General features: G+C 70.1%; 56 protein-coding genes, 1 tRNA gene and 1 pseudogene. 35 read left to right on the top strand and 23 right to left on the bottom strand.

The annotated features are described in order from the left end of the window. From IEY17_RS23875 to IEY17_RS23860, 4 genes and pseudogenes are all read left to right on the top strand, one after another. Positions 1 to 503, top strand: a pseudogene (locus IEY17_RS23875) (hypothetical protein); the annotation flags it as partial. 118 nt (positions 504 to 621) lie between these two features. Continuing rightward, a complete protein-coding gene (locus tag IEY17_RS23870) occupies positions 622 to 2,100 on the top strand; it encodes a replication initiator (protein WP_188991510.1) in 1,479 nt (492 codons plus the stop codon). 2 nt (positions 2,101 to 2,102) lie between these two features. Beyond that, positions 2,103 to 2,282 carry a helix-turn-helix transcriptional regulator gene (locus tag IEY17_RS23865; protein WP_188991508.1) on the top strand — a complete coding sequence of 60 codons (180 nt, stop codon included), beginning with the start codon at positions 2,103 to 2,105 and terminating at the stop codon, positions 2,280 to 2,282. Further along, positions 2,282 to 3,442 (top strand): tyrosine-type recombinase/integrase, encoded by a 1,161-nt coding sequence (locus IEY17_RS23860; protein WP_188991507.1) that lies wholly within the window; start codon positions 2,282 to 2,284, stop codon positions 3,440 to 3,442. Before IEY17_RS23865 ends, IEY17_RS23860 begins: the two co-directional genes overlap by 1 nt. Positions 3,443 to 3,512: 70 nt before the next feature. Here the strand turns inward: IEY17_RS23860 and IEY17_RS23855 are convergent. Next, positions 3,513 to 3,588: transfer RNA gene (locus tag IEY17_RS23855), tRNA-Lys, on the bottom strand. Positions 3,589 to 3,793: 205 nt separating this feature from the next. On the opposite strand from IEY17_RS23855, the gene IEY17_RS23850 reads away from it, so the two are divergent. Then, on the top strand, positions 3,794 to 4,063 hold the full coding sequence (locus IEY17_RS23850; RefSeq protein WP_188991505.1) for a hypothetical protein: 270 nt from the start codon (positions 3,794 to 3,796) through the stop codon (positions 4,061 to 4,063). A gap of 3 nt (positions 4,064 to 4,066) precedes the next feature. On the opposite strand, the gene IEY17_RS23845 is transcribed toward IEY17_RS23850, so the two are convergent. After that, positions 4,067 to 4,972: a DMT family transporter gene (locus IEY17_RS23845; RefSeq protein WP_188991503.1), complete on the bottom strand. Its 906-nt coding sequence runs from the start codon at positions 4,970 to 4,972 to the stop codon at positions 4,067 to 4,069. 138 nt (positions 4,973 to 5,110) lie between these two features. Here IEY17_RS23845 and IEY17_RS23840 point away from each other — a divergent pair, with 138 nt between their 5' ends. The 7 genes from IEY17_RS23840 (at position 5,111) to IEY17_RS23810 (ending at position 12,966) form a co-directional block, all read left to right on the top strand. Beyond that, positions 5,111 to 5,728 (top strand): superoxide dismutase family protein, encoded by a 618-nt coding sequence (locus tag IEY17_RS23840; RefSeq protein WP_188991502.1) that lies wholly within the window; start codon positions 5,111 to 5,113, stop codon positions 5,726 to 5,728. Between the two features lie 49 nt (positions 5,729 to 5,777). Further along, complete coding sequence (gene dusB, locus IEY17_RS23835) at positions 5,778 to 6,920, top strand: tRNA dihydrouridine synthase DusB (protein ID WP_188991499.1); 1,143 nt, start codon at positions 5,778 to 5,780, stop codon at positions 6,918 to 6,920. Between the two features lie 4 nt (positions 6,921 to 6,924). Then, on the top strand, positions 6,925 to 7,383 hold the full coding sequence (locus tag IEY17_RS23830) for a hypothetical protein (RefSeq protein WP_229680556.1): 459 nt from the start codon (positions 6,925 to 6,927) through the stop codon (positions 7,381 to 7,383). 294 nt (positions 7,384 to 7,677) lie between these two features. Beyond that, complete coding sequence (locus tag IEY17_RS23825) at positions 7,678 to 8,547, top strand: GGDEF domain-containing protein (RefSeq protein ID WP_188991497.1); 870 nt, start codon at positions 7,678 to 7,680, stop codon at positions 8,545 to 8,547. Positions 8,548 to 8,800: 253 nt separating this feature from the next. Next, a complete protein-coding gene (locus IEY17_RS23820; RefSeq protein ID WP_229680554.1) occupies positions 8,801 to 11,239 on the top strand; it encodes an LCP family protein in 2,439 nt (812 codons plus the stop codon). A 104-nt stretch (positions 11,240 to 11,343) separates the two neighbouring features. Then, positions 11,344 to 11,991: a phosphate signaling complex protein PhoU gene (gene phoU / locus IEY17_RS23815; protein ID WP_188991495.1), complete on the top strand. Its 648-nt coding sequence runs from the start codon at positions 11,344 to 11,346 to the stop codon at positions 11,989 to 11,991. 117 nt (positions 11,992 to 12,108) lie between these two features. Then, positions 12,109 to 12,966 carry a helix-turn-helix domain-containing protein gene (locus IEY17_RS23810; RefSeq protein ID WP_229680552.1) on the top strand — a complete coding sequence of 286 codons (858 nt, stop codon included), beginning with the start codon at positions 12,109 to 12,111 and terminating at the stop codon, positions 12,964 to 12,966. 251 nt (positions 12,967 to 13,217) lie between these two features. Here IEY17_RS23810 and IEY17_RS23805 read toward each other — a convergent pair whose 3' ends face one another. Beyond that, entirely contained in the window at positions 13,218 to 14,024 is an 807-nt protein-coding gene (locus IEY17_RS23805; protein ID WP_229680550.1) for a helix-turn-helix domain-containing protein, read from the bottom strand. Between the two features lie 125 nt (positions 14,025 to 14,149). Here IEY17_RS23805 and IEY17_RS23800 point away from each other — a divergent pair, with 125 nt between their 5' ends. From IEY17_RS23800 to IEY17_RS23785, 4 genes are all read left to right on the top strand, one after another. Further along, a complete protein-coding gene (locus IEY17_RS23800) occupies positions 14,150 to 14,512 on the top strand; it encodes a nuclear transport factor 2 family protein (RefSeq protein ID WP_188991493.1) in 363 nt (120 codons plus the stop codon). A gap of 302 nt (positions 14,513 to 14,814) precedes the next feature. Beyond that, positions 14,815 to 14,994 (top strand): hypothetical protein, encoded by a 180-nt coding sequence (locus IEY17_RS23795; protein ID WP_188991491.1) that lies wholly within the window; start codon positions 14,815 to 14,817, stop codon positions 14,992 to 14,994. A 102-nt stretch (positions 14,995 to 15,096) separates the two neighbouring features. Beyond that, positions 15,097 to 15,900, top strand: a complete 804-nt coding sequence (locus IEY17_RS23790; RefSeq protein WP_188991522.1) for a helix-turn-helix domain-containing protein — start codon at positions 15,097 to 15,099, stop codon at positions 15,898 to 15,900. Then, positions 15,897 to 16,148, top strand: coding sequence for a DUF397 domain-containing protein (locus IEY17_RS23785; RefSeq protein WP_188991489.1), 252 nt, complete (start codon positions 15,897 to 15,899; stop codon positions 16,146 to 16,148). Before IEY17_RS23790 ends, IEY17_RS23785 begins: the two co-directional genes overlap by 4 nt. Positions 16,149 to 16,211: 63 nt before the next feature. On the opposite strand, the gene pstB is transcribed toward IEY17_RS23785, so the two are convergent. The 5 genes from pstB to mshD form a co-directional block, all read right to left on the bottom strand. Continuing rightward, entirely contained in the window at positions 16,212 to 16,988 is a 777-nt protein-coding gene (gene pstB, locus IEY17_RS23780) for a phosphate ABC transporter ATP-binding protein PstB (protein ID WP_188991487.1), read from the bottom strand. Positions 16,989 to 17,003: 15 nt separating this feature from the next. Next, on the bottom strand, positions 17,004 to 17,918 hold the full coding sequence (gene pstA / locus IEY17_RS23775; protein ID WP_188991485.1) for a phosphate ABC transporter permease PstA: 915 nt from the start codon (positions 17,916 to 17,918) through the stop codon (positions 17,004 to 17,006). Then, complete coding sequence (pstC, locus tag IEY17_RS23770; protein WP_373289925.1) at positions 17,915 to 18,826, bottom strand: phosphate ABC transporter permease subunit PstC; 912 nt, start codon at positions 18,824 to 18,826, stop codon at positions 17,915 to 17,917. Before pstC ends, pstA begins: the two co-directional genes overlap by 4 nt. A 217-nt stretch (positions 18,827 to 19,043) precedes the next feature. Continuing rightward, positions 19,044 to 20,159, bottom strand: a complete 1,116-nt coding sequence (gene pstS / locus IEY17_RS23765; RefSeq protein WP_188991481.1) for a phosphate ABC transporter substrate-binding protein PstS — start codon at positions 20,157 to 20,159, stop codon at positions 19,044 to 19,046. A gap of 224 nt (positions 20,160 to 20,383) precedes the next feature. Continuing rightward, entirely contained in the window at positions 20,384 to 21,337 is a 954-nt protein-coding gene (mshD, locus tag IEY17_RS23760) for a mycothiol synthase (protein WP_373289924.1), read from the bottom strand. Between the two features lie 59 nt (positions 21,338 to 21,396). Here mshD and IEY17_RS23755 point away from each other — a divergent pair, with 59 nt between their 5' ends. Together IEY17_RS23755 and IEY17_RS23750 are read left to right on the top strand one after the other, a co-directional pair. Continuing rightward, entirely contained in the window at positions 21,397 to 22,620 is a 1,224-nt protein-coding gene (locus IEY17_RS23755; RefSeq protein ID WP_188991478.1) for an APC family permease, read from the top strand. A gap of 330 nt (positions 22,621 to 22,950) precedes the next feature. After that, positions 22,951 to 23,685 carry a winged helix-turn-helix transcriptional regulator gene (locus IEY17_RS23750; protein ID WP_188991476.1) on the top strand — a complete coding sequence of 245 codons (735 nt, stop codon included), beginning with the start codon at positions 22,951 to 22,953 and terminating at the stop codon, positions 23,683 to 23,685. A gap of 151 nt (positions 23,686 to 23,836) precedes the next feature. On the opposite strand, the gene IEY17_RS23745 is transcribed toward IEY17_RS23750, so the two are convergent. Further along, entirely contained in the window at positions 23,837 to 24,736 is a 900-nt protein-coding gene (locus IEY17_RS23745; protein ID WP_229680546.1) for an alpha/beta fold hydrolase, read from the bottom strand. A gap of 342 nt (positions 24,737 to 25,078) precedes the next feature. On the opposite strand from IEY17_RS23745, the gene IEY17_RS23740 reads away from it, so the two are divergent. The 6 genes from IEY17_RS23740 (at position 25,079) to IEY17_RS23720 (ending at position 28,318) form a co-directional block, all read left to right on the top strand. Next, positions 25,079 to 25,882 carry an LmeA family phospholipid-binding protein gene (locus IEY17_RS23740; RefSeq protein ID WP_188991474.1) on the top strand — a complete coding sequence of 268 codons (804 nt, stop codon included), beginning with the start codon at positions 25,079 to 25,081 and terminating at the stop codon, positions 25,880 to 25,882. Beyond that, a complete protein-coding gene (locus IEY17_RS23735; RefSeq protein WP_188991472.1) occupies positions 25,879 to 26,310 on the top strand; it encodes a TlpA family protein disulfide reductase in 432 nt (143 codons plus the stop codon). The genes IEY17_RS23740 and IEY17_RS23735 overlap by 4 nt, the downstream gene beginning before the upstream one ends. A 76-nt stretch (positions 26,311 to 26,386) precedes the next feature. Continuing rightward, positions 26,387 to 26,461 (top strand): putative leader peptide, encoded by a 75-nt coding sequence (locus IEY17_RS26160; RefSeq protein ID WP_350945149.1) that lies wholly within the window; start codon positions 26,387 to 26,389, stop codon positions 26,459 to 26,461. A 114-nt stretch (positions 26,462 to 26,575) separates the two neighbouring features. Then, the gene (locus IEY17_RS23730) at positions 26,576 to 27,061 is read left to right on the top strand and encodes a DUF4395 domain-containing protein (RefSeq protein ID WP_188991470.1); all 486 of its coding nucleotides are present in this window, start codon (positions 26,576 to 26,578) and stop codon (positions 27,059 to 27,061) included. Beyond that, entirely contained in the window at positions 27,058 to 27,906 is an 849-nt protein-coding gene (locus IEY17_RS23725) for a sulfurtransferase (protein WP_188991468.1), read from the top strand. The genes IEY17_RS23730 and IEY17_RS23725 overlap by 4 nt, the downstream gene beginning before the upstream one ends. Positions 27,907 to 28,018: 112 nt before the next feature. Then, positions 28,019 to 28,318, top strand: a complete 300-nt coding sequence (locus IEY17_RS23720) for a DUF1416 domain-containing protein (RefSeq protein ID WP_188991466.1) — start codon at positions 28,019 to 28,021, stop codon at positions 28,316 to 28,318. Positions 28,319 to 28,369: 51 nt separating this feature from the next. Here the strand turns inward: IEY17_RS23720 and IEY17_RS23715 are convergent, their stop codons facing one another. Then, positions 28,370 to 29,113 carry a class I SAM-dependent methyltransferase gene (locus tag IEY17_RS23715; protein ID WP_188991464.1) on the bottom strand — a complete coding sequence of 248 codons (744 nt, stop codon included), beginning with the start codon at positions 29,111 to 29,113 and terminating at the stop codon, positions 28,370 to 28,372. 230 nt (positions 29,114 to 29,343) lie between these two features. On the opposite strand from IEY17_RS23715, the gene IEY17_RS23710 reads away from it, so the two are divergent. After that, complete coding sequence (locus IEY17_RS23710) at positions 29,344 to 29,982, top strand: heme-binding beta-barrel domain-containing protein (protein ID WP_188991462.1); 639 nt, start codon at positions 29,344 to 29,346, stop codon at positions 29,980 to 29,982. A 44-nt stretch (positions 29,983 to 30,026) separates the two neighbouring features. Here IEY17_RS23710 and IEY17_RS23705 read toward each other — a convergent pair whose 3' ends face one another. Beyond that, on the bottom strand, positions 30,027 to 30,875 hold the full coding sequence (locus tag IEY17_RS23705) for an aminodeoxychorismate lyase (protein WP_188991460.1): 849 nt from the start codon (positions 30,873 to 30,875) through the stop codon (positions 30,027 to 30,029). Positions 30,876 to 31,001: 126 nt separating this feature from the next. Here IEY17_RS23705 and IEY17_RS23700 point away from each other — a divergent pair, with 126 nt between their 5' ends. From IEY17_RS23700 to IEY17_RS23685, 4 genes are all read left to right on the top strand, one after another. Further along, positions 31,002 to 31,421 (top strand): Fur family transcriptional regulator, encoded by a 420-nt coding sequence (locus IEY17_RS23700; RefSeq protein ID WP_188991458.1) that lies wholly within the window; start codon positions 31,002 to 31,004, stop codon positions 31,419 to 31,421. 61 nt (positions 31,422 to 31,482) lie between these two features. Continuing rightward, positions 31,483 to 32,625, top strand: a complete 1,143-nt coding sequence (ygfZ, locus tag IEY17_RS23695) for a CAF17-like 4Fe-4S cluster assembly/insertion protein YgfZ (RefSeq protein ID WP_188991456.1) — start codon at positions 31,483 to 31,485, stop codon at positions 32,623 to 32,625. A gap of 180 nt (positions 32,626 to 32,805) precedes the next feature. Beyond that, positions 32,806 to 33,366 carry an RsiG family protein gene (locus IEY17_RS23690; RefSeq protein ID WP_188991454.1) on the top strand — a complete coding sequence of 187 codons (561 nt, stop codon included), beginning with the start codon at positions 32,806 to 32,808 and terminating at the stop codon, positions 33,364 to 33,366. Positions 33,367 to 33,511: 145 nt separating this feature from the next. Next, entirely contained in the window at positions 33,512 to 34,321 is an 810-nt protein-coding gene (locus tag IEY17_RS23685) for a methyltransferase domain-containing protein (protein WP_188991452.1), read from the top strand. A 15-nt stretch (positions 34,322 to 34,336) separates the two neighbouring features. On the opposite strand, the gene IEY17_RS23680 is transcribed toward IEY17_RS23685, so the two are convergent. Next, complete coding sequence (locus tag IEY17_RS23680; RefSeq protein WP_188991450.1) at positions 34,337 to 35,215, bottom strand: DUF8083 family protein; 879 nt, start codon at positions 35,213 to 35,215, stop codon at positions 34,337 to 34,339. Positions 35,216 to 35,448: 233 nt separating this feature from the next. Between IEY17_RS23680 and IEY17_RS23675 the strand changes: the two genes are divergently transcribed. Continuing rightward, entirely contained in the window at positions 35,449 to 35,637 is a 189-nt protein-coding gene (locus tag IEY17_RS23675) for a DUF3073 domain-containing protein (protein WP_188991448.1), read from the top strand. A gap of 419 nt (positions 35,638 to 36,056) precedes the next feature. Here the strand turns inward: IEY17_RS23675 and purM are convergent, their stop codons facing one another. The 6 genes from purM to IEY17_RS23645 form a co-directional block, all read right to left on the bottom strand. Continuing rightward, positions 36,057 to 37,169: a phosphoribosylformylglycinamidine cyclo-ligase gene (purM, locus tag IEY17_RS23670; RefSeq protein ID WP_188991446.1), complete on the bottom strand. Its 1,113-nt coding sequence runs from the start codon at positions 37,167 to 37,169 to the stop codon at positions 36,057 to 36,059. Positions 37,170 to 37,274: 105 nt separating this feature from the next. Then, positions 37,275 to 38,822: an amidophosphoribosyltransferase gene (gene purF / locus IEY17_RS23665; RefSeq protein WP_188991516.1), complete on the bottom strand. Its 1,548-nt coding sequence runs from the start codon at positions 38,820 to 38,822 to the stop codon at positions 37,275 to 37,277. Positions 38,823 to 38,994: 172 nt separating this feature from the next. Further along, the gene (locus IEY17_RS23660) at positions 38,995 to 39,384 is read right to left on the bottom strand and encodes a sterol carrier family protein (protein WP_188991444.1); all 390 of its coding nucleotides are present in this window, start codon (positions 39,382 to 39,384) and stop codon (positions 38,995 to 38,997) included. A gap of 52 nt (positions 39,385 to 39,436) precedes the next feature. Continuing rightward, the gene (locus IEY17_RS23655; RefSeq protein WP_188991442.1) at positions 39,437 to 40,240 is read right to left on the bottom strand and encodes a DNA-binding response regulator; all 804 of its coding nucleotides are present in this window, start codon (positions 40,238 to 40,240) and stop codon (positions 39,437 to 39,439) included. A gap of 247 nt (positions 40,241 to 40,487) precedes the next feature. Continuing rightward, the gene (locus tag IEY17_RS23650) at positions 40,488 to 41,654 is read right to left on the bottom strand and encodes a S8 family peptidase (RefSeq protein WP_188991440.1); all 1,167 of its coding nucleotides are present in this window, start codon (positions 41,652 to 41,654) and stop codon (positions 40,488 to 40,490) included. 235 nt (positions 41,655 to 41,889) lie between these two features. Then, positions 41,890 to 42,303 carry a PRC-barrel domain-containing protein gene (locus IEY17_RS23645; RefSeq protein WP_188991438.1) on the bottom strand — a complete coding sequence of 138 codons (414 nt, stop codon included), beginning with the start codon at positions 42,301 to 42,303 and terminating at the stop codon, positions 41,890 to 41,892. 170 nt (positions 42,304 to 42,473) lie between these two features. On the opposite strand from IEY17_RS23645, the gene IEY17_RS23640 reads away from it, so the two are divergent. Beyond that, complete coding sequence (locus IEY17_RS23640; protein ID WP_188991436.1) at positions 42,474 to 43,049, top strand: type VII secretion system-associated protein; 576 nt, start codon at positions 42,474 to 42,476, stop codon at positions 43,047 to 43,049. A 46-nt stretch (positions 43,050 to 43,095) separates the two neighbouring features. Further along, positions 43,096 to 45,009: a glycoside hydrolase family 15 protein gene (locus IEY17_RS23635; RefSeq protein ID WP_188991434.1), complete on the top strand. Its 1,914-nt coding sequence runs from the start codon at positions 43,096 to 43,098 to the stop codon at positions 45,007 to 45,009. A 57-nt stretch (positions 45,010 to 45,066) separates the two neighbouring features. Here IEY17_RS23635 and IEY17_RS23630 read toward each other — a convergent pair whose 3' ends face one another. Next, positions 45,067 to 47,232, bottom strand: a complete 2,166-nt coding sequence (locus IEY17_RS23630; protein ID WP_308424021.1) for a putative bifunctional diguanylate cyclase/phosphodiesterase — start codon at positions 47,230 to 47,232, stop codon at positions 45,067 to 45,069. Positions 47,233 to 47,774: 542 nt separating this feature from the next. Between IEY17_RS23630 and IEY17_RS23625 the strand changes: the two genes are divergently transcribed. Both IEY17_RS23625 and IEY17_RS26155 read left to right on the top strand, forming a co-directional pair. Next, entirely contained in the window at positions 47,775 to 48,506 is a 732-nt protein-coding gene (locus IEY17_RS23625) for a lysozyme (protein ID WP_188991432.1), read from the top strand. Between the two features lie 1,038 nt (positions 48,507 to 49,544). Continuing rightward, positions 49,545 to 49,793, top strand: a complete 249-nt coding sequence (locus IEY17_RS26155) for a pentapeptide repeat-containing protein (RefSeq protein ID WP_373289922.1) — start codon at positions 49,545 to 49,547, stop codon at positions 49,791 to 49,793. Between the two features lie 49 nt (positions 49,794 to 49,842). Here IEY17_RS26155 and purL read toward each other — a convergent pair whose 3' ends face one another. The 3 genes from purL to purS are packed head-to-tail and all read right to left on the bottom strand — an operon-like array spanning position 49,843 to position 53,041. Further along, a complete protein-coding gene (purL, locus tag IEY17_RS23615) occupies positions 49,843 to 52,131 on the bottom strand; it encodes a phosphoribosylformylglycinamidine synthase subunit PurL (RefSeq protein ID WP_188991430.1) in 2,289 nt (762 codons plus the stop codon). After that, positions 52,128 to 52,805 carry a phosphoribosylformylglycinamidine synthase subunit PurQ gene (purQ, locus tag IEY17_RS23610; protein ID WP_188991428.1) on the bottom strand — a complete coding sequence of 226 codons (678 nt, stop codon included), beginning with the start codon at positions 52,803 to 52,805 and terminating at the stop codon, positions 52,128 to 52,130. Before purQ ends, purL begins: the two co-directional genes overlap by 4 nt. Further along, on the bottom strand, positions 52,802 to 53,041 hold the full coding sequence (gene purS / locus IEY17_RS23605; RefSeq protein WP_188991426.1) for a phosphoribosylformylglycinamidine synthase subunit PurS: 240 nt from the start codon (positions 53,039 to 53,041) through the stop codon (positions 52,802 to 52,804). The genes purQ and purS overlap by 4 nt, the downstream gene beginning before the upstream one ends. 267 nt (positions 53,042 to 53,308) lie before the next feature. On the opposite strand from purS, the gene IEY17_RS23600 reads away from it, so the two are divergent. After that, positions 53,309 to 53,728 carry a hypothetical protein gene (locus tag IEY17_RS23600; protein WP_188991424.1) on the top strand — a complete coding sequence of 140 codons (420 nt, stop codon included), beginning with the start codon at positions 53,309 to 53,311 and terminating at the stop codon, positions 53,726 to 53,728. Between the two features lie 78 nt (positions 53,729 to 53,806). Here IEY17_RS23600 and IEY17_RS23595 read toward each other — a convergent pair. Then, the coding region (locus IEY17_RS23595; RefSeq protein WP_188989659.1) for an IS3 family transposase at positions 53,807 to 53,908 on the bottom strand (102 nt) is incomplete at its 5' end.

Genomic DNA, 53,908 nt, shown 5'->3' with positions numbered 1-53,908 from the left:
ACGTCATCCCGCAAGTTATGCCGCTGATCCGCGGGCAGTGGGAGACGTTCAACCCGGGTTCGGCGGCGGTGCACGCCATCATCCCGGTGATCGTCTACGGCATCGCCGAGGTCATCCCGGTCATCCAGGCCCGGCGACGCGAGATCATGCTCGACATCTACGCCGCAGCCGACCACGCGGCCGCCGACGAGCAGTCCGCGGCCAGGCCGGCCACTCCAGACCCGGCACCCGAGCCGGTCCCGGAGTCTGCGGCACCGGTCGCGATGGAGCCGTCGCTACCTGCGCCGTCGATACCGGAGGACGGCATCGAGGTCCCGGCTCGGGCACTGAAGATGCTGCCGGGTTCGCTGGCGGAGAAGATCCGCGCTGCCTACTCCCACGCCAGCCGTGAGGGCCGGGAGTTCACCGCCGCCGATGTCCGCGCGGCCGCGAAGGTCCCGGAGCCGATGGCGGAAAAGATCGCAGCGGAGATCCGCATCCACAACGGACACAGCTTCGCCTGAAAGCCGTTGCGGCACAACTGAACAAGGCACTGCACACCTCAGCTCGGCGGGCATGACCGGCCGGGGAGAGGCCTGGTGGTGATGCCCGCCGGGCTCCGTCCCCGTTGGAGGTCAGCCGATGGTGTTGCCCACGCTGCCGGACGTCGACCGCCTCACGCGGCGCATCCAGGCACCCGACTACCGCGACTGGCGCGCGAAGGTCCAGAGCGTCTACGGCTGCCTGCACCCGGTCCGGTTGTCCGGGACGTGGCAGATCACCGACAAGGCCACCGGCCAGGTCCTCATCCGGCCCGACGGCCGCCCAGCCCAGATCAGCGGGCACATCCTCTCCCCGTGCGGTAACCGGCGCGAATCGGTGTGCCCGGCCTGCTCCGACCGCTACGCCGCCGACGCCTTCCACCTCATGCGCGCGGGCCTGGCCGGCGGGTCGAAGGGCATCCCGGTCAGCGTGGCGGAGAAGCCGCGGTTGTTCGTCACCCTGACCGCACCGTCGTTCGGGCCGGTGCACAACCGCCGCACCACGGCCTCCGGCAAGCTCGCGCCGTGCCGCTGCGGGGCCTACCACCATGAACGCGACCCGCTGATCGGCCAGCCCATCGACCCCGAGTCCTACGACTACACCGGACACGTGCTGTGGCAGGCCCACTCCGGCAAGCTTTGGAATGTCTTCACCACCAAGCTGCGGCGTCAGCTGGCCCGAGCGGCCGGGCTCACCGTCCGCGAACTCAACGACCACGCCCGGTTGTCGTATGCCAAGGTCGCCGAGTTCCAGAAGCGGGGCACCATTCACTTCCACGCGGTGATCCGCCTCGACGGCCCCGACGGTCCCGGCGATGCCACCCCGTCGTGGGGCAGCACCGAGCTGCTGGCCGAGGCCGTGCGCACCGCCCACGCCGCCACCACGGTCACCACCCCGGTGTTCGGCGACGGCCAGGCACTCGAGCTCACCTGGGGCGAGCAGATCGACATCCGTCCCATCCGCCCCACCGAGGCACACCACGTCGAGGACGAGAACGGGGTCATCAGCGATGACCGGATCGCCTCGTACGTGGCCAAGTACGCCACCAAGGGCACCGGCAAGTCCGAGGCCGCCGACCGCCCGATCCGCTCCCGCGCCCAGATCGAGCGCCTGGCCACCACCGAACACCACAAGCAGATCATGCGCACCGCGTGGGACCTCGGAGCGCCGGCCACCTGCCCGGACTGCCACCCCCACGGCCCCCACCAGCCCGACGGCTGCCCCTGCTCAGAGATCGACCACTGCGCCACCTGCGGCAACGGCGGCCAGATTCCCGGGCCCCTCGCCGAGCTCAACCTCCGGCGCTGGTGCCACATGCTCGCCTTCCGCGGGCACTTCCTGTCCAAGTCCCGCGCCTACTACACCTTCAAGCAGCTCCGCGAGGACCGGCAGACCTGGCGCTTCGAGCAGAAACTCACCGACCTCGGCGTCACCGCCGACACCGTCACCGTGATCAACCACTGGGACATGACCAGCGTCGGCCACCGCAGCGACGAAGAACGCGAACTCGCCGCCGCCATCGCCGAGGCCACCCGGCACGCACGCCGACACCACTACGCCACAGAAAGGAGCCACTGACCATGATCCGCAACCTCTGGAGCATCCACGACGTCTCGGCCTACCTCGGCGTCCCGGTCGGCACGCTCTACCACTGGCGCAGCTCCGGATACGGGCCTCCTGGCCGGCGTGTCGGCAAGTACGTCCGTTACAAGCCCGAGGACGTCGAGTCCTGGTTCGAGTCGCTGGAGGTGGGTGCCTGATGCCTCGTCCGCCGTTGCCGATCGGCACCTACGGCAAGGTTCGCCTTTACGAGACTGCGTCGGGCTGGCGAGCAACCACGAAGTTTCGAGACTTCGACGGCGTGACCAGGACAGTCGAGCGTTCAGGACGCACAAAGGCCGCTGCCGAACGCAACCTGAAGCAGGCGATCACGGAGCGCAGCAAGGCCCGCGTTGGCACGTCGATCAAGCCTGGCACGCGGTTCCGCGAGGTGGCCGAACTCTGGATCGAAGAGGTCCGGAAGAAGGTCGACGCGGGTACGCGCTCTCCGAGCACGTTGGAGCAGTACGAGAGCAACCTGAAGCTCCACGTTCTGCCTGCTCTGGGTGAGCTGCGGGTTGGCCAAGAGGTCAGTGTCCCCACTGCTGAGGCATTCCTTCAGACACTTCGGACGAACAAGGGCCTGGCGGTGACCAAGACAGCCCGATCGGTGGCCTCCGGTGTGATGAACTATGCCGTCACACACGGCGCACTGGAGTTCAACCCGTTCCGTCAGACATCTCGGCTGGAGAAGCGGCGAAGGCGAGAACGCACTCGCGCGCTCACGCTCGATGAACGTGTCCAGTGGCTTGATCAGCTGGAGTCCGATCCGAAGGCGGTCCGCTGGGACTTGCCCGACCTCTCTCGCTTCATGCTGGCGACCGGTGTCCGGATCGGCGAAGCGCTGGCTGTGGACTGGTCAGAAGTTGATCTCGAGGACGGTCTCGTGGCCGTCGACCACACGGTGGTGCGAGTCAAGGGCAGGGGGTTGATCCGGAAGTCGACCAAGACTGAGTACGGCGAGCGCACCCTTCCCCTGTGCTCCTGGGCAGTGGAGATGCTTCGCCGACGGCACGAAGAAGCGGGTCGCCCTGCCACCGGTCCGATCTTCCCGGACACCCTCGGAGGTCTCCGAGACCCATCGAACACACGCCGCGTCCTGCGCGAGACGCGTGGTAGTGATGGCTTCGCCTGGGTCACGTCGCACGTGTTCCGCAAGAGAGCCGCGACCATCCTCGACGAGGCAGGGCTGACCGCCCGCGTGCTCGCTGATCAACTCGGGCACTCCCGCCCGTCGATGACGCAGGATGTGTACATGGGCCGGAAGGCAGTGAGCCGGCGGACGGCAGCCGCCCTGGAGACCGCGCTGACGAGCCCGTGAGCGTTTTGTGTGGGAAAGGTGTGGCCCGGCCTCCACCAACGTGAAACCCCAGGTCTGTGACCTGGGGTTTTGGTGGGGCGCCAGGGGATCGAACCCTGAACCCGCGGATTAAAAGTCCGCTGCTCTGCCAGTTGAGCTAACGCCCCGCGTGCCAAGGTTACAAGGTCCGGGTGATCTTGTGCGGCCGCGGTGTCCGGTGTTACGCCGATGATCGTCACATCGCTCGCGCCGTGGTCAGCGGGGTGGGCCAGGGTTCGCCGACGATCTTGTTGGGGCGGTGGTGCAACCACCGTGGCGCCGACGCGTCTCCAGGGCGTACGTCGCAAGCATTCGGGGCCGTTGGGAAACACCATGCGCATCAAGAAGTTCCAGACCACCGCCGCGTTCGCCGGGCTCGCCGTCGGCGCTGTCCTCCTCACCGGCTGCGGGCCGGGCACCGAGTCGACCACCATTCCCGCCCCGCAGGCGCCGACCACGCAGCTGCAGGGCATCGCCCCCGGCCAGAAAGCCATCCTCGCCTACGGTGGCGGCTACGGTGCGAGCTCCGTCGACTCCCAGCGGTTCACGCCGCCGGTCGAGGCGCTCAAGCAGCCCTCCCCCCAGGGCGTCGTCGCCTGGTGACGGTCAGGCTCGGGCGGGTTCCGGCGCGACGACGAGCTTCGTCCTGCTGACCCGCTCGTGCCAGCCCAGACCGGCCACCATCGACACCACCACCACGAACCCGATCCACTGGGTCGCGCTCAGCTGCGCACCCAGCACGAGAACCCCGACGAGGGCCGCCGTGGCCGGGAACGACAGCTCGGCCAGCGTCGCACGCGCGGCCGGTGTCGTGCGCAGACCGATGTAGTACAGCCACAGCGCCAGCAACCCGGGGATCACCGCGAGCAGCACGAGCCCGAACGCGTTGTGCCAGCCGACCGCCACCGGTGAGCCGGTGCCCAGCAGGACGACCGCCGCGGCGGGCAGGCCGATGGAGAAGCGGAGTGTGGTGACGTCCCGGGCGGGGATGCGGCGGCTGACCAGTCGACCGAGCACCGTGCCCGCGGCCCACAACGCCGCCGCGCCCAACGCCAGCAGCGCGGGCACGAGCTGCGCGACCTCGACGTGCAGCGGGTCCTCGAAAGCCAACAACCAGGCACCGAGGAGCGCGGGGATCGCGAAGGCGAAGTACCGGCGGTGCAGCCGTTCGCGTAGCAGCGCCAGCGCCGCGACCGCCGCGAAGACCGGCTGCAACTTCTGCAGCACCAGCGGCGTCACCGGGTCGCCCACCTTGAACGCCGTGGTGAACAGCGTGGTCGCCAACGCCGAGGAGCCGACGCCGATGACAACCATCGCCACGCGCTCCCGCCACCCGCAGGCTCGCAGCGCCCGCCACGCACGCGGCAGGAACGGCGCGAGCAGCACCACGATGATCACGTGCTCCCAGAACACCACGCTCGCCGAGGGCAGGCTCGTGGCCAGCGGCTGCCGCCACAGTGCGTCGGTGCCCCACATCGCCGTCGCCAGCGCCACCAACCACGTCCGGTCCATACCGCCAACCTAGCCGCGCGATGATCTCGGGCAGGGTCCGGAACCGGGCGACCCGCACGGGCAGTAAGCGGTTCGATACCGGAGAATCACCGGGCACAGTCGACAAACCGCACACGGTAGCGAAGGGGATGGGTATCCATGCCTCACCAACGACTGCTCGGATCGATCGTCGGCGTCTGCGCGGTCGGCGCGCTGGTCGCCGGTTGCGGTGGCGAGCAGGCACCCCAGTCGCCGCCCGCCGGAGCCCCCGCCACCCAGGGTGAGACCCAGTCCGCATCGGCGCGCCAGACCAGCGCGGACTTCGAGCAGTACCAGGAAGGCGCCAAGGCGGTCACCTACGATCCCGCGCAGGTTCCGGCGGGCGCGGGTGCCAGCGTCACGTCCGAGCGCATCAACGGGCGCACGAAGCTGACCTTCGAGGTCCGGGGCCTGCAGCCCAACCGCGACTACGGGGCGCACGTGCACACCAAGCCGTGCGGCCCGACCGGCGAGGATGCGGGCCCGCACTTCCAGGAGCGGATCGACCCGGTCACTCCGTCGGTCGACCCGGCCTACGCCAACCCGCAGAACGAGGTGTGGCTGGACTTCCACACCGACGCCCAGGGCAACGGATCCGCCACGGCCGAGGGCACCTGGTCCTTCGACACCCGGCAGGACGCCAGGTCCGTGGTGATCCACGAAACGCACACCCACACCGAGCCGGGCAAGGCGGGCACCGCCGGCAGCCGCCTCGCCTGCCTCAACGCCGAGTTCTGACGACCCGGGCGGGCGCGGGTGACGTCCGCCCGCCAGGGACAATGGGGGCGTGCAAGCCACGACCCAGGCGAAGCCCGCGCTGCGGATCGGCCCGTACGAGGTCGATCCGCCGGTGGTGCTCGCGCCGATGGCCGGGATCACCAACGTCGCGTTCCGGCGGCTGTGCCGCGAGTACGGTGCTGGGCTCTACGTGTGCGAGATGATCACCAGCCGGGCGCTGGTCGAGCGACACCCCAAGACGCTCGAGATGATCACCTTCGCGCCCGACGAGCACCCCCGGTCCATGCAGCTCTACGGTGTCGACCCGATCACCATGGGCAAGGCCGTGCAGATGATCGTCGACGAGGGCCTCGCCGACCACGTGGACATGAACTTCGGCTGCCCCGTGCCGAAGGTCACCCGCAAGGGCGGCGGCTCGGCCCTGCCGTACAAGCGGCGGCTGTTCGCCGAGATCGTCCGCGCCGCGGTGCGCGCCGCCGAACCGGCCGGAATCCCGGTGACGGTGAAGTTCCGCATCGGCATCGACGACGACCACATCACCTACCTCGACGCCGGGCGGCTCGCCGAGGAGAACGGCGCCGCGGCCGTTGCCCTGCACGGGCGGACCGCGGCCCAGCGCTACTCCGGCGCGGCTGACTGGTCGGCCATCGCCCGTCTCAAGGAGCACGTGCGCACCATTCCGGTGCTCGGCAACGGCGACATCTTCAGCGCCGAGGACGCGCTGCGGATGATGGCCGAGACCGGGTGCGACGGCGTCGTGGTCGGCCGCGGGTGCCTGGGGCGGCCCTGGCTGTTCCGCGATCTGCAGGCCGCGTTCGCCGGCGAACCGATCCCGCCGGGGCCGAAGCTCGGTGAGGTCGCCGCCGTGCTGCGGCGGCACGCCGAGCTGCTGGCCGACCACATGGGTGAGGAGAAGGGCCTGCGCGACCTGCGCAAGCACATGGCGCAGTACCTGCGCGGCTTCCCGGTCGGCTCCGAGCTGCGGCACCGCTTCGGGCTGGTGTCCAGCCTCGCGGAGCTCGACGACCTGCTCGGCGAGCTCGACCCGGACGTGCCGTTCCCCGCCGATGCCGAAGGCCCGCGCGGCCGCCAGGGCTCACCCGGCAGGGTCGTGCTGCCGGACGGCTGGCTGGACGACCCGGACGACCTCACGGTGCCCGCCGAGGCGGAAGTCGATCACAGCGGCGGCTGAACCGGTGTCGGGATCCGCTGGGCGAGCGCGAAACCGCCGTCGGAACCTCGCCGTCGCGGGCGTTGCGACACTGCTCGTCGCGGCCGGGTGTGCCGCGCGGCCACCCGAACCCCAGCCGCTGCGGCTGGCCCGGCAGTACTTCGCCGAGAACAACGCGGCGGCCCGGCAGGGCCCGCAGGCGCAGCAGGAGTTCTTCGACCGCACCCAGCACCCGGATTTCGCGGACCACACCTGCGCGCTCGGCGACACCACCGTCGAACTCGATCCGGCGTATTCGACGCTGCGCCCAGACCCGGCCTACGCACCGGACGGGGTGACGCCCCGTGGGGAAATCTGGATCATTGGTGTGGAGGTCACCACCCGAACGGCGGGAAGCATCACCGGTCATCAGATCGGTTCGCAACACCTCGTGTTGTTGGACGGCCGAATGCGCGCTTTCGCGCCCTGTCCGACGGGTGATTGATTGCGTGATCAAACGCCGGTAACAGGAAACCAGGTGGGTGCCGATGAAGTTGCGGTGTGGTGATAGAAAACACACACTGGTTTGCTCGTCCGTGCGGGTGGGTCCGATCCGTTTCGCTTCCACATCCGCCCCTCTGCCCGGTACACACTCCTAGGCAGCTGATGATTCGAGCGGGGCTCGTTAGATCAGACCACGCCATGGTCAGCCGGATGAGCGAATTGGGGCGTCGTGCGAGTCAGACCAGCTCAAGCGATCCGTCCCAGCCGACGACACCACGGACGGGAGGTGAGTGCGATGACCGGACTGCGCAACGGTTTCGCCGGGCCGGAGCCTCTGCGTGACGACGACGCGACCACCGCGCTACCTCCCGGTCGGCGCACCCGCCAGGACCTGGCCAACGGCAGCGGGATGGCGGAGCTGCACGAGTCGATCGCCAACCTGCTGGCCTCCCGGGGCCAGTGGCGGCAGGCATACCACCACCTGCGCTCCGCGCTGGACCTGATGTCCACAGCGGACGCACCGAAGGTTCCCGAGCAGCTCCGGCACGAGGTGAACCGGCTGCGCCGGGAGCACGCCGAGGCGCGCGAGCAGAGCCTGCGGGACAGCCTGACCGCCAGCTACAACCGCCGCTACCTCGACGAACGACTGGCCGCTCTGCTCACCGACCACGCCGGGACCGATGGCGGACTGGCCGTCGCCCTGGTGGACCTTGACTGGTTCAAGCAGGTCAACGACACGTACGGGCACCTGCTCGGGGACCGGGTGCTGCAGCGGGTCGTCGACCTGCTGCAGGAGTCGCTGCCGACCGGCGCGTTCTGCGCCCGCTACGGCGGCGAGGAGTTCGTCCTGGTGCTGCCCGGCATCGATCCGGCCGCCGCGGTCCAGGTGTGTGAGACCGCACGCCTCCGGGTGGAGCGGTTCCCGTGGCCGCAGATGGCTCCGGGGTTGCGGGTGACGATCAGCATCGGGCTGGCCCACGAGCACCGCGCGGCCGACTCCGCGCCGGTGTCGGCCGAGCAGCAGTTGATCAGCGCGGACGCGCTGCTGTACGCCGCGAAGCAGGCGGGCCGCAACGCGGTCGCCTACCGGGTCGGCAGCGAGGTCCGGTTGGCTGGGATGGCGGCGGGGCGCCGGGCGGCGCCACGAAGAGCCTCCGGTTACTGATTGCGATCATGCGAAAGCACTGGGTGCAATCGGGTTTCTTTTCGCCGGTCAGGCGGCCTAGCACAGTTGGGCGCATTGGACGAGACAGCGGGTAGGATCGTGCACTGATTGTGAAGAAATTGTCGGCACTATCGTCAGTTCGGGCGATCGGCCGTACTATCTCGAAGGCGTCGACCGATACATGTCGGGGGGTATCGAGCGCGACGGCGTTGTTCGCAGACCGTTTGGCTAACGCAGGTGGGAGGGAAAACGCGTGCCGCAAGACCCCCGGCATGGCGAATTCGGGCACCGGCGTTCCCACCTGGAGCAGGACGCCCCCGCGAACGGCAACAGCCCAGCTCCGACCGGACGCCGCCGCCGCGCCCTCAGCGAAGACGGCACCGGCGGTACCCGGGTCATAGACCTGCTCTCCAAGCACGGCAAGGTGCCCGGCGGCACGACCCGCCGCCGCGCCGCCGAACCAGAACTTTCGCAGCCGCACGCGGCCAAGCCGCGCCACGGCGCGAGGTCTCCGCAGGCCACCCCGGCCCACGAGCGGCCCGAGCCGGTCGAGCGTCCCGAGCAACGCTGGACCGCGCCGGACGCCTCGCCGCGCCGCTCCCGGCCCGCTCCGCCCAGCCGCCCGGGTACGCCGCCGAACGGCTGGGCGCCGCCCGCGAACGGCTCCCGCGCGCCCCAGGCACTCGCAGGTGAGCCCGCGCCCCACGCCCGGAGGCGCCGCCCCGCCGACGGCCCCGCGAACCGCCCGCGCCCCACACCCGGCGGCGCTGCTGCCGCGTTCGCCGGTGGTGCTGCCGCCCGCACCGGCGTGCCGCGGGAATCAGGCCGCCACGGCGCTCCCGCGGAGCCGCCCACGGCCTTCGTCGGCCTTCCTCCGGACGCTGCCCGCAACGGCGCCCGGCACGAGCCGCCCGCCGGCAACGGCGTGCCGCAGGAATCCCCGGCCGCCGAGCCGACGCGCATCACGCAGGCCCTCTCGGGTGACGCGGCCGCTCCGCCGCGGCGCGCACCGCGCCCGGCCCGCCCGGTGCCGCCGGTCGACGACGACCTGGAAGCGACCACCCGCCACGCGCCCGTCCGCGCCCCGCAGGCGGAGAAGACCTCCGTGGTCAACCGCCTGCAGCACAGCGACAGGACCACCGTCGCCAAGCCGGTGCCGCCGCCGGTCTCCGACGTCGAGGAGACCGCCATCGTCAAGGCGGCGGACGTGGCCGAGGACGAGCTCGACGAGCGCGATGACCTCGACGAACTCGACGATCTCGACGACGAGCTGAACGACGATCCGGACGACCTCGACGAGGACGCCGACGACGATCGCGCGGCCGAGATCAGGCAGATCGACGCCACGCTCGCCCGGTTCTCCGCGGTGCACGACGAGATCGCCGCCGAGGAAGCGGCCCGGCGCAAGAAGTACGCGTGGCTGCTCGGCAAGCGCAAGGAACCCGAGCTCGGCACCGACATGCCGTTCGACTTCGTCGAGGGTCGCGACGGCCAGTCGCGGATGGAGTGGAAGAAGAAGCAGCGCAAGCGCCGCACCAACATCATCATGATGGCGCTGGCGATGGCGGCTTCGCTGACCGTGTTCCTGACCCTCGGTATCGCCTGGGGCGCCACCGCGTTCTTCGGCCCGCCGTCGATCGCCGCCCTGGACCCGAACTCAAAGTCGATCAAGGACGTCGCCAAGCAGACCGGTGACCAGAACTTCCTGCTGGTCGGCTCGGACACCCGGGCCGGAGCGACCGCCGCCGACGGGGTCGGCTCCGAGGAGGACGAGCCGGGCGCCCGCTCGGACACCACGATCATCGCGCACATCCCGGCTGACCGCAGCCGCGTCGTGCTGGTCTCGTTCCCGCGGGACCTGGAGGTCGACCTCCCGCCGTGCGAGCGCTGGGACTCCAAGACCGGCGAGTACACCGGCGAGCAGCTGCCCGCGCGCAAGCACGCCAAGCTCAACGAGGCGTACGCGACCGGTGGCCCGCTGTGCACCACCAAGGTCATCCAACAGATCTCCGGCCTGCGGGTGGACAGCTTCCTCGGCATCGACTTCCAGGGCTTCAGGTCCATGGTCGACGCGGTGCACGGCGTGGAGGTCTGCACCCAGAAGCCGATCATCGACGACGTCCTGGGCACCGTCATCCCGGAGGCGGGTCGGCACACCCTGACCGGTGAGCAGGCGCTGAACTACGTGCGCGCCCGGCACGTCCAGGGCGACCCGACCTCGGACTACGGCCGCATGCAGCGCCAGCAGCTGTTCCTGTCCGCGCTGCTGCGCAAGGCGATGTCCAGCCAGGTGCTGCTGGACCCGGGCAAGCTGAGCGAGTTCGTCCGCGCCGTCAGCGCCAACACCTTCGGCGAGAACATCGGCGTCGACCGGCTGATGGATCTCGGCCAACAGCTGCAGGGCCTGGACGCCAACCGGGTCACCTTCGTCACCGTGCCCACCACCGGCTACGCCAACGAGCGGCACAACGAGGTGCTGCGGGAGGACGACGCCAAGGCGCTGTTCCAGGCGATCATCGACGGCGCCCCGGTGACCTCCGGCAGCTCGCAGGCCGGCCAGCCCAGCGGTGGCGCAGCCGGTGGCTTCGGCGCCAGCGGTTTCAGGTCCCAACCAGCCCCGTCGGACCCGAGCCAGCCGACCGTCCCGGACAACCTGGCCACGGTCAACGCGGGCACCGACATCTGCGGCTGACCCGCGGTTGCCGGCTGGTCCGGAACGGGTTCATCATGGTTCGTTCACCGCTGGTTCACCGCGGGTCATTCTGTCCGATTCCGCCCGGAAGTAGTCTGATTGGCATGCGTGAGGTCTTCCAGGAACAGCTCGGCAAGCTGGCCGACGAACTCGCTTCGATGTCGACCATGGTCGGCAGGGCCATGGAGCGGGCCACCAAGGCCCTCCTGGAGGCCGACCTGAAGCTCGCCGAGCAGGTCATCGAGGAGGACGTGCAGGTCGACGAGGCGCGGGCGCGTGCCGAGGAGCACGCCTTCGGCCTGCTGGCGCTGCAGGCCCCGGTGGCCGGTGACCTGCGCACGGTCATCTCCACCATCCACGCCGCCGAGGACCTGGAACGGATGGGCGACCTGGCGCTGCACGTGGCCAAGGCCGCGCGCCGCCGCCACCCGAGCGCGGTGCTGCCCGCGGACGTGCAGCCCTACTTCGCCGAGATGGGCCGCATCGCGGTCAAGCTGGCCGGGCGGGTCCGCTCCGTCATCCAGACCCAGGACGTGGACTCGGCCCGGGGCATGGAGGAGGACGACGACGAGATGGACGACCTCCACCGGCACCTGTTCACCGTGATGATGAGCCCGAACTGGTCGCACGGGGTGGCCGCGGCCGTGGACGTGACGCTGCTGGGCCGGTTCTACGAGCGGTTCGCCGACCACGCCGTCTCGGTGGCCCGCCGCGTGGTGTTCACCGTCACCGGGAAGATGCCGACCAGCTGATCACACGAGTTCGCGGCAGACGTATTAATACCCGGTTTCGATACTCGCTGCCTCGATCGCGTTGTGCGATCCTCGCTCGGGTGAGAACGTACCGAACCGCTTCCGGCGAGGTGCGCGGTGCGTAAGAGTCCGACCGTGCACCGTCGGCGACTGGGCAGCGAGTTGCGGCGCCTCCGCGAGTCCGCGGGCCGCACGCACCGCGAGGTCGCCGCCCACCTGGACTGCTCGCAGGGCAAGATCAGCCAGATCGAACTGGGCCGGGTGCCGGTCCGCACCTCGGACGTGCGGCTCATGGCGGAGTTCTACGGGGCCACCGCCGACCAGGTCGCGGTGCTCGTGGAGCTGGCGCAGGACTCCAAGCAGCGCGGCTGGTGGCAGCAGTACCCGAGCACCGCGCAGCGGCCCGGCCTGCAGACCTACCTCGGCCTGGAGACCTCGGCGAAGGCGGTCAGCTGCTACGGGGCGGACCCGCTGCCGGAGCTGCTGCAGACCGCCGACTACAGCCGGGCGCTGCTGACCGCCGACGCCCGCAGCTACGGCGAGGACGAGCTGCGGGAGCGGCTGACCGTCCTGTCCACCCGGCAGCAACGGTTGGTGGGCGAGGCCCCGCTGGAGCTGTGGGCCGTGCTCGACGAGTCGGCGCTGCGGCGCGCCGTCGGCGGGCCGGGGGTGATGCGCCAGCAGTTGGAGCACCTGGTGCTGCTGGGGTACCGGCGCAACGTGACGATCCAGGTGCTGCCGTTCCGGGCGGGTGGGCATCCGCTGATGGGCGACCGGATCGCGGTGTTCTCGTTCCCGGACGACACCGACCCGCAGGTGGTGCACCTGGGCGACTCGGCGAACTCCCGGTTCCTGGACAAGGCTGCCGACACCGCCGAGTACCTGCGGGCGTTCGAGCAGGTGTGCACCCGGGCGTTGAGCCCCAAGGACTCCAGCGCCTTCATCTCAACAATCGCCGACGAAACCCCAATGTAAACCCACCCGACGCCTCGGCTCCGGCCCACACTTCCGAGCACTACGCACCCCAACACAAACACCCGATCCCACCCCACGCAGAACCCCCAACTTTGCCTGAAGTTGGGAGCCTCCCCGCCTCGGTGCTTCCGAATTTGCCTCAATTCGGGGCTTTTGGGGACCCGGGGGTGTCTGGGGGCGGGGTGCTTGGGAAGGAGGAAGTTCCCAAGTTCAAGCGAATCTGGGAATCCCCCCTGCGGTGGGCTTGTGAGTCAGGAGCTGGGTTCACCGGTTCGGTCTCGGAGGGTGTCCACTGTGGTCTGATCCGCGGGGAAGAAGGACTCGATCGCCAGTTCCGCGACCGTGACGTCCAGCGGGGTGCCGAAAACCGCCGTCATGCTCAGGAAAGCGAGTTCCCGGCCACGGTGGCGGAAGCGTAGCGGGACAACCACGTCGCTCGCGCCCGGCAGTTCGACCTCCGGTTCCGGCTGGTCGCACGGATAGTCACGGAGCTCCGCGAGGAGTTCGGCCAGTTCCGGGTCGGCTGTTGCGGCCGCCTGCCGACGGAGCCTGCCGAGGATGTGCGCCCGCCACTCGCCGAGGTTGGCGATGTTCGGCGCCATGCCGCGCGGATGCAGGCTCAGACGCAGCACGTTCACCGGCGGTTCCAGCAGGTCCGGAGCCACTTCCTCGAGGAACAGCCGGATACTGGCGTTGCTGTCGACGAGCCGCCACGCCCGGTCCACCACCAGCGCCGGGTGCGGTTCGTGCCCCGCCAGCACCTGGCGCAGGGCCGCGCGCACCGCTCCCAGTTCGGGCGCGTCGAGTCCGCTCGCCGGATACGCCGGGGCATAGCCGCCGGCCAGCAGGAGCTGATTGCGTTCGCGCAGCGGCACGTCCAGGTGTTCGCTGAGCCGCAGGATCATCTCCTTGGTCGGCTTGGACCGGCCGGTTTCGACGAAGCTGAGGTGCCGGGTCGAGATGTCGGCGTCGATGGAGAGCTGGAGCTGGCTGAGCCTGCGCCGCTGCCGCCACTCCCGCAGCAGCGCCCCCACCGGGCGCGGTTCCACCGTGGTCACATCTCGACCCTAGTCGGCCGGACCATTACCTCCGACGTAATCGACGGGATGACCGGCGCGCAGCAGGCTGGTGCTCACCAACGAAAGACGAGCGGAACTCCCGCTCAGCCACGAAGGGGAGCACGATGAGCTTCGACCGGTTGCTGGACCGCTACCTCGCCGCCTGGAACGAGCGGGACGCCGACAAGCGCCGCGCGCTGGTGGACGAGTTGTGGGCGCCGGAGGGCACCTACACCGACCCGCTGGCGGACGCGCGGGGCCGGGAGGCGGTCGACGCCACGATCGCGGCGGTGCAGGCCCAGTTCCCGGACTTCGCGTTCCGGGCGGGAGAGCTGTTCGACGCGCACCACGACATCGCCCGCTTCACCTGGGAGCTCGGCCCCGCGGGCGGCGAGGCCGTGGTGGTGGGCTTCGATGTGGTGGTGCTCGATGACGACGGCCGGATCCGGAACGTGCACGGTTTCCTGGACAAGGTCCCGACCGCGTGAGAGTGATCGGATGAGTGAACGGCACCCTTGTCCGACCGGTCGAGGGTGCCGTTCACCCGCACCGGTCCGGGCCGGCCGCGATCGCTGGGATGGCCGGTCGGTGCGTGGGGAGGGGTGACGCACCGACCGGCCCGCAGGGGCCGGGGACGCCGCGGGAGGGCGTCAGCCGCACGGCCCGGGGTTCGGGGTCAGAGGCGCCTGAGGGCGTCCAGAACTCTTCGCTGGAGTTCCGGCGGAGGCGGGGACGGGTCTGGTGTGGACAGTGGGATTACCGGTGTGGTGTCAGCTGGTTCTCGGAGGCGGTGGCGGCCGACTCGTTCGCGTTTCTGACGTTCTGCTTCAACCTGCGCGATCAGCTGCCAGACGGTCAGCGCTCCCTCACCGCCTCCGGCGTGCTGCGGGCGGTAGGTTCGCCAGCACGTCGTGATCAGGTAGAAGGCGGCTATACCGGAGATCGCGGCCAGTTGCGGCAGGGTGATTGACATTCAGGTGGTCCTCTCCGCTTTGATCCGGTTCGGGCTCTTCTCGCGCAACAGGCGGGAAATCTCGTCGAGGGCCGTGGCCGTGGCGGACTTGCCGCGGCGATCCGCGCTGTTCGGGAACACTCAGGTGTGAGCGGACGCGAGCTGAGCAGACGCCTGGGCCTGAGCCATGGAACGGTGTCGCACTGGGAAACCGGTCGCCGCGTACCAACGCCGGAAGATGTCGCGTCGCTGCTGACCGCTGCCGGAGTGACCGGCAAGGAGAAGCAGCGGTTGGTGGAACTCGCCCGTCACGCCAGCGAACCGAACTGGCTGACAGTCGGCATGCCGGGTATCCCGCACCAGCTCGCCGGAGCGGTCGAGTGCGAACGCTCGGCGTCCTCGATCGTCGAGTGGGCGCCAGCGATCATTCCCGGACTGTTGCAGTCGACCTACTACGCTCGTGCGGTCTCGATCGCTGGTGGTCTACCTGCTCATGAAGTCGAATCCCGCGTCATGCTGCGAATCGCTCGTCGTGAGGTCGTAGTTCGCAAGAATCCGGTGCACTTCTTGGCCTTGATCGGCGAGGACGCTCTTCGGGACAACATCGGCACTACCGAAACGATGCGTGAGCAACTCCAATACCTGCTGGAACTCGGTTCACGGGACAACGTGACGATCCGCGTGGTTCCACCACGTATAGGCTGGCACCCTGGCCTGGTGGGACCGTTCGTGCTCTACGACTTTCCGGACTCGCCTTCCGTCGTGCACTTCGAGCACTACAGCTCCGGGGCCTTCGTCCCTGACGCTGACGATGTTCAGGCGTATCGCGGTGCCATCGATCGCATTCTCAGTGTTTCACTCAGTCCTGCAGCCTCGGCGAAACTGATCGCACAAGTCCACGACGAGATGGAGTCGTCACAATGAAACCTGTCGGATGGCGTAAGTCCAGCTACAGCGGCAACCAAACCAACTGCGTCGAGGTCGGGCGCGTGACGGGCTGGCGGACCTCCAGCTACAGCCACCCCAACGGCAACTGCGTCGAGGTCGGTGGGTTATCCGGTGGGGCCGCGGTTCGTGACACCAAGGACCGGGACGGTGGGTACTTCACCACCACTCCCGCGCAGTGGCAGGCGTTCATCGCCGCCGTGAAGGGTGACCGGTTCCGTCGCTGAACAGCTCAGGGGCACCCTTCGCCAACTTCGTGAAGGGTGCCCCCTGACCACTGCTCGACGGGATCAGCCGAAGCGGCCGGAGATGTAGTCCTCCGTCGCCTTCTGGCTCGGGTTGGAGAAGATCTTGCCCGTCTCGTCGATCTCCACCAACTGGCCCGGCTCGCCCACCGCACGCAGGTTGAAAAACGCCGTCTGGTCGCTGACCCGCGCCGCCTGCTGCATGTTGTGGGTGACGATGACGATCGTGTAGTCCTGCTTGAGCTGCGAGATCAGGTCCTCGATCGCCAGGGTCGAGATCGGGTCCAACGCCGAGCACGGCTCGTCCATCAGCAGCACGTCCGGGCGCACCGCGATCGCCCGCGCGATGCACAGGCGCTGCTGCTGACCACCGGACAGGCCGCCGCCCGGCTTGCCGAGCCGGTCCTTGACCTCGTCCCAGAGGTTCGCGCCACGCAGGGCCTGCTCGGCGATCTCGTCGAGCTTGCTCTTGTTCTTCTCGCCCGCCAGCTTCAGCCCGGCCACCACGTTGTCCCGGATCGACATCGTCGGGAACGGGTTCGGCCGCTGGAACACCATGCCGATGGTGCGGCGCACCTGGACCGGGTCCACGTCGCTGGCGTAGATGTCCTCGCCGTCCAGCAGCACCTTGCCGTCGACCCGGGCGCCCGGGATGACCTCGTGCATCCGGTTCAGCGAACGCAGCACGGTCGACTTGCCACAACCGGACGGGCCAATGAAGGCGGTGACGCTGCGAGCCGGAACCTGCAGGGTCACGTCCTGCACGGCGTGGAACCTGCCGTAGTACAGGTTCAGGTCCTTGATGTCGAGACGCTTGGCCATGAGTTCGGTACCGCCCTATTTGGTCTTGATCGCGAAAAGCTTGGACAGCAGCGACGCGACGACGTTGATCAGCATGATGACCAGCACGAGGGTCAGCGCGGCCCCCCACATCCGGTAGTCACCGGCCTCGGTCGCGGTGCTGCGCTCCATGTAGATCGTCAGCGGCAGCGACGCCATCTCCCCGTCGAACAGGTTGAAGTTGATGGAGCTCGAGTAGCCCACCAGGATCAGCAGCGGAGCCGTCTCGCCCAGCACGCGGGCCAGACCGAGCATGACGCCGGTGACGATGCCCGACAGGGCCGTCGGCAGCACGATCCGGACGATCGTCTTCCATTTCGGCAGGCCGAGTGCGTAGGACGCCTCACGCAGCTCGTCCGGCACGATCAGCAGCATCGTCTCGGTGACCCGGACGACCACCGGGAGCATCAGCAGCAGCAGCGCGAACGCCACCGCGATGCCGCTGCGGGTGAAACCGAACGTGGTGATCCACAGCGCGTAGATGAACAGGCCCGCCACGATCGACGGCAGACCGCTGAGGATGTCCACCATGAACGTGGCGACCCGCGCCAACCGCGACTGGCGCCCGTACTCCACCAGGTAGATGCCGACCATGATGCCCAGCGGCACCGAGATGACCAGGCACACCAGCCCTTCGAGAAGGGTACCGGCGAGCGCGTGGTAGATGCCGCCGCCGAAGTCGGTGGGCAGCAGGCCGTTGAACGAGTGCGTCCACCAGGTGCTGCTGAGCACCGGCCGCAGGCCGCGCTCCAGCAGCGTCCACAGCACCCACAGCAGCGGCACGACAGCGACCACGAACGCCGCGGCGAACAGCGTGGTCGCCAGGTTGTTCTTGATCTTGCGGGCGGCGCTGATCCGCTGGAACGCCGGTGGCGTGGCCGGCTGCTCCACGTCAGCGGTGTCGGTCCTCATGCTTTCCCCCTACCGCTGGCGTTCTCGATCCACCGGGCGATCGCGTTGACGGCGAAGGTGATGATGAACAGCACCAGCCCGGCCGAGATGTAGGCGCCCACCTGCAGGTTGTTGTTGAACTCGGCGGCACCGAGCGCGATCTTGGAGGCGAAGGTGGCGCCGGCGTCGAAGATGCTGTAGTTCGGCGGCGCATTGACCATGCTCAGGATGATCGTCAGCGCCATGGTCTCGCCGAGGGCCCGACCCAGCCCCAGCATCGAGCCCCCGATGAAGCCGTTGCGGCCGAACGGCCACACCGTGGTGCGCACGACCTCCCACTGCGTGGCGCCGAGCGCCAGGGCGCCCTCGATCTGGGCGGTGGGGGTGCGGGAGAAGACCTCGCGGGTCACCCCGGTGATCGTCGGGATGATCATCACGGCGAGCACGATGCCCGCGGTGAACACGTCCGTTCCCGACCCCAGCGGCTGCACGTTGCCCTGGGCGAACAGCGGGATCCAGCCGAGGTTCTCGTTCAGCCACAGCGCGACCGGCCGCAGCACCGGGCCCAGCACCAGGAAGCCCCACAGGCCGTAGACCACCGAGGGGACCGCGGCCAGCAGGTCGACGAGGTAGGCGAACGGGCGCGCCAGGCTGCGCGGGGCGTAGCGCGTCAGGAACAGCGCAATGCCGCAGGACAGCGGCATCGCGATGATCAGCGCGACCACCGAGCTGGCCACGGTGATCCAGGCCAGATCGAGGATCCCGAAACTCATGTTGTTCGGGTCCCGGGTGTCCCACGCCCGGCTGAACAGGAAGTTCACCTGGTTGACCTGCAGCGCCGGGATCGCGCGGATCAGCAGGAAGATCCCGATCGCGGCGATGAGCGCCACGACGAAGGCGCCGGAGGCGGTCGCGATCGCGGAGAACACCCGGTCGCCGATGCGGAAGGTTTTGCCCGCGGACGTGTCAGGAGCGGAAATGGCAGCCTCCGGTCCGGAACTGGGCGCCGAAGCGCCCCGCGGCGCACCGGCATGGGTGTCCGCGGGGCGCAGATCGGCTCTCGTCGAGTCGGTCACTGCTTCGTGCAGCCTCTCACTTCGTGTGTTCGACCCGCTGTTCGCCCTGGTCAAGTGCGACCCGGGTTACTCACGAGATGGCGTTGACGGCCGCGAGAACCTTGCCCTTGAAGGCATCCGGCAGCGGCACGTAGCCGGCCTTCTCGAGCTGCTGGGGGTCGGCGTTGGCGGCCACCGTCAGGAACGCCTTCACGGCCTTGGTGGTCTCCGGGTCGTAGCCCTTCGAGCAGACGATCTCGTAGGTGTTCAGGACGATCGGGTAGACGCCCGCCGACTTGTTGCCGTAGATCGACTCGAGGTTGACCCGCAGGTCGTGGCCCTGGCCGTCGACCTGGGCGGCCTCGATGGCCTTGCCGACGTTGGCGGTGGTCAGCTCCACCGGGCCGGCCCCGCTGTCGATCTTGGCGATGCCCAGGCCGAGGTTCTTGGCGAAGGACCACTCGACGTAGGTGATGCCGCCCTGGGTGGCCTTGACGGACTGGGCGACCTGGTCGCTGCCGTCGCGGCCCTGGCCGACGCCGGGCCCGCCCTGGAAGGTCTTGCCCTTGCCAGCCCAGGCCCCGCCGGTGGCGGTGGTCAGGTACTTCTGGAAGTTCTCGGTGGTGCCCGACTCGTCCGAGCGGAAGAACGGCACGATGTCGGTGGCCGGCAGCTGCGCGTTCGGGTTCAGCGCCCTGATCGCCGGGTCGTCCCACTTCCTGATCTGGCCCTGGTAGATCTTGCTGACCACGTCGGCGTTGAGGGTCAGGTCGGTGATGCCGGGCAGGTTGTAGGCGATGGCGACCGGGCCGAACACCATCGGGATGTTCCAGGCCGGGTTGCCCTGGCAACGCTCGGCGGCCCTGGCGACCTCGCCCTTCTCCTCGCTCAGCGGCGAGTCGGAACCGCCGAAGTCGACCTGGGCGGCGGTGAAGGCCGCCACGCCCTTGCCGGAACCCGACTTGGTGTAGTTGACGGTCTGGCCCTGGCACTTGAGGCCGTAGTCGCGGGCGAAGACGTCGACGGCGTTCTTCTGCGCCGAGGAACCCTCACCGGAAACCGGCTTGGTGCCGCACTCGACCTGCAGGTTGTCGAGGGCGGGGTTGCCACCGCCCTGCGGGACGTTCTGATCGGTACCGCAGCCGGCGAGCACGAGCGCGCCGGCGGTGAGGACGGCGAACGCGGCGCTGTGCCGCTTGATCTTCACTTGGTTCCTCCACTCGGAAACACCTGCGGTTGCGCGGCCAAGCAGGCGCGGGCCCGCGCGTCGGTGCCGCTCGGAACCGGACGTTAGGGAGTCGGGGTGGACTCTCTTCGCCATTGAAGTGAACGGAAGGTGAACAAAGCACGCTAAGTAAGCAGGGCCACACTCCTTCGAGGGAAACCGGAAGGATCACCAACGCTTAGCTGGTAACTGACGGCAACGATCGATCAACGACCGAATTGCACATCCGTATCCCATTTCTCGAACCCCAAACGCTGGTAGACCTTGATGGCCGGAGCGTTGTCAGCCTCGACGTAGAGCATCACCCGACGGCACCCAGTGTTGCGCAGGTGTCGTAGACCGGACACTGTCAGTGACCTCCCCAGGCCGCCGCCCTGCGCCGAGGGGTCGACGCCGACCACGTACACCTCTCCCATCCCGTCGGGGTGCACCTTCGTCCAGTGGAAGCCGAGCAGCCGATCGTGCGCATCCACGGCGAGAAAGAAACCGGCGGCGTCGAACCACTCCTCGCGCTCCTTGATGCGCAGGTCCTGCTCGGTCATGCCGCCCTGCTCCGGGTGCCAGGCGAACGCCCGGCGGTTGACGTCCACCACCGCCGCCTCGTCCCGGCCCACCCGGAACGTGCGGATACGCACCTCCTCCGGCAACTCCACCACCGGCAACGCCGGTTCGGTGAGGTCCCGGCCCATCCGCCACAGCTCCCGCGGTCGGCTGAACCCGTAGCGCTCGGCCAACCGCAGCGCGCCCGGGTGCTCGCCGTGCGACCAGATCCGCAGCCGGCCCAGATCGGGCGCGGGCTCCAGGGACAACTCGGCGCGTTCCAGCAGTGCCTCCACCAGGCGCGTCCCGGCACCCCTGCGACGGTGGTCGGGGTGCACGGCCAACTCGGCGACCAGCTGCCCGGTCGCCTTCTCGTGCTCGGTGTCCAGGTGCGCGTACCCGATCAGCACGCCGCCGGTGTCGCGCACCACGAAGTGCTCGGAGCGCACGTCGGCCTGCACCGGCTCGATCTGGTGGATCACGTCCCGGTGCGCCTTGAGCCGCAGGATCACGTGTTCCCCGACCGGGGCCACCCCGTCGGCCTGCGCGGTCTTGTCGAGCAGGCCCATCACCTCGGCCGCCTCGCTGCTGTCCAATCCGTTCCGCCACGTCAGCTGCACGCCCTCGACGTTACCCACGTTCCTTGCCCCGGACCCGGGTGCGGCGCTAGGAACATCGCGTGCCTCCACTCCACCGGCGGCTGGGCACCACCGACGCCGTCGTGATCGGTCTCAGCTCCATGATCGGCGCCGGACTGTTCAGCGTCTTCGCCCCGGCAGCCGCGGCCGCGGGCCCGGCCCTGCTGATCGGCCTGCTGGTCGCCGCGATCGTCGCCTTCTGCAACGCGAGCAGCTCCGCGGTCCTCGCCGCGCGGTACCCGGCGGCGGGCGGCACCTACGTCTACGGCCGCGAACGGCTCAGCCCGTTCTGGGGCTACCTCGCCGGGTGGGGGTTCGTGATCGGCAAGACGGCGTCCTGCGCGGCGATGGCGCTGACCGCCGCCGCCTACCTCGTGCCCGGGCACCGGGAGCTCGCCGCCGCGGCGTTCGCCGCGGTCCTCGGCGCCGTCAACTACGCCGGCGTGACCCGCACCGCGAAACTCGCCCGCATCCTGCTCGGGATCACCCTCGCCGCGCTCGCGGTGGTGCTCACGGCGATCTGGTTCGGCGGCGCCCCGGCCGTCCCGGCGGTCTCGGCCCCGGCGCCGCTGGGCGTCCTGCAGTCCGCCGGGCTGCTGTTCTTCGCGTTCGCGGGCTACGCCCGCATCGCCACGCTCGGGGAGGAGGTGCGCGACCCGCGGCGCACGATCCCGCGGGCGATCCCGATCGCGTTGGGCCTCGTGGTGTGCCTGTACCTGGTGGTCGGGGTGTCGCTGCTGGCGGCGCTGGGGTCGGCGGGACTCGCCGCGTCACCCGCTCCGCTGGTGGATGCGCTGCGGTCGGGCCAGTGGCCGCAGCTGTCGCCGGTGGCGGTCACGGGAGCCGGGGTCGCCGCGCTCGGGGCCCTGTTGGCGCTGCTCGCGGGAGTGGGGCGGACGACGTTGGCGATGGCGCGGGAGCGGGACCTGCCCGCGGGGTTGGCGGCGGTGCACCCGCGGTTCGGCACGCCGCACCGGGCGGAGCTGGTGATCACCGCGGCGGTGGTGCTGCTGGTGCTGGTCACCGACCTGCGCGCAGCGATCGGGTTCTCGTCCTTCGGTGTGCTGGTGTACTACGCGATCGCCAACGCCTCGGCTTTCACGCTGCCACGTTCGCAGCGCTGGTTCCCCCAGGCCCTTCCGGTGGTGGGGCTCGTGGGCTGCGTGGTGCTCGCGTTCTCGCTGCCGTGGACGGCGGTGGCGACGGGCGTGGCCTGCTTCGCGGCCGGCACAGCCTTCTGGTGGTGGCGCCACCGCACCAGGTGAACGTTGCACATGCGCCTGAAGTGGGTGGTCACGGCTCCGCATCGCAGCGCCACCGGGTTTGGCTTTCCAGGACAGCGCTGGCGGCAACGCCGTCCGCGCAGCGGGTACCGTCGGTGGCGGTGAGCGCGACCGGGTGGGCGTGACACCTGTTCGAAACAAGGGTTCGCGAAACTTTCACAATTGTGACGCCCGCCGGTTGGACCTGGGTTTTTCCGCCGCTTGTCGGTTATTCTCCTTGCCATCCACAGGCAACGACGCCGCGTCATCCGCCGGTTGCGGATGGCTGCTCTCCCGCGTCGGTTGTTCTCGCCTTGGGACGGAGGCCCCTCCATGAGCTCCGAGCTGCTGCTGTTGACCAGTGAATCCGACTGTGAGGCCGTGCTGCCCGCGCTGGCCCTGCTGCCGCACCGGGTCCGCACGGTGCCCGCCGACCCCGGCGCCGCTCTCTCCGCCGGTGCGCACGACGTGGTCCTGGTCGACGCTCGCACCGACCTGGCCGGAGCCCGGGACCTGTGCCGGCTGCTGTCCTCGTCCGGGGATGTCCCGGTGGTGGCGCTGGTCAACGAGGGCGGCCTGGTCACCGTCAGCGCCGAGTGGGGGGTCGACGAGATCCTGCTGCCGACCACCGGTCCGGCGGAGATCGACGCCCGCCTGCGGCTGCTGCTCTCCCGCCGCGGCAGTACCTCCGGCGACGGTTCGCTGAGCATTGGTGACCTGGTGATCGAGGAGGCCACCTACACCGCGCGGCTCAAGGGGCGGGCGCTGGAGCTCACCTACAAGGAGTTCGAGCTGCTGAAGTTCCTCGCGCAGCACGCGGGCCGCGTGTTCACCCGCGCCCAGCTGCTGCAGGAGGTGTGGGGCTACGACTTCTTCGGCGGCACCCGGACGGTGGACGTGCACGTGCGGCGGCTGCGCGCGAAGCTCGGCCCGGAGCACGACTCGATGATCGGCACGGTCCGCAACGTGGGCTACAAGTTCGTCCGCCCGAAGAGCGCGGTGTCCCCGCTGGAGGCGGAGCTGGAGACCGCCGACCAGACGGACCGCGAAGCGGTCCCGACCCGCTGACCAGCCAACACCCCAGCGACCAGGCGATACCCGTCCCAGCGACCTTTACCGGGTGATCACGGGGGCGACACCCAGCTTCCAGCAAGTCGGAAGCCAAGGGCCCGGCGGTGGGCAGCCGCCTCGGCCACCCACCCGGTTCGCTGGGGCAGGACTACATCTCCTCGGCAGCCTGCGTGGTGACGCGCTCGATGGCCTGGATCGCGAGGTCCGGCTCGTCGCGGTAGATGTAGTGGCCACTCCTGGTAGCCGTGACCAGGGTGCTGCGGGAGGACAACGCGAGCCACTTCCGCTGGCCCTCGGCCCAGATCCGCTCCAGGTCCGGCCCGTACTGCGGGATGGCCGCGAGGTCCTGCCTGCCGTGCTGGACCACCTGCACCGGGATGTCCCCGGCTGCGCGAACCTCGCCGTCCTGGACCCGCAGCTGCTCCGGGTTGGCGCCCTCGCGCATCGCGATCATCTGCTCGCGCACGGCCGCTGCCGGGCCGATGTCGCCCTCGGGCAGCAGCGCCAGGGTGTCGGCGATCGCCGTCGGCCCGGTGGCGTCCAGCAGCACCAAGCCCACGACCCGGTCCTGGTGGTCGGGGGCGTACCGGGCCGCGAGCAGCCCGCCCATGGAGTGCCCGGCGAGCACGACCGGGTGCTCGCCCATCGCCTTGTCGAGCACCGCGGTCAGGATCTGCCCGTTGCTGGCGAAGTCCTGCGGGGCGTCCGGCTGGTCGCTGGCGCCTTCGCCCAGCCGGTCGTAGGAGCAGACCCGGTTGTGCGCGCTCAGCGACTTCTGCAGGTCGCCCATCGCCTCCAGCCCGTCGCCGAACCCGAGCAGCAGCATGATCGCCGGCTTGTCCTCGACCGGGTTCCCGGTGCAGGAGACGTTCACCGACTTGCCGTTCACCTCGATCTTCTGGGTGCCGGTGAACAGGTTCGATTCGGTCTCCGAGCTGTCCAGCGAGTCCAGGCCGGCATTCGGACCCTCGTCGCAACCGGTCAGCAGCGCCATGACCGCCGCGCAGATCAGCGCGGTCGCACCGGTCGCCCTGGAAAGGTGGAACACATCGATCTCCACAACTAGGAGCACTACGGAAAGCAGCGGAGTTCACGCCGTGGCGCGGCTTCCCGTTGTGCGAGTCGGCCCTTGCCCGGCCGCAGGAATCCCGCATGCCGACAGGTGATCCTGCCGAACAGTGGCGCCGCATTCTACAAGGCATGATCAAGACTTCACCCAACGTGCACACTCGGGCAGGCCAACTGCCCCGAGGTCCTGATTCGACAGGCGGGCACGGGCACGCCGAGAGCGCGACGCAACCGCCTCGCCGGGTGGGCGGCCGATACAGTGGGTTCACTCGGTCGTGGTGGCCGCACGTCACCCCAGCCCCGACCCCGATTGGACCGCTCGGTGAAGAAGCTCGCCATCGCCCTCGTGATCCTCATCGGTCTGCTGGTCGCCGCCGACTTCGGCGCCGCCGCGTTCGCCGAGTACCAGGTGGCCAAGCGGATGGCGGCGCAGCTGCAGCTCCGGGAAACCCCCGACGTGCGGATCAACGGCTTCCCGTTCCTCACCCAGGCCGTGGCCGGTGACTACCGCGATGTCCAGGTGGCGGCCAACGCGGTGCACGTCGCCCAGTTCAACGAGCTCGGCATCGAGGCCGACCTGCACCACGCGCGGGTGTCCACCGCCGAGGTGCTGGCCGGGACCGCGGACCGCATCACCGTCGACCAGCTCACCGGCCGGGTGAAGCTGCGCGCCTCCGACATCGCCCGGATCATCGGTATCCAGGATCTGACGATCAACCCGGCGCTCAAGGACGCGCTGGCCGACGAGGACGGCAACATCAGCCCGGCCGACGAGCAGCTGGCCGCCGGCACCGACGACACGAAGGCCGTGGTGCAGCTCGACGGCACCGTGAACATCGCCGGATCGGACAACAAGGTGCGGGTCATCGCGGTGCTGTCGCTGGTGGGCGACACGATGCAGATCGAGCCCCGCAAGCTCGACCTGAACAACAGCGCGCTGGGCCCCATCGAGCTGCCGGAGATCTTCGAGCAGTCGGTGCTCAGGCAGTTCAGCACCACCCTCGATCCCGGGGCGCTGCCGTTCCAGCTGCAGCCGACCGCGGTGCGCGCCGAGCGCGGCGCGCTGGTCATCGAGGGCACCGCGGACAACGTCACCATCAGCGGGAACGGGGTGACCACGGGGTGAACGCCGGGACCTGGGCGCTGCTGGTCGCCGTCGCCGTGGCCGTCGGCTTCGGCCTGGTGTGGCGGGCGCGGCAGGGCCGGGTGCGCGCGACGACCAGCGAGGAGATCGTGCACGACCAGTTACCCGAGGAGCTGCGCGCGCAACTCGCCGACGCGCCGGACGCGAAGGTGACGCTGCTGCAGCTGTCCACCACGTTCTGCGCCCCGTGCCGCCACACCCGCATCCTGCTGTCCGACCTGGCGCAGCGCACCGCGGGCCTGCGGCACGTGGAGGTGGACCTCACCGACCACCCCGAATGGTCCACCCCGTTGCGGGTGCACACCACGCCGACCACGCTCATCCTGGACCGCACCGGGCGGGAGCTGTTCCGCGTCCGCGGCGTCCCGCGCCGCGACGAGCTCGCGGTCGCCCTCCAACCCCACCTGTGACCCAGAGGTGCGCGACACACGTCTCACCCAGTGAACGAACTTCCCGCCGATCGGTCCAACCGGTAACCTCCGAGCCGTGCATGTACTGCTGACCCGAAGGCGCGCGGTCGATCTGTGCCGCGTGGGCAGCAGCCTGTGTTGCGGGCACTGACCGGGCGGTAGTACGCGTCCTGCACCTCATCGCACGGCCCCAGCCGGCCACGAGGGTGCGCGTCCCACCGTCTGACGGACTCGGCAATCGACGTCCACAGTCAGGAGGCCCCGCATGTCCGCCGCAACGCTCGACCCCCGTGGTGTCCGCTTCACCGCGGCGTTCACCAGCGTGATCCTGGCCCTCGGCCTGGTCACCTCCAGCTGGCGCGTGCTGGCCGCCCAGACGGTGCTGTTCGGGATGTGCGCGTTCGTCGGGTTGCGGCTCAATCCATGGGGGTACGTATACAGGCGGGCCGTGCAGCCGCGGCTCGCGCCGGTTGACCCGGCCGACCGCGAGGACCCCGCCCCGGTCCGCTTCTCCCAGGGCGTCGGGTTCGTGTTCGCGCTGGTGGCGACCGTCGGATACGCCGCCGAGTGGACCACCGTGGGCATCGTGGCGAACGCGTTCGCACTGGTGGCGGCGCTGCTCAACGCGGTGTTCGGCTACTGCCTCGGCTGCCAGATGTACCTGCTGCTCCGGCGCGTGGCGTCCGCCGGTGCGTCCACTTCAGACATCCTCTTCAAACACCGAGAAACCAACGAAGGAGTCGCTCGATGAGCCGCGCAGAGGTCCTGGTCTCCACCGAATGGGCCGAGCAGAACCTGAACACCCCGGGCGTGGTGTTCGCCGAGGTGGACGAGGACACCACCGCCTACGACGGCGGCCACATTCCCGGGGCCATCAAGCTGGACTGGAAGAACGAGCTGCAGGACCACGTCCGCCGTGACTTCGTCAACCGGGAGGGCTTCGAGAAGCTGCTGTCCGCCAAGGGCATCAGCAACGACGACACGGTGATCCTGTACGGCGGCAACAACAACTGGTTCGCCGCGTACGCCTACTGGTACTTCAAGCTGTACGGGCACGCTGACGTCAAGCTGCTCGACGGCGGCCGCAAGAAGTGGGAGCTCGACGGCCGCGAGCTGACCAAGGAGGAGCCGAACCGGCCCGCGACCACCTACAAGGCGCAGGAGCCGGACACCTCGATCCGTGCGTTCCGCGACGAGGTCGTCGACGCGATCGGCAACAAGAACCTGGTCGACGTCCGCTCGCCCGACGAGTTCGCGGGCAAGCTGCTGGCCCCGGCGCACCTGCCGCAGGAGTCGGCGCAGCGCGCCGGGCACATCCCGACCGCGATCAACGTGCCGTGGAGCAAGGCGGCCAACGAGGACGGCACCTTCAAGTCGGACGACGAGCTGCGGGAGATCTACGCCGAGGCCGGGCTGGACACCTCCAAGGAGACCATCGCCTACTGCCGCATCGGCGAGCGCTCCTCGCACACCTGGTTCGTCCTGCGTGAGCTGCTCGGCCACACCAACGTCAAGAACTACGACGGGTCGTGGACCGAGTACGGCTCGCTGGTCGGCGTGCCGATCGAGAACCCGGCCGAAGAAGCCAAGAACTGACAACCGCCTCCGGGCTCACCTCGCGCACCGGATGCCCGTGGCGTGAGGTGGGCCAGGCGGCTGCGCCGCTGCGAAGGCGAGAAGACCCGGAAACGAAGGTGGGAGTACAAGCATGAGTGGATGCGGAGCACCGCAGCAGTCGTCGGTGGCGGTCGCCGAGCACACCGACCAGGTCGTGGTGACGGGCAAGGTGCGGGCTGGGGACCAGCCGGTCGGCGGCGCTTTCGTCCGCCTGCTGGACTCCTCCGGCGAGTTCACCGCGGAGGTCGTGTCCTCGCCGGAAGGTGACTTCCGGTTCTACGCGGCCCCGGGCACGTGGACGGTCCGGGCCCTGCACCGCGAGGGCACGGGCGAGGCGGGCGTCACGACGTCCGGCCCGGGCGTGCACGCCGTGGACATCGCCGTCGCCTGATCGGCGCACCTCAAGCGGAGGGCACCTCCCAGCGGAGGTGCCCTCCGCTCGTTACAGGGCGGTGGAGCGGAGCAGGGCGAAGGCCCGCTCGTCGCGGTCCTGGGAACGCGGATCGGAGTCCTCGGTGCAGCCCACCGTGGTGAACTCGACGACCTCCCAGCCGGTGCGGGCGAACAGTCGGCGCAGCCCGGTCTCGCTGAAGATCCAGTAGTTCGTCGCGTCGTTGTTGGCCTCGGCCGGGTTCAGCAGGTACGTCACCGGCAGGTGCTGGATCCGGGTGCCGTCCGGCGCGACCTGCGCCACCCGCGTGGACAGGAAGCACAGTTCGGCGTGCCTGGCCAGCGACTCCAGCACGAAGAACGGGTTCTTCAGGTGGTACAGCAGCCCCAGGAAGAACACCGCGCCGTAGCGCTCGGCGGGCAGCGCGAACTGCGAGTCCAGGTCGATCTCGTGTACCTGGACGTCCGAAGCGAGCTCCTTGACCAGCAGCCGCGCGCCGCGCAGCCCGTTGAAGTTCGTCGGCGCGTTGTCGATCACGTCCACCTGACAGCCCAGCTCGGCCTCCAGGAAGAACCCGAAGTCGCCGTCCGCCGCGCCGATGTCGGCCACCCGGGTGCCCGCGATGCGGTCGAAGATCTGCCGCTGCGGGCCGCTGAGCAGCGCGTCCAGGTGGAAGATGTTGGCCATCGTGTCGTACGGGTACCAGCCGAAGTCGGTGGGCGCGATCTTGTCCTTGCGCGCCAGCAACTCGTCACGGAAGGCCAGCGCCCGCTCGCGCAGCGTGTCGAAGTCCATGTGCTTCCCGTCGGTGGGTCGACGTCGGTGTTCGCCCAGATCATGCCGGACGCCACACCTCGACCAGCGCCCGCGGTGGTTATCCTTTGTGCGTGGAACTCATCGACTTCCTGCACTACGGCCTCGTCACGCTCGTCGGCCTCGCGGCGGTGGCGACCGTCTGGTTCGCCTGCTACGTGGTGTACCGCCTGTTCAGCGACTGATCTCCCCCTACCGGTAGCCTCGACCCGATGACCACGCCGAACCCACCGCAGCCCGGCAGCGGTGACGCCGCCGTCGCCGCCGCAGCCGAGCGCGCCAAGCTCACCCGGCACCGCAACGTGCCCGAGTTCGACGACCTGCCCGGCCCCGGCGACACCGCCAACCTGCGCATGGGGCCGTCGCTCAACGACGCCTGCCTGGCACTGCTGCCGCTCGTCGGCGTGTGGCGCGGCGAGGGCGAGGCGAACCACCCGTCGCTGCCGGAGACCTACCGGTTCATCCAGCAGGTCACGATCGCGCACGACGGCCGCCCGTTCCTCACCTACGAGTCCCGGGCGTGGCGGTTGGACGGCGAGGGTGGCAACGTGGTCGGGCTCGCGTTCCGCGAGACCGGCTTCTGGCGCCCGCACCCGGACGACACGATCGAGCTGATGCTGCTGCACTCGTCCGGGGTGGCCGAGCTGTTCTTCGGCAAACCGCGCAACCAGACCAGCTGGGAGTTCGGCACCGACGCGGTGCTGCGGTCGCCGACCGGGGAGGACGTGACGGCGGCCAGCCGCCTGTACGGCGTCGTCGACGGCTCGCTGGCCTACGTCGAGGAGCGCGCGACCTCGGAGCACGAGCTCCAGCCGCGCCTGTCGGCCAAGCTCGACCGCGTCGTCGGCTGACAGGACCTTCCGGCCCTTCCGCTCACTCCCGGGGCACCTGACGGTCAGTAGTTGGACTCGTACAGCCGGGTCAGCTCGGCGTGCAGATCGGCATCGGCCTTGAGCTCGGTGCCGTCGATGGCCCGCACCTGGGTGATGGTGCGGACGCTGGAGGCCAGCCACACGCCGTCGCTGTCGAACAGCGCCTCGCGCGGGAAGGTCTCGACCCTGGTCTCCCAGCCGGCCTGCTCGGCGGCCCGGAACAGGGCGCCCTGCGTGGTGCCCTTGAGGATGCCGGTGCTCGGCGGCGTGGTCAGCAGGGTGCGGCCGCGGGCGAGGACGACGTTCGACGTCGGGCCCTCCAGCACCGTGCCGTCCGTCGCGGTGAAGATCACCTCGTCCGCGCCGCGGGCCTCGGCCTCCCGCAACGCGGCCATGTTGACCGCGTACGACAGGGTCTTCGCCGACAGCAACAGCCACGGCGCGCGCTCCATCAAATCCGTCGCGTAGCCCCGCTCCAGCGTCACGGCCGTGACGCCCTCCGCGCGCTTGCGGATCGTGTCGGCGCCGATCGTCATGCCCATCGCGAAGCCGTTGGGGGTGCCGTCGCCGCCGTCGATGCCGCGCGTGCAGACCAGCTTCAACGCCATCTGCCCGGCGGTGTCCCACGGCCACGCGTCGATCACCGCCCGCACGGCCCGCTGCCACGCGGTGCGCTCCGGCAACCGCATCTGCATCAGACGGGCGGACCGCTCCAGCCGGTCGAGGTGGGGTCCGAGTTCCCGCGGCTCGCGGTTGACGACCAGGATCGTTTCGAAGATCCCGTCGCCGCGCATCACGCCGAGGTCGTCGGCGCGGAACAGCGGCGTCTGCGGATCGACGACGGTCCCGTCCAGGAGTGCCAGTACGCGCATGCCGGAAGGGTATGCCCTCCGCCGAGCCGGGTGATGGTGGGTCGCGCGCGTCGACCGGGTGGATGTGCAGCGGAGTTACGATCGGGAGGAACGACCGTCGAGCGCGCCGGAGCACAGGAGCGGGTATTGAGCGACCAGGTATCGCTGCGCAGCACCTTGCACCAACGCGGCATGCGGATGACGCCGCAGCGGCAGCTGGTGCTCGATGCCGTCCGCGAACTGGGGCACGCCACGCCCGAGCAGGTGTGCCGGAAGGTGCAGGGCACCGCCTCGACCGTCAACATCACCACCGTCTACCGCGCGCTGGACCTGCTGGAGGAACTGGGCCTGGTGCGGCACACGCACCTGGGCCACGGCGCGCCGACGTACTCGGTGGAGGAGCACGAGCACGTGCACCTCGCCTGCCACCGCTGCGGCGGGATCGACGAGGTCTCCACCGAACTGCTGGACGACCTGGCCCGCCTGCTGCTGGAGCAGCGCGGGTTCGCCCTGGACGCCACCCACCTGGCGTTGTCCGGCACCTGCCGGAACTGCCGGGAGGGCTGATGAGCCGCGCCTCCCCGTCGGCTCGTCGACCGGGTGCGCCGCACAACACCGAGGAGCGCTGATGAGTTCACCCCTGTTGAACCTGCCGGGAGCGGTGCCCGCTCCGGAGGGCTCGGTGGACGTCGGCGTGCCCTGGCACTTCGGCGACCCGTTCGCCGAGCAGCGGTCGGCGACCCGCGCCGCAGTGCTGGTGGACCGCTCGCACCGTGAGGTCATCGCGGTGCCGGGTGAGGAGCGGTTGAGCTGGTTGCACCTGGTGCTCTCCCAGCACCTCACCGACCTCGCGGACAGGCACGGCACCGAGGCACTGGTGCTGGACAGCCACGGGCACGTGGACTGCCACATGCTTCTCGCCCACCACGACGGCGTGGTCTACCTGGACACCGACGCCGGCGCGCAGGCCACCAGCGCGCTGCCGTCGATCGGCGTCGACGGCAGGCAGTCGCTGCTGGAGTACCTGGAGGCGATGCGGTTCTGGTCCAAAGTGGAGCCTCGGGACGCCACTGCGGAGTTTGCGGTGCTGACCGCGGTCGGACCGGACGCCGCCACGGTGCTCGCCCAGTTCACCGAGGTCCCGGCGAAGCCGTACGAGGTGCGGGGGCTGCCCGACGGCGGGTTCGCGCGCAGCGTGCCGTTCCGCGCGCTGCCCACCTTCGACCTCGTGGTGCCGCGGGCGTCGCTGGTCGACTGGTGGACGAAGCTGACCGACGCGGGTATCCGTCCGTCCGGGACGCTGGCCTTCGAGGCGCTGCGCGTGGAGGCGCTGCGCCCGCGCGTCGGGCTGGACACCGACGACCGCGCGATTCCGCACGAGCTCGGCTGGGTGCACGTCGCGGCGCACGTGGCCAAGGGCTGCTACCGCGGCCAGGAGACCGTGGCCAAGGTGCACAACGTCGGCAAGCCGCCGCGGCACATGGTGTTGCTGCACCTGGACGGCTCGGTGGAGATCCTGCCGGAGACCGGCGATCCGGTGTGGCTGGGCGAGCGCAGGGTCGGCCGGGTGGGCAGCGTGGTGCAGCACCACGAGCTCGGCCCGATCGCGCTGGCGCTGCTCAAGCGCTCGGCACCGGTGGACGGCGAGTTCGTCGCCGGGGACCCGGAGCAGGACCGCGCGGTGGCGGCCGCGGTGGACCCCGACTCGGTGCCGCCGGACACCGGCGAGCCACCCGGACGGATCGCCGTGCAGGGCCTGCGCGGGCGTTGACCCCGGGTCCCGCGGTTCTCGTGGCATGATCGCGCAGCGGGCAGCGGGTGGTTGACGGGCCGGGTATGCCTTGAAGCATGCAGCCGCACGGTCCGCGCAACCGGCGAGCTGTCGGCGGTGCCGCGAGGGGCACCGCGGGAACTGTTGGCGAGCTGTACCGAATTGCCGGAGGATGGCCACGTGATCGAAGTCCGCCCGGGTGGACGGCGCCGCATCGACCGGGTCCTGTCCCCGGATTACACCACTGGCATCGAACAACGCACGCTCGGCGAGGTCCGCGCGTTGCGGGACGAGGCGGCGCAGGAGGAGACGGACCTGTCCTACCTGCGGCGGGTGCTGCACGCGCGGATCGACATCGTCCGCGCCGAGCAGCGGCGGCGGCGGGAGGGCGGCTCAGCCTCCGTGGTTGAGCAGCTGGTGAGCATCCTGGCCGACAACGCCGTGGGCCCGGCAGCCGGTTCGGGCCGCCACCAGACGACCGAACCGTCCCGCGCCGAGGCGCACCGCAGGCACGTGGAGGCGCTGGTCTCCGACGTGGACCTGTCGGACGTGATGTCGCTGTCGGACGCCAAACTGGACCAGGCGTTGCGCGCCTACACGGCGGAGGAGGACTCGGTGTCCCAGCGCCGCCGGGAGGTCCAGCAGGTGGTCGACCGGCTGAACGCGGAGATCGCGCGCCGCTACCGCGAGGGCGCCGCCTCGGTGGACGAGCTGCTCGCCGAGGAGCGGGACCGCAGGTAGGCGACGGGCTCGTCGACGTGGTCCGAAGTGGACTGTGCGGGGCGCGGCACGCGATCTGGTCGCGTCTCGATTCCTTCCGCACCGGACCGGTCCGGCAGTACGCTCATTTATTGGAACATTCATCTCAGACTCCGAGACGGATGCCATGAGCGCGAACACGGACACCTACCTCCACGGACACCACGAGAGCGTGCTGCGGTCGCACCGGTGGCGGACCGCCGAGAACTCCGCCGCATACCTGATCCCGCACCTGCGACCCGGCACCAGCGTGCTCGACATCGGCTGCGGCCCGGGCACCATCACCCTCGACTTCGCCACCCTGGTCGCCCCCGGGCGGGTGCTGGGTGTGGACAACGTCGAGGCCCCGCTGGAGATCGCCCGCGCCGAGGCCGCCGAGCGCGGCACCGACAACGTCACCTTCGCCCGCGCCGACGTCTACGAGCTGCCCTACGCCGACCACTCCTTCGACGTCGTGCACGCGCACCAGGTGTTGCAACACCTGACGGACCCGGTGGCCGCCCTGCGCGAGATGCGGCGCGTGTGCCGGCCGGGTGGTGTCGTCGCGGCCCGCGACGCCGACTACGGCGGGATGCGCTGGTCCCCGGACAACCCGGGCCTTCAGCGCTGGCTGGCGCTGTACCGGGACGTGGCGCACCACAACCGGGCGTTCCCCGACGCCGGCCGCTCCCTGAAGACCTGGGCGCGCGCGGCCGGGTTCAGCGACGTCACCTGCAGCGCGTCGGTGTGGTGCTTCGAGACGCCCGAGGACCGGGCCTGGTGGGGCGGTCTGTGGGCGGACCGGATCCGCCACTCGTCGTTCGCCGAGCAGGCTCTGGGGCACGGCCTGACGACCCGGGACGAGCTGGAGGAGCTCGCGGCGGCGTGGCACGCGTGGATCGACTCGCCCGACGGCTGGTTCGCGGTCCTCAACGGCGAGATCCGCTGCCGCCCCTGACCCCGACGCGTCGGATCAGTTGTGGCGTTCGCGGGCGGCGAACTCCGACCAGAAGTCGCGCAGGGCCTCGTAGCGGAGGCCGACCTCCTCCGCGTCGTCCTGCTCCATCGCGTCGACGATCGCGTGCACGTCCTCCGCCGAGGTGTCCGCGTCCAGGTCGCTGTCGGACATCAGCTGCACCAGGCCGCCGTAGTCCAGCTCCACCGCCGAATGCGGGTGGAAGCGCTCCAGCCAGCGGCCGGTCTCGCGCAGGATGCGGGTCGGCCCCTCCTCGCCGATGGACTGCCGCCCGATCGCGTGCGCCCGCGCCACCCGGCGCCGCGCGTCGGCCATCGCCACCCGCCAGCACACCCGGCGGCGGCCCGGCTCGCTGACCACGCAGCGCTCCACCGGGTCGACCAGCACGAACCACGGCAGCGGCACCGTCCAGGTGGACGACAGCACGTGCACCGCGCCACCCGCCAGCTGGCTGATCACCGCGCTGGCCCGCACCCTGGCCGTCTCCACCGGCACCGGCAGCACCGCGGACCGCAGCGGGATCTCCGCGTTGCCCAGGAACCCGACCAGCGCCGCGGCCGACCGCCCGCGCAGGTCCAGCGGGCACACCAGCGGCGCGGGACCGACGGTGGCGGCCTCCGCGGTGGGCACCTCCGCCGGGTCCAGCACGAGCACGTCCCCGATGTCCGGTGCGGCGCCGTCGGCGGTCTCGCCGGGCAGCAGCCGCGGCGGCGCGGCGAGCTGCGACCGCAGCCACAGGTGCTGCTCCCGCAACCCCGCGTCGAACGGGTCGACCGGCCCACGCTCCACGGCTGCCGCCAGCTGCTCGCGCACCGGAGGGTCGAACGACGACAAGGGTTCGTACACCCTCAGGTAGGCGACGAACGGCTCTGGCACAGCGAGCATCGTGCCATGCCCGCCGAGGGCCGCTGCGGCTGGCTCGCCCGTGCCGAACCCGGTGGTGGCGGCGGGGAGTGCGACGTCACCCAAGACACGGCCACTCAGTCCCGGCACCACGTCGCGTTCAACCGCCTCGACACGGTACGGTAGTTACAGGAAAAGTTGTCGAGATCATGCGGGGCCGACTTTCCCCTGTCCGCCCCGCACACCCTGTGCGAGGGGGTCGAGCCATGGGGCGCGGCCGGGCTAAGGCCAAGCAGACGAAGGTGGCCCGCGAGCTGAAGTACAGTTCCCCCGCCATGGACATCGAGAAGTTGCAGCGCGAGCTGTCCTCGGAGTCTGCTGGCGAGTGGTCCAACGAGGACCGCGACGACTCGTACGACGACGGGTACGACGACTACGACTACGGCCGACGCTGAAGCACATCTCCACCGAGGACGGCGGATGAACGCTGTTCGCTCGATGGCGAGGTGCGTCGGAAGTCGTCGTCTGACCCGATGTGCATGAGCGGGTGGGGTTGACGAGCTCGCACAGTCCCACATAGGAGGAGCACCGTGAGTGGCGTTGCCGGGGCAGTCCTGGCGGCGCCACTCACATCTGTGTGCTGCCCGCGTCCGGTCGATCGGACGCGCACGGCACCAGCCCGTCCTGCCTGGCAGGACGGGCTGCGTATGCTGGGCCGACGCGCGCGGGCCGCCTCTCGGCGGATGGCGCTGCAGGGCTCCAGCCGGACGGTATTCCCTGCAGGCGTTCGTTGGGGCCCGGGGGCACGCGCGCACGCCGACGTCCCCTTGCAACAACCGGGGCGCGTCGGTGATTCCCGATCACGCCCACGGATTCAGAAGCGCGGGTGGTTGCCGCGCAGGACGACCCGGTCGTCCTCGGTGGTGCCCTCCACCGTCGGCTGCTTGGCGATCTCACCGAGCACCCACGCGGGCACGTGGCGGGCGGTGAGCACCGCCAGGGCGCGGTCCACGTCCTCCGCGGTCACCACGGCCACCATGCCGATGCCCATGTTGAAGGTGCGTTCCATCTCCTCGGCCTCGACGCGGCCGCGCTGCGCGATCAGCCGGAACACCGGCGCCGGGGTCCAGCTGCCGCGGTCCAGCACCGCGGTCAGGCCCTGCGGGATCACCCGGGCCAGGTTCTGCGCCAGCCCACCGCCGGTGATGTGCGCGAAGGTCCGCACGCCCGCCTCCGTGGCCAGCGCCAGGCAGTCCCTGGCGTAGATCCGGGTGGGCTCCAGCAGCTCCTCGCCCAGGGTGCGGCCGAACTCCTCGACGTGCCCCTCCAGCGGCATCCGCGCGATGTCCAGCAGCACGTGCCGGGCCAGCGAGTAGCCGTTGGAGTGCAGGCCCGAGGACCCCATCGCGATCACCACGTCGCCGGGCCGGACCTTCTCCGGGCCGAGCATCGCGTCCGCCTCGACCACGCCGACGCCGGTCGCCGAGATGTCGTACTCGCCGGGGGCCATCATCCCGGGGTGCTCGGCGGTCTCCCCGCCCAGCAGCGCGCAGCCCGCCTGCACGCAGCCCTCGGCGACGCCCTTGACGATGTCGGCGATCCGGTCCGGCACGACCTTGCCGACGGCGATGTAGTCCTGCAGGAACAGCGGTTCCGCACCACACACCACGAGGTCGTCGACGACCATCGCGACCAGGTCGATGCCGACGGTGTCGTGCAGGTCCAGGGCCTGCGCGACCGCGAGCTTGGTGCCCACCCCGTCGGTGGACGAGGCGAGCACCGGCTCCTTCCACTTGTCAAGCTTGAGCCGGAACAGACCGGCGAAGCCGCCCAACGAGCCGAGCACCTCGGGCCGGGTCGCGCGCTGCGCCCACGGGCGGATCTTCTCCACCGCCTCGTCACCGGCCTCGATGCTCACGCCCGCCGCCGCGTAGGTAACTTTCGGACTCTCGGTCTGGGCAGACCCTGCGAGCAGGTCTTCGGACACGACTGGCTCCACATCTAGGTGCGATTTGCGATTCGCCGGACGCGCATGTGTAGCACGAACCACGCTACGCGCAGCGAGGAGCCCCGGAGGGCCTCATCGGTGCGTTCAGGGGCGCTGGAGCGCGTCCTCGGCACCGTAACCGGTCGGCAGCACCGGTTCGGCCGGACCCGCGATCCCGCGTTCGGCCTTGTTCAGGCCCTCCAGCAGGTACTTGCCGATCCGCGCGTCGTCCGGCAGCGGGATCGGGTACTCGCCGTCGAAACAGGCCGCGCACAGCCGACTGCGCGGCTGCTCGGTGGCGGCCACCAGCCCGTCCAGCGACACGTGGCCGAGGCTGTCGGCCCCGATGGAGCGGCGGACGCCGTCCAGGTCCAGCCCGTTGGCGATCAGCTCCGCGCGGGAGGCGAAGTCGATGCCGTAGAAGCACGGCCACTTCACCGGCGGCGAGGCGATGCGCACGTGCACCTCGATGGCGCCGGCCTCGCGCAGCATCCGCACCAGGGCGCGCTGGGTGTTGCCGCGCACGATCGAGTCGTCCACGACCACCAGCCGTTTGCCGCGGATGACCTCGCGCAGCGGGTTGAGCTTGAGCCGGATGCCGAGCTGGCGGATGGTCTGCGAGGGCTGGATGAAGGTGCGGCCCACGTAGGAGTTCTTCACCAGGCCCTGGCCGTAGGGGATGCCGGATGCCTGCGCGTAACCGATCGCGGCGGGCGTGCCCGACTCGGGCACCGGGATGACCAGGTCGGCCTCCACCGGGTGCTCCTTGGCCAGGCGGCGGCCGATCTCGACGCGGGCGCCGTGCACCGAGCGGCCGGCGATGGTGGTGTCCGGGCGGGCCAGGTACACGTACTCGAAAACGCAGCCCTTCGGCTTCGGGCTGGCGAAGTGCTGGGAGCGCAGGCCGTCGCCGTCGATGGCCAGCAGCTCACCGGGCTCCACCTCGCGAACGAACGACGCGCCGACGATGTCCAGGGCGGCGGTCTCGCTGGCCACCACCCAGCCGCGCTCCAGCCGACCGAGCACCAGCGGGCGCACCCCCTGCGGGTCACGCACCGCGTAGAGGGTGTGCTCGTCACAGAAGACCATCGAGAACGCGCCGCGCACGGTCGGGAACAGCTCGATGGCCGCCTGCTCCAGGCCCTTGTCGGCGGCCCGCGCGGCCAGCAGCGCGGTCACCAGGTCGGAGTCGCTGGTGGCGCGGTCGCAGCCGTTGGCCGGGGCGGAGGCGTTGGCCGAATAGACGTCCTCGGCGATGGCGCGGTCCAGCAGCTCGGCGGTGTTGACCAGGTTGCCGTTGTGGCCGAGGGCCAGGCCGCTGCCGGTGCCGGTGGTGCGGAACGTCGGCTGGGCGTTCTCCCAGGTGCCGCCGCCGGTGGTGGAGTAGCGGGCGTGGCCGACCGCGACGTGCCCGCGCAGCGCGGCCAGGGTCTGCTCGTTGAACACCTGGCTGACCAGGCCCAGGTCCTTGTAGACCAGCACCTGGGAGCCGTCGCCGACGGCGATCCCGGCGGCCTCCTGGCCGCGGTGCTGGAGGGCGTACAGGCCGTAGAAGGTGAGCTTGGCGACCTCCTCGCCGGGCGCCCACACGCCGAAGACACCGCACTCCTCGCGCGGCATGTCCCGTTCGACGGCGGAGCTGGAGAGGTCCATCTGCTGGCTTGGCGTTGCCGGTTCGGGCCGGTCGGTGACCACCGAGAACTCCCTGGAGGACGGAGCCGGGTTGCACCTCAGTGTAAACAGCGCGCAACCCGCGGAAAGCCGTCCCGATGCGTGTCGGCCATCTCATCGGGCCCACGGAGATCGACATCGCGTGCCGGGTCGGCTACGCGGCGTCGATCCGCACCAGCGGCAGCCACGAGGACAGGTCCGAGCGGGTGCCGGAGGCGGTGAGCCGCCCGTCCTCGACCGCGTCGGCCCAGGTGAGCCGCCCGGTGGCCAGCAGCAGCCAGGTGCGTGGGTCGGTCTCGACGACGTTCGGCGGGGTGCCGCGGGTGTGCCGCGGCCCGGCGACGCACTGCACGGCGGCGAACGGCGGAACCCGCACCTCGACGCTGTTGCCGGGCGCGATCTGCTCCAGGGTGCGCAGGCTCAGCCGTATGGCGGCGGCCAACGCGGGTCGCGCCGGCTGCGCCCCGCCGTCGTCCAACCAGGGCCCGACGGCCGCGACGGCAGCACGCACCTCACCGGGATCAACGGCACGACGACCAGCCATGCCCGAAGCCTACGACCCGCCGAGGACCGTGATCGCGGACACCGCGGTCCCGCTACAGCCAGCCGAGCTTGACCGCCTGCATGCCTGCCTGGAACCGGGTCTCGACGCCCAGCCTGGCGATCAGCTCGCGGACCCGGCGGTGCGCCGTCCGCGCGCTGAAGCCCATCAGGCGGCCGATCGTGTCGTCGGTGGCGCCGGAGGCCAGCAGCGACAGGATCCACCGCTCCTCCTCGGTGGGATGCAGCTCACCGCATGACAGGTCCTGGTCGGCGCTGAACGGTGCGGCGAAGCGCCAGAGGTCCTCGAAGATCCGGGAAATCGCGGCCAGCATCGCCGAGCTGCGGACCACCACGGCGCTCTCCACCGACGTCTCGCTGACCGTCAGCGGCAGCAGCGCCACCTCGCCGTCGACCACGATCAGCTTGGTCGGGGCCATGTGGATCACCCGGGCCTGCTCGCCCAGGGCGACCAGCTTGCTGGTGATGTCCAGCTGCGGCGGCCGGGCCAGCGCCGACCGGTCGTAGAGCACCTGGTACTGCACGCCTTCGGCGAGCTTGCGGGACTCCAGTGAGTCCAGCGGTCCGGTCGTCACGTACGGCGGTTTGGCCACGCCCTGCACCAGCTGCGTCGCGTTGCGCTGCAACTCGTACGCCGCCCAGCCGACGCGCTTGGCGCCGTGCACGACCTGCAGGACGCCCCCGTTGCTCGACTGTGAGCGGGCCGCGGCGCGCGCGACCGACGCCACCTGCGCCTGCACCGCCCGCTCGGTCAGCGGCTCGGTGGCGGCGGTGTCCCGGGACGCCTCGTCCTGCGCCGTCGGCGTCTGCGTCAGCTCCTCGGTGTATCCGGGTAGCACGGCACACCCCTCCTCGGGTGCCCCTGGCGGCACCGACTCCGCGTCGGCGCCGCGATGGACACTGAACACCCCCGTGATCTGGCAACGTATCCACCGGGAACGCCTTGCAGGAACCAACTTTCGCGGGAGGCAACAGATCGACCTTCGATTGACCCCGTTCGGCGGTATCCCAGTGTCCCCCGAATGAAGTAGCGCAGCGGGCCCTCCCCAGGTCGTCGGGAAGGGCCCGCTGGTCATCGTTCGCGGATCACAGCTCGCCGATCTGCAGCAGGTCGGCGATCGTGTCCTGCGGGGCGTTCTGGATCACGCCCTTGGCCGCCTGGGCCTGCAGCCCGGCGATCACGTCGGCGGGCGTGGCGTCCGGGTTGGCCTGCAGGAACAGGGCGCCGACGCCGGCCACGTGCGGGCTGGCCATCGAGGTGCCGCTCAGCGCCTCGGTGCCGCCACCGGGGACGGTGGAGACGATGTCCACGCCGGGCGCGTAGCCCTCGACGGTCTTACCGAAGTTGGTGAACTCGGCGGAGCCGTCCTGGTCGTCCGACGCGGCGGTGGTGAACACGCCTTCGGCGCTGGCCGGGGACACGTTGGCGGCGTCCTGGCTCTCGTTGCCGGCCGCCACCGCGAGGAAGACGCCGCTGTTGACCAGGTTGGTCGCGGCCTCGTCCAGGGCCGGGTCCTTCGGGCCGCCGAGCGACATGTTCGCCACCGACGGGCCCTGGTGGTGTTGCGCGACCCAGTCAATGCCGGACACGACCTGCTCGGTGGTGCCGCTGCCCGTGTCGTCGAGGACCCGGACGCCGACCAGCTTCACGCCCTTGGCGACGCCGTAGGTGTTGCTGCCGATCGTGCCGGCCACGTGGGTGCCGTGGCCGTTCCCGTCCCGGCCGTCGCCGCCGGTGGCGTCGAAGCCGATCTCGGCGCGCCCGCCGAAGTCGGGGTGCGACGGGTCGATGCCGGTGTCGATGATGTAGGCGGTGACGCCCTCACCGGTGCCGGCCGGGGAGTAGGAGTCGTCCAGCGGCAGGTTCGGCTGGTCGATCCGGTCGAGGCCCCACGAGCCGACGGCCTGGTGCCTGGTCGGCTCGACCTGGATGCGGTAGCTCTGCGAGACGTTCTCGACCTTGTCGCTGGCGCGGACCTTGTCGAGCTGCTCGGGGCTCAGTCTGGCCGAGAACCCGTTGATGCTGTGGGTGTACAGGTGCCGGGCCTGCACGCCGAGTTCCTCGGCCACGCCCTGCGGCGCGATGCCGTCCTTGAGGTTGACGATGTACACGTCACCGGAGTCCGCGGCCTGCGCCTGGTGCAGGGCCAACGGGGCGAGTTTGATCTGCGGCTGCGCGCCAGCGGGAGCACCGGCGAACACAAGCGCCGCTGCGGCAACCCCTGCCCCGGTGCCGTATAGCAGCTTCCTCATGTGTCCCCTCCTTCGAATTCGCTCGGGTGGGGCCGAGCGAGGGTGTTTCACGCCGGAACGTAACCAGCAAAAACACTCGTCCGGGTGACGTTGGCGACTTGTCGCCATACAATCGGGCGGAGGGGTGAACGCATTCCCAGCTCTGGCTGTCCTACCGGGAATGAGCAGCCAAAATAGGCGCCCACCGCGGGATTCGGTGAGCGCCGATTCGTCTTCTACGCGTGCTTCGGGGAAATCAGGTGGCGGCGACCCAGCGTCGCAACCGGAGCCGGACGGCCTCGACGTACTCGGGCTGGACGTCATCGGCCGACGCGACGCCCTCCGGCGCCACCCCGTAGGTCATGCCGTAGTACAGGTACAGGGCGCGTTCCTGCTCCGGCGGCAGATCACCCTGGTGCAGGGTGATGCGCGGCGCGTGCCGGACGGCGTCCTTGTCCACCGCGACGGTCAGCGTGTCGCCGTCGAAGGCCGCGCCCTCCAGCGGCACGAAGCTCTCGTTGGTCCCAAAGAGTCCAGTTTGGACGGTGATCCAGGCGGGCTGTTCCGTGTCGTCGTCGATGAACAGCTGGCCGACGATGCCGATCCGGTGGCCCTCAGGGTCGAAGACCTCGCAGCCGAACATCCGCAACGCTTCTCGCTGACCGATCACCGCCGCCTCCCCTCCCCGGGCCCCACCTGGCCAGTCTGCGCCAGCCGAGGACGCGACGGCACCTCGAAAAGGTGAGAACCGGTACACCATCCGCACCATTGCTGCTGGCACCCTCGACAACGCGCCCGGCAACCGCGGGGCGCCCGAGACCGAAAACCACGGAGCACGCGATGTCCCGACCCGCCGACCGGCCGCCGATCACCGCCCAGATGCGGGAGCACGCCAGGCAGAACCCGAACAGCTGGCTGTACATCACCGATCCCGGCTACGCCGGGGGCGACGACGAGGTGCCGCCGGAGGGGATCGTGGGCGCCTACCGCATCGACGCCCGCGGCGAGATCGACGAGAACTTCCAGTTCAACGACCGCTACCGGCCGTCCGAACTCGCCAGCCGGAAGCTCGAACCCACCAACCGGCTGGAGGAGGTGCTGGCGCAGATCTCGGCCGGCCGGTTACCGGAATCCGAGCTGCCCGCCGCGGTCCTCGACGCCGAACTGCTGCTCTACGCACCGAGCGCGGACGATGAGATGATCTACACCGCCGAGATGTCCGACGGCACGCAGCTGGTCCCCGCCTGCACCTCGGTGTCGCGGGTGCCCGACGACTGGCCGGGCTTCCGCCGCGTGCCCGGCCACGCCCTGCCGGACCTGCTCGGCGGCATGGACCTCGGCCTGAACCTCCACGAGGCGGTGCAGGCGGTGATCCCGCACAGCGTCCTGCGGCGCACCGCCGCCGAACGCGGCTGAACGGGCGGGGTGGCCGCGGGCCGGTCCGGTGCCTAGCCTCGGCGGTGTGACGGGCGACCACCTGCGCGGCGGACCGGGCCCCATCGAGGACTACGCGCTGCTCTCCGACCTGCGCACGGCCGCGCTGGTCGGCAAGGACGGATCGGTCGACTGGCTGTGCCTGCCGCGCTTCGACGCGCCATCGTGCTTCTGCCGCCTGCTCGGCACCGACCGGGACGGCCACTGGCAGATCGCCCCCACCGCACCGGTCCGCGAGGTGCGCCGCCGCTACCGGGGCAACTCGCTGGTGCTGGAAACGGACTTTTGCACCGACTCGGGCGCGGTGCGGCTGCTGGACACCATGCCGCCGCACGAGAAGAACCAGCACGACCAACCGTGCCTGGTGCGCACCGTCGCGGGCCTGTCCGGCGAGGTCGAGATCAAGCTGCGGTGGGTGCTGCGGTTCGCCTACGGCGACTCGGTGCCGTGGGTGCGCCGGGTGCGCGAGACCGAGCCGGTGCTCGACGAGTACATCCTCGCCATCGCCGGCCCGCACACCGCGGTGCTGCGCGGCGACGTCCTGCCGCGGCGCGCCGAGCACGAGCGAGCGCACGAACTCGTGGTCACCGTCCACGCCGGGCAGCGGCTGTCCTGGGTCATGCAGTGGTCACCGGATCCGCAGGACCTGCCCGCGCCGATGGACCCGGTGCAGGAGATCCGAGTCAGCGAGGACTTCTGGCGCGAGTGGACGGAGAAGATCACCTACACCGGGCCGCACCGGGCGGCCGTGTACCGCTCGCTGGCCACGCTGAAGGCGTTGACCTACGCGCCGACCGGCGGGATCGTAGCCGCCCCGACCACGTCCCTGCCGGAAGCCGTGCCGGGCGATCGCAACTGGGACTACCGCTACTGCTGGCTGCGCGACGCCACCCTGGTCCTGCTCGCGCTGGACGGCTTCGGCTGCTCCCAGGAGGCCGCCGCCTGGCGCCGGTGGCTGGTGCGCGCGGTGGCCGGCGACCCGGGTGACCTGCAGATCATGTACGGCGTCAACGGCGAACGCCACCTCATGGAGTGGGTGGCGGACTGGTTGCCCGGCTACCACGGCACCTCCCCGGTGCGCATCGGCAACGACGCCTACCGGCAGACGCAGCTGGACGTCTACGGCGAGGTGATGGACGTGCTGCACCTGGCCCGCGAACGCGGCCTGCTGGAGAGCGAGGCGACCTGGGCGCTGCAACGCGGCATGCTGCGGCACCTGGAGAAGATCTGGCAGCAGCCGGACCGCGGGATCTGGGAGGTGCGCGGACCGGACCGGCACTTCACGCACTCGCGCGTGATGGTGTGGGTCGCCTTCGACCGGGCGGTGCGCGGCGCCGAGGAGGACGGGCTGCCCGGGCCGGTCGACCGGTGGCGGCGGATCCGCGACGAGGCGCGGGAGGAGGTGCTGGAACGGGGCTGGAACCCGCAGGTCGGCGCGTTCACCCAGTACTACGGCGGGACGTCGCTGGATGCGGCGACGCTGCTGATCCCGGCCGTCGGTTTCCTGTCGGGCACCGACGAGCGGGTGGTGCGCACGGTGGAGGCCGTGCAGCGGGAACTCCAGCACGACGGGGTGCTGGTCGACCGCTACCGCACCGGCGAACGGCCGCACCACGTGGACGGTCTGTCCGGACAGGAGGGCGCGTTCCTGGCGTGCTCGTTCTGGATGGTCGACGCGCTGGCCTACATCGGCCGGCGGCTGGAGGCCGAGGAAATGTTCGACCGGCTCGTGGGCCTGGCCAACGACGTGGGCCTGTACGCCGAGGAGTACGACGCCGGATCCGGCTGCTTCACCGGGAACTTCCCGCAAGCGTTCAGCCACCTGGCGCTGGTGAACTCGGCGACGGTGCTCTACGGCGGCCTCACCCGCGACCAGAGGAGCCGCCGCAACGGGACATCCGCGCGATCACCCCACCCGGGTGGAACGTCCAGGTTTGCCTGAGTTCGGGAACCCACCCCCGACCTCGCGGTGGGAGCCCTGCCCGACCCTCGCGCAGGTTCAGTCCTGGTGGGCCGCGATGAACGCGGTGATCTCCTCCGGCGAACCGGGGCGGGCGAACAGGTAGCCCTGGCCCGTCTCGCACCCGATGTCGGCCATGCGGCGTGCCTGGGCGCGGGTCTCCACGCCTTCGGCGGTCACCGTCAACCCGAGCGCGTGCGCCAGGTCCACCAGGGTGCCGACGATGCGCGCGTCGACCGGGTCGGCGCGCTCCGCGTCCCGGAGCCCCTCCATGAACGACCCGGCGATCTTCAGCTCGTGCACCGGCAGGTGCCGCAGGTAGGCCAGGTTCGAATAGCCGGTGCCGAAGTCGTCGATGGCGATCCGCACGCCCATTTGGGACAGTGCGCGCAGCGCGTCCAGCGGCTCGTCCGCGGTGCCCATGACCGCGCTCTCGGTCAGTTCCAGTTGCAGCCGGGAGGGTTCCAGCCCGGTCTCGGCGAGGATTCGCGCCACGTCGGCGACCAGCTCGGGGTCGCGGGACTGCCGGACCGCGAGGTTGACGCTGACGAACGGCGCGGACTCCCCGAATTGGTCCTGCCACTGCCGGGCCTGCTGGCACGCCTGCCGCAGCACCCACCGACCGAGCGGCACGATCAGCCCGGTCTCCTCGGCCAGCCCGATGAACCGGTCCGGGCCCAGCCGTCCCAGCTCCGGGTGCGCCCAGCGGACCAGCGCCTCGACGCCCACGACACCGTTGTCCCGCAGCCCGATCAGCGGCTGGTAGTCCACGTAGAACTCGCAGCGCTCCAGCGCGGCCGGCATCTTCGCGGACAGCCGGAACTGGGCGACCTCGGTGGCGTTGCGGTCCGGGTCGAACAGCGCCCACTTGCCCTTGCCCTCGGACTTCGCCCAGTACAGCGTGACGTCGGCGTCGCGCATCAGCTCGGCCGCGGTCTGGCCGGCCAGCGGACGCTCCACGATGCCGATGCTGGCCGACACCGACAGCTCGTGGCCACCGAGCCGGATCGGGGCCCGCAGCGCGTCCAGCACGGTGTCGGCGATCTCGATGGCATGCTCGGTGCCGAAGGAGTTCTGGATCAGGATCACGAACTCGTCGCCGCCCATCCGGGCGACCAGCCGGTCCTCGCCGTGCACCGCGTCGGCCAGCCGCCGGGCGACCGCGACCAGCAGGTCGTCGCCGACGTGGTGGCCGAGGCTGTCGTTGATGACCTTGAAGCCGTCGAGGTCCATGTAGCACAGCGCGATTCGGTCGCCGGGCTCGTGGTGCTGGAGCACCGAGGCCAGCCGCTCCTGGAACAGCGCGCGGTTCGGCAGCGCGGTCAGCGGGTCGTGCATCGCCTGGTGGCGCAGCCGCTCCTGCAGCATCCGCCGCTCGGTGACGTCCTCGATCATGGCCACCTGGTACAGCGGCAGGCCGTCCTCACCGCGGACCAGGGAGACGATCAACTCGGTCCAGATGGTGCTGCCGTCGGGCCGGTCGAACTGCTTCTCCACCCGGAACTGGTCGCGTTCGCCGCGGACCAGCTCCTCGTAGGTCCGCCACATGCTCTCCGGGTCGGCCGGGTGCATCATGTCCTGCACCATCATGTGGCGCAGCTCGTCGGCCGAGCGCCCGAGCATCCGGGCCAGCGAGTCGTTGACCTCCAGGATGCGGCCGGTCATGTCGCCGATGCCGATGCCGATGGCGGCCTCGGCGAAGATCGCGCGGAACCGGGCCTCGCTGGTGCGCAGCGCCTGCTCGACGGCGTCGCGGGCGTCCAGCACCGCCTGCCGGATGGCCTCCTGCTCGTCGAGGGTGCGCTTGCGGGCGGCCTGCACGAAGCCGGAGCACAGGGCGCCCTGCAGCGCGGCGACGCGGCCGCGCCAGCCCGGGCTGTGGCCCAGCCGCAGGATGTCAAGGATCTCGTCGCCAATGAGGTCGATGGTGCGCGCCAGGGACTCGGCGCTGGTGAAGTGCACGGCCACCAGGTCGACCCCGATTGCCCGCCCGGGCGAGGGGTCGAAGGGGTCGCTGAGCAGGGCATCGACCAGGCGGTCGGTGTAGCCGCGGAGGCGGCTTTCGATCTCGGCGCTGGTCATGGGCACGTAGCTGGTGCCCATGAGGGCCTGGGCCCAGACCGCTGCGAAGCGTCGTCGATCCGCTCGGTTCACCTCGGCGGTCACCTCGTGAGCGCTGGGCACCGGCGCTGTCCAGCCAGTCATGCCTGGGGCGCCCTCCAGTCGTCGTACTCGCCCGGGCCGTTCTCGTTCGGAGCATACGACCGGATCGGTCTGGCGGTCGAACATCATGTGTAGCACCCAGGGTAGCCGTACCCCCCATCAGAGCAGGTCATCGAGTGGTGGCACCACTCGTGTCAGCTACTGAGCGCAACCACGAGATCGCCGGTCCACTGACGCACCCTCGCCTGTTGTTGTCGACGCACACCTCGACCGTGAGGTTGTCCGCGACCCGGAACTACCCGCACGGGTGGGCACAGGTTCACCCACCATGTCCGGATTGGGCCATTCTGGTTAAAAACTAACACAGAACCTACATCGAAGGAAAACGATTCGCCACACTTTCGAGGCTGGCGCGTTGTCCCCCGACAACGCATCGCTACTAGTTCCGAGAGGCCCCGATGAACCAGACGAGTGGACGTGGTCGCCGATTATCGCTGCTCTCCCTAGTATCGATGCTCTGCGCAGGCGCGATGTTGCTGTGCGCCGGCGCACAAGCATCCCCCCTTCCCGGAAGGGCAGCCGCGATGAGCTCGCAAGTCACCGACGAACCGCCGGGCACCACCGCGACCGACACCCCGATGGGTTCGCAGATCCGCAAGCACGAGGGCGGAGACCCGCACGCCGTTCCCGACGTCGACCCGCTGGCCACCGTCGCCGGCATGGACGTCAGCAGCCACCAGGGCAATGTGGACTGGAAGTACTGGTGGAACCAGGGCATGCGGTTCGCCTACGTCAAGGCGACCGAGGGCACCGGTTACAAGAACCCGTACTTTGCCCAGCAGTACAACGGTTCCTACAACGTCGGCATGATCCGCGGTGCGTACCACTTCGCGCTGCCGGACCGCTCCAGCGGCGCCGCGCAGGCGAACTACTTCGTGGACAACGGCGGTGGCTGGTCGAAGGACGGCAAGACGCTGCCGGGTGCGCTGGACATGGAATACAACCCCTACGGCAGCACCTGCTACGGCAAGACCAAGAGCCAGATGACCGCGTGGATCAAGGATTTCAGCGACACCTACCACGCGCGCACGGGGCGCTGGCCGGTCATCTACACCAGCACGAGCTGGTGGAGCCAGTGCGTGAACGGCGACTTCAGCTCGACGAATCCGCTGTGGGTGGCCCGCTACGCGAGCACCGTCGGGACGCTGCCGTACAACTGGAAGATCTGGACGATCTGGCAGTACACCTCCTCCCCGTTGGACAAGAACACCTTCAACGGCGCCTACGACCGCCTGCAGGCCCTGGCCAACGGCTGACGTGACCGAACGCGGTGCCGGGCGGCACCCCGGCACCGCGTGCCGCGCGCCCAAAACCCGCTGTCTGGCAATGCATCCAGCGGGTTAATCCACATCGGCATCCGAGTGAACAACCAACGAACGAAATCACTCGGTCGGAGTACGGATTCGCAGCGGTACAACGCGGCGACCGAGCGCTCGGACTGCGCGAACGGAATTCAGTGCCACGGCAGAATTCCTCGCATGCGTGAGCGAAAGTTCGGGTTGGTCGCAACCATCGCCGTTGCCGTCGTGGCTCTCGTCGGCGTCAGCGCCGCGCTCCTCTTCTTCGATCCACGGACCACCGGGGCCGATGCGCTGCGCACCGGTGGACTCGCTGCCGGGTCCGTCGTCGCGTTGTACGCCCTGTGGCTCAACGACCGGCGGCGCCGCGTCGAGGAGCAACGGCAGCAGATCATGAGCGGGAACGGCACGAGCTGGAGAGCCGACGTGCGGAGCTGGACCGGGACCGGGTTGCCGACGAGCGGTTCGCCCGGGCCGTGGAGCTGCTGGGACACGACAGCGACCAGGTCCGGGTCGGCGCCCTGCACGCCCTCGCGGGCCCGGCCCGCAGCAGCCACGAGTACACCCAGACCGTGCTCGACGTGCTGTGCTCCTACCTGCGGCGGCCGTTCGGGCACCCGCGGTACGGCGGTGAATGGCCCGAGGTCTCCGACCGGAACGACGCCGAGCGGAAGTTACAGGTTCGGTTGACCGCGCAGCGGTTGATCGTGGATCTGCTGCCGCGCACCGGCGATGCCGACGCGCCTGCTTACGACCTGGACCTGACCAACGCGACGCTGGAGTACTTCGACCTGGTCGCCCGGAAGGTGGGGCACGCTGATCCTGCGCTACGCGCGGCTGTTCAGCAGCAACAACTTCAGCCGCTGCGAGTTCCACGGGCCGGTGTGGTTGACCGGCACCACGGTCGGGACCGGTCGGCTGTTCGGCCGGTTTCGCTGCGACGACGCGGTGTTCCACGAGCGGGCGTGATTCAGCGGCGTCGAGTTCCACGGTCGGGTGCACATCGACCGTACCCGGTTCGAGGGCACCACGAAGTTCGCCGACTGCCGCTTCGAGGAGTTGATGTCCATGGTGGACTGCACGTTCGAGGGCCCGGTGGACTTCCGCGGTGTGCACTTCGGCAACACCGCGGACCTGTCCGGGACGACGTTCCGCGGCGACGTGCAGCGCACCGGCATCACCGCGAACCCCGACGTCGACGTGACGCTACCGCCGGACTGGGCGTTCGACGCCGCGAGGAGGTGAGCGGCGCCTCCGACCGCTTGGTCGACGACGCCGCTCACCAGCGAACAGCTCAGCCGAACAGGGCCGGGAGGGTGCCCTCCCACGCCTCCCGGAGCTCGGCCAGCGGGATCTCGGCGACGTCCTGGATGTCGAGGCTCTGCGAGCCCGCGTCGGCCACCCCGACCTTCGCCCACGGCAGACCGCGGGCCGTGCACATGTCGGTGAACCGGGTCTCCTCGGTGCGCGGCACCGCCACCAGGACCCGGCCCGCCGACTCGGAGAACAGCCAGACGAACGGGTCCGCGCCCTCCGGCAGCACCACCCGGGCACCGCACTCACCGATCAGCGCCGTCTCCACCAGCGCCTGCGCCAGACCACCCTCGGACAGATCGTGCGCGGCCGAGATCATGCCGTCGCGGGAACCCGCCACCAGAATCTCCGCCAGCAGCTTCTCGCGCGCCAGGTCGACCTTCGGCGGCACCCCGCCGAGGTGGCCGTGCACCACGTGCGCCCACTCCGAGCCGCCGAACTCCTCGCGCGTCTCGCCGAGCAGCAGCAGGGTCTCGCCCTCCTCGCCACCGATGCCGGTGGGGATGCGGCGGGTCACGTCGTCGATCGTGCCCAGCACGCCGACCACCGGGGTCGGCAGGATCGGCTTGGCGCCGGTCTGGTTGTAGAAGCTGACGTTGCCGCCGGTGACCGGGATGCCCAGCTCGCGGCAGCCGTCGGCGAGCCCACGCACCGCCTGCTGGAACTGCCACATCACGCCCGGGTCCTCGGGCGAACCGAAGTTCAGGCAGTTCGTGACCGCCACCGGCGTGGCACCCGTGGTCGCCACGTTGCGGTACGCCTCGGCCAGCGCCAGCTGCGCGCCCGCGTACGGGTCGAGCCGGGTGTAGCGGGCGTTGCAGTCGGTGGCGATCGCGATGCCGCGCCCGGTTTCCTCGTCGATGCGCAGCATGCCGCCGTCGGCCGGCTGGGCCAGCACCGTGTTGCCCCGGACGTAGCGGTCGTACTGGTCGGTGACCCACGCGCGGGAGCACAGGTTCGGTGAGGCCGCCATCCGCAGGATGGTCTCCCGCAGCTGCTCCGGTGTGGACGGCCGCGCCAGGGTGTTCGCGCTGTCCGCGACGAGCAGGTCCTGCTCGGCGGGCCGCTCGACCGGCCGCTCGTACACCGGGCCCTGGTGCGCGACGGTGCGCGGCGGCACGTCCACCACCAGCTCGCCGTGCCAGTAGATCTCCAGGTTCTCGCCGTCGGTAACCTCGCCGATGACCGTCGCGGTGACGTCCCAGCGGCGGCACACCTCCATGAAGGCGTCCACGTTGGACGGCTCCACCACGGCGCACATCCGCTCCTGCGACTCGCTGGAGAGGATCTCCGCCGGGGTCATGCCCTTGGCCCGCAGCGGCACCCGATCCAGGTCGACCCGCATGCCGCCGTCACCGGCCGAGGCCAGCTCCGAGGTGGCGCAGGACAGGCCCGCGCCGCCGAGGTCCTGGATGCCCACCACGAGCCCGGCCCGGTACAGCTCCAGGCAGCACTCGATGAGGACCTTCTCCGCGAACGGGTCGCCGACCTGCACGCTGGGCAGCTTCTTGCGGCCCGTGCCGCTCTCGTCGCCGTCGAAGGTCTCCGACGCCAGCACGGACACACCGCCGATGCCGTCCAGACCGGTGCGGGCGCCGAACAGGATGATCTTGTTGCCGGTGCCGCTGGCGTGCGCCAGGTGCAGGTCCTCGACCTTCATCACGCCCACGCACATGGCGTTGACCAGCGGGTTGCCCGCGTAGCACTCGTCGAAGAAGACCTCACCGCCGATGTTCGGCAGGCCCAGGCAGTTGCCGTAGCCGCCGATCCCGGCGACCACGCCCGGCAGCACCCGCTTGGTGTCCGGCGCGTCGGCCGGGCCGAACCGCAGCGGGTCGGCCACCGCCACCGGCCGGGCACCCATCGCCATGATGTCGCGGACGATGCCGCCGACCCCGGTGGCCGCGCCCTGGTAGGGCTCGACGTACGACGGGTGGTTGTGGCTCTCCAGCTTGAACGTGACCGCCCAGCCGTCGCCGATGTCGACCACCCCGGCGTTCTCGCCGATGCCCGCGAGCATCTTCTGCTTCATCTCGTCGGTGGTGGTCTCGCCGAAGTACCTCAGGTGCACCTTCGACGACTTGTAGGAGCAGTGCTCGCTCCACATCACCGAGTACATCGCCAGCTCGGCCTCGGTGGGCCGGCGCCCCAGGATCTCCCGGATGCGGGCGTACTCGTCGTCCTTCAGGCCCAGCTCGCGGTACGGCTGGGGGGTGTCGGGCGTGGACTTCGCGTGCTCAACGCTGTCCACGGTCACGATGTTGGTCACGCTGCCACCAGTGCATCCAGAACGGACAGGAACATGCCGAGGCCGTCATCGGTGGGGCCGGTCAGCGGGTCGATCGCGTGCTCCGGGTGCGGCATCATGCCCGCCACCCGTCCGCGCGCGTCGGTGATGCCGGCGATGTCGCGCTGCGAGCCGTTCGGGTTGTCACCGGCGTAGCGGAACAGCACCCGGCCCTCGCCTTCGAGCTCGTCGAGGACGGCCTGGTCGGCCATGTAGTTGCCCTCGCCGTGCTTGATCGGGATCAGCAGCTCGGCCCCCGCGTCGTAGCGGGTGGTCCAGACGCTGGTGTTGTTCTCGACCTTCAACCACTGGTCGCGGCAGACGTAGTGCAGGCCCGCGTTGCGGGTCAGCACGCCGGGCAGCAGGCCGGACTCGCACAGGATCTGGAAGCCGTTGCACACGCCGAGCACCGGCATGCCCTTGCGAGCGGCGTCGATCACCTCGGTCATCACCGGGGCGAACTTGGCGATCGCGCCGCAGCGCAGGTAGTCGCCGTAGGAGAAGCCGCCGGGCACGATCACCGCGTCCACACCCTTCAGGTCGTGGTCGGCGTGCCAGAGGGCGACCGCTTCGGCGCCCACGCGGCGCACCGCACGCTGGGCGTCGACGTCGTCGAGGGTGCCGGGGAAGGTGATCACACCGATCTTCGCGCTCATGCGTCCACCCGCCGGACGGTCCAGTCCTCGATGACCGGGTTGGCCAGCAACGTTTCGGCGATCTTGGCGAGCGTGTCGTCGTCGACGTCGTCGGCGACCTCCAGCTCGAAACGCTTCCCCTGGCGGACTTCGGTGATGCCGTCGAACCCGAGCCGGGGCAGCGCATTGGCCACCGCCTGTCCCTGCGGGTCGAGGATCTCCTGCTTCGGCATGACGTCGACAACGACTCGGGCCACGGGTGCTGCTCCCGGTTTCCGTGCAGATCCGCCAGAACCCGGCGGATGGCCAGCAGTACCTGCAAAGGGTAACTGAGCTGCGAGTTCGTCCCGCCGGGCAGGGGCAGTGGGTGCGGCGTGGCTCACCACCAAACCGCCATGATCTGTGTGAACAGTCACATTCGCCGCGACTTGTCTCAACCGCTACCCGGAACGGACGTCTATACGAGCGGGCAAACCGAACGGGCGCCCTGGTTGATGGAACATCACTGAGGGGAACGCACTCCGATGCGCACATTCAAGACGCTGCTGGCGGCCGGGCTCTTCGCCGGGCTCACGCTGACCACGACCCTTCCGGCCACGGCGGCGCCCAGCACCGCACCCGAGACCACCGCACCAACCGCCGTCGCACCCGCCGAGCAGCCCCGGCTGACCGCCGACAAGTCCGAGGTCCGGGCGGGCAACACCATCGTGCTCCGGCTGAACCACGGCCCCGAGGGGGTCAGCTGGATCTCGTCGAAGGCGTTCGTGCGCAACGGCGAGCACCCGGTCGGCGCCGACGAGGGCCTGGCCGAGATCGTCAACGACCACGACGGCATGGCGGAAGCGGTGGCGACCATCGCCGACGTCCCGCCGGGCCAGTACGTCGTGCACACCCGGGTCGGCGGCGGCGCCGGTCCGACGATGGTCATCACCGTGACCCGCTGACCCGTTTCCGGGCTGACGTCAAGGGCACCTTGCGACAGGTGAACTGGTCCCCCGTGGTTGGACTCGTTAATTAAGAGTCTAGGCGGCGAGGGTCTGGGCCCGGTATTGGACCGGGCTCAGACCCTGGCAGTGTGTGTGGCCTCGTGTGGTGTTGAACCAGGTGATGTAGTCCTTTAGCGC

Origin of the sequence: Saccharopolyspora thermophila (assembly GCF_014646075.1) — a bacterium.
GTDB lineage: Bacteria > Actinomycetota > Actinomycetes > Mycobacteriales > Pseudonocardiaceae > Saccharopolyspora > Saccharopolyspora thermophila.
This window is presented reverse-complemented; position numbering and strand designations above follow the sequence as displayed.

Excerpts from the sequence above, each read along its gene's own strand:
- ygfZ (WP_188991456.1), top strand. The coding sequence starts at position 31,483 with ATGAGTTCACCCCTGTTGAACCTGCCGGGAGCGGTGCCCGCTCCGGAG.
- IEY17_RS23800 (WP_188991493.1), top strand. The coding sequence starts at position 14,150 with ATGAGCTTCGACCGGTTGCTGGACCGCTACCTCGCCGCCTGGAACGAG.
- IEY17_RS23785 (WP_188991489.1), top strand. The coding sequence starts at position 15,897 with ATGAAACCTGTCGGATGGCGTAAGTCCAGCTACAGCGGCAACCAAACC.
- IEY17_RS23860 (WP_188991507.1), top strand. The coding sequence starts at position 2,282 with ATGCCTCGTCCGCCGTTGCCGATCGGCACCTACGGCAAGGTTCGCCTT.
- IEY17_RS23650 (WP_188991440.1), bottom strand. The coding sequence starts at position 41,654 with ATGAGGAAGCTGCTATACGGCACCGGGGCAGGGGTTGCCGCAGCGGCG.
- IEY17_RS23715 (WP_188991464.1), bottom strand. The coding sequence starts at position 29,113 with ATGGACTTCGACACGCTGCGCGAGCGGGCGCTGGCCTTCCGTGACGAG.
- IEY17_RS23625 (WP_188991432.1), top strand. The coding sequence starts at position 47,775 with ATGAGCTCGCAAGTCACCGACGAACCGCCGGGCACCACCGCGACCGAC.
- IEY17_RS23660 (WP_188991444.1), bottom strand. The coding sequence starts at position 39,384 with ATGGCTGGTCGTCGTGCCGTTGATCCCGGTGAGGTGCGTGCTGCCGTC.
- IEY17_RS23865 (WP_188991508.1), top strand. The coding sequence starts at position 2,103 with ATGATCCGCAACCTCTGGAGCATCCACGACGTCTCGGCCTACCTCGGC.
- IEY17_RS23640 (WP_188991436.1), top strand. The coding sequence starts at position 42,474 with ATGTCCCGACCCGCCGACCGGCCGCCGATCACCGCCCAGATGCGGGAG.
- IEY17_RS23870 (WP_188991510.1), top strand. The coding sequence starts at position 622 with ATGGTGTTGCCCACGCTGCCGGACGTCGACCGCCTCACGCGGCGCATC.
- IEY17_RS23845 (WP_188991503.1), bottom strand. The coding sequence starts at position 4,972 with ATGGACCGGACGTGGTTGGTGGCGCTGGCGACGGCGATGTGGGGCACC.
- pstA (WP_188991485.1), bottom strand. The coding sequence starts at position 17,918 with ATGAGGACCGACACCGCTGACGTGGAGCAGCCGGCCACGCCACCGGCG.
- IEY17_RS23750 (WP_188991476.1), top strand. The coding sequence starts at position 22,951 with ATGAGCTCCGAGCTGCTGCTGTTGACCAGTGAATCCGACTGTGAGGCC.
- IEY17_RS23600 (WP_188991424.1), top strand. The coding sequence starts at position 53,309 with ATGCGCACATTCAAGACGCTGCTGGCGGCCGGGCTCTTCGCCGGGCTC.
- IEY17_RS23725 (WP_188991468.1), top strand. The coding sequence starts at position 27,058 with ATGAGCCGCGCAGAGGTCCTGGTCTCCACCGAATGGGCCGAGCAGAAC.
- purF (WP_188991516.1), bottom strand. The coding sequence starts at position 38,822 with ATGGACCTCTCCAGCTCCGCCGTCGAACGGGACATGCCGCGCGAGGAG.
- IEY17_RS23685 (WP_188991452.1), top strand. The coding sequence starts at position 33,512 with ATGAGCGCGAACACGGACACCTACCTCCACGGACACCACGAGAGCGTG.
- IEY17_RS23630 (WP_308424021.1), bottom strand. The coding sequence starts at position 47,232 with ATGACTGGCTGGACAGCGCCGGTGCCCAGCGCTCACGAGGTGACCGCC.
- purQ (WP_188991428.1), bottom strand. The coding sequence starts at position 52,805 with ATGAGCGCGAAGATCGGTGTGATCACCTTCCCCGGCACCCTCGACGAC.
- IEY17_RS23840 (WP_188991502.1), top strand. The coding sequence starts at position 5,111 with ATGCCTCACCAACGACTGCTCGGATCGATCGTCGGCGTCTGCGCGGTC.
- IEY17_RS23675 (WP_188991448.1), top strand. The coding sequence starts at position 35,449 with ATGGGGCGCGGCCGGGCTAAGGCCAAGCAGACGAAGGTGGCCCGCGAG.
- IEY17_RS23710 (WP_188991462.1), top strand. The coding sequence starts at position 29,344 with ATGACCACGCCGAACCCACCGCAGCCCGGCAGCGGTGACGCCGCCGTC.
- IEY17_RS23730 (WP_188991470.1), top strand. The coding sequence starts at position 26,576 with ATGTCCGCCGCAACGCTCGACCCCCGTGGTGTCCGCTTCACCGCGGCG.
- IEY17_RS23720 (WP_188991466.1), top strand. The coding sequence starts at position 28,019 with ATGAGTGGATGCGGAGCACCGCAGCAGTCGTCGGTGGCGGTCGCCGAG.
- IEY17_RS23705 (WP_188991460.1), bottom strand. The coding sequence starts at position 30,875 with ATGCGCGTACTGGCACTCCTGGACGGGACCGTCGTCGATCCGCAGACG.
- IEY17_RS23825 (WP_188991497.1), top strand. The coding sequence starts at position 7,678 with ATGACCGGACTGCGCAACGGTTTCGCCGGGCCGGAGCCTCTGCGTGAC.
- phoU (WP_188991495.1), top strand. The coding sequence starts at position 11,344 with ATGCGTGAGGTCTTCCAGGAACAGCTCGGCAAGCTGGCCGACGAACTC.
- pstB (WP_188991487.1), bottom strand. The coding sequence starts at position 16,988 with ATGGCCAAGCGTCTCGACATCAAGGACCTGAACCTGTACTACGGCAGG.
- IEY17_RS23850 (WP_188991505.1), top strand. The coding sequence starts at position 3,794 with ATGCGCATCAAGAAGTTCCAGACCACCGCCGCGTTCGCCGGGCTCGCC.